At 65.8% G+C, this 56,078-nt stretch carries 55 protein-coding genes and 1 tRNA gene (2 of these 56 only partly in view); 40 read left to right on the plus strand and 16 right to left on the minus strand.

Annotation, left to right across the window (positions count from 1 at the left end; translation table 11 throughout):
- A protein-coding gene (gene dusA, locus B7G54_RS09915; protein ID WP_244289325.1) for a tRNA dihydrouridine(20/20a) synthase DusA crosses the window boundary here: on the plus strand, positions 1–233 show its final stretch. 754 nt of this gene lie to the left of the window's left edge; the window shows 233 of its 987 coding nt (coding positions 755–987); its start codon lies beyond the left edge, outside the window; its stop codon occupies positions 231–233.
- A 57-nt stretch (positions 234–290) separates the two neighbouring features.
- Positions 291–366 (plus strand) — tRNA-His (locus tag B7G54_RS09920).
- Between the two features lie 275 nt (positions 367–641).
- Here the strand turns inward: B7G54_RS09920 and B7G54_RS09925 are convergent.
- A complete protein-coding gene (locus B7G54_RS09925; protein WP_085038942.1) occupies positions 642–1,160 on the minus strand; it encodes a VUT family protein in 519 nt (172 codons plus the stop codon).
- A gap of 501 nt (positions 1,161–1,661) precedes the next feature.
- Positions 1,662–2,078 (minus strand): hypothetical protein, encoded by a 417-nt coding sequence (locus tag B7G54_RS09930; RefSeq protein ID WP_175130485.1) that lies wholly within the window; start codon positions 2,076–2,078, stop codon positions 1,662–1,664.
- A 170-nt stretch (positions 2,079–2,248) separates the two neighbouring features.
- Here B7G54_RS09930 and B7G54_RS09935 point away from each other — a divergent pair, with 170 nt between their 5' ends.
- Positions 2,249–2,764 carry a GNAT family N-acetyltransferase gene (locus B7G54_RS09935; RefSeq protein ID WP_085038943.1) on the plus strand — a complete coding sequence of 172 codons (516 nt, stop codon included), beginning with the start codon at positions 2,249–2,251 and terminating at the stop codon, positions 2,762–2,764.
- 75 nt (positions 2,765–2,839) lie between these two features.
- Here the strand turns inward: B7G54_RS09935 and B7G54_RS09940 are convergent, their stop codons facing one another.
- Entirely contained in the window at positions 2,840–3,304 is a 465-nt protein-coding gene (locus B7G54_RS09940) for a plasmid fertility inhibition factor family protein (RefSeq protein WP_085038944.1), read from the minus strand.
- 458 nt (positions 3,305–3,762) lie between these two features.
- Here B7G54_RS09940 and B7G54_RS09945 point away from each other — a divergent pair, with 458 nt between their 5' ends.
- Both B7G54_RS09945 and B7G54_RS09950 read left to right on the plus strand, forming a co-directional pair.
- The gene (locus tag B7G54_RS09945) at positions 3,763–4,029 is read left to right on the plus strand and encodes a hypothetical protein (RefSeq protein ID WP_244289313.1); all 267 of its coding nucleotides are present in this window, start codon (positions 3,763–3,765) and stop codon (positions 4,027–4,029) included.
- Between the two features lie 211 nt (positions 4,030–4,240).
- On the plus strand, positions 4,241–5,134 hold the full coding sequence (locus B7G54_RS09950) for a hypothetical protein (protein WP_244289314.1): 894 nt from the start codon (positions 4,241–4,243) through the stop codon (positions 5,132–5,134).
- Between the two features lie 161 nt (positions 5,135–5,295).
- Here B7G54_RS09950 and B7G54_RS09955 read toward each other — a convergent pair whose 3' ends face one another.
- Positions 5,296–6,039, minus strand: coding sequence for a DUF695 domain-containing protein (locus tag B7G54_RS09955; protein WP_085038946.1), 744 nt, complete (start codon positions 6,037–6,039; stop codon positions 5,296–5,298).
- An 86-nt stretch (positions 6,040–6,125) separates the two neighbouring features.
- On the opposite strand from B7G54_RS09955, the gene B7G54_RS09960 reads away from it, so the two are divergent.
- The 5 genes from B7G54_RS09960 to B7G54_RS09980 all read left to right on the plus strand — a co-directional run bounded on the left by B7G54_RS09960 (position 6,126) and on the right by B7G54_RS09980 (position 8,671).
- The gene (locus tag B7G54_RS09960) at positions 6,126–6,509 is read left to right on the plus strand and encodes a VOC family protein (RefSeq protein ID WP_085038947.1); all 384 of its coding nucleotides are present in this window, start codon (positions 6,126–6,128) and stop codon (positions 6,507–6,509) included.
- A 47-nt stretch (positions 6,510–6,556) separates the two neighbouring features.
- A complete protein-coding gene (locus B7G54_RS09965; RefSeq protein WP_085039190.1) occupies positions 6,557–6,865 on the plus strand; it encodes a phosphatidylserine/phosphatidylglycerophosphate/cardiolipin synthase in 309 nt (102 codons plus the stop codon).
- A gap of 207 nt (positions 6,866–7,072) precedes the next feature.
- Positions 7,073–7,315 (plus strand): hypothetical protein, encoded by a 243-nt coding sequence (locus tag B7G54_RS09970; RefSeq protein ID WP_085039191.1) that lies wholly within the window; start codon positions 7,073–7,075, stop codon positions 7,313–7,315.
- 178 nt (positions 7,316–7,493) lie between these two features.
- A complete protein-coding gene (locus tag B7G54_RS09975; protein WP_085038948.1) occupies positions 7,494–8,036 on the plus strand; it encodes an aspartyl-tRNA synthetase in 543 nt (180 codons plus the stop codon).
- Between the two features lie 161 nt (positions 8,037–8,197).
- Positions 8,198–8,671, plus strand: a complete 474-nt coding sequence (locus tag B7G54_RS09980; protein ID WP_085038949.1) for a VOC family protein — start codon at positions 8,198–8,200, stop codon at positions 8,669–8,671.
- Between the two features lie 56 nt (positions 8,672–8,727).
- On the opposite strand, the gene B7G54_RS09985 is transcribed toward B7G54_RS09980, so the two are convergent.
- Positions 8,728–9,699: a GGDEF domain-containing protein gene (locus B7G54_RS09985; RefSeq protein WP_085038950.1), complete on the minus strand. Its 972-nt coding sequence runs from the start codon at positions 9,697–9,699 to the stop codon at positions 8,728–8,730.
- 270 nt (positions 9,700–9,969) lie between these two features.
- On the opposite strand from B7G54_RS09985, the gene B7G54_RS39645 reads away from it, so the two are divergent.
- Positions 9,970–10,197, plus strand: a complete 228-nt coding sequence (locus B7G54_RS39645; protein ID WP_085038951.1) for a hypothetical protein — start codon at positions 9,970–9,972, stop codon at positions 10,195–10,197.
- 144 nt (positions 10,198–10,341) lie between these two features.
- On the opposite strand, the gene B7G54_RS09995 is transcribed toward B7G54_RS39645, so the two are convergent.
- Both B7G54_RS09995 and B7G54_RS10000 read right to left on the minus strand, forming a co-directional pair.
- Positions 10,342–10,965, minus strand: a complete 624-nt coding sequence (locus B7G54_RS09995; protein ID WP_085038952.1) for a phospholipase D family nuclease — start codon at positions 10,963–10,965, stop codon at positions 10,342–10,344.
- A 335-nt stretch (positions 10,966–11,300) separates the two neighbouring features.
- Positions 11,301–11,789 carry a winged helix-turn-helix transcriptional regulator gene (locus tag B7G54_RS10000; protein ID WP_085038953.1) on the minus strand — a complete coding sequence of 163 codons (489 nt, stop codon included), beginning with the start codon at positions 11,787–11,789 and terminating at the stop codon, positions 11,301–11,303.
- Positions 11,790–11,958: 169 nt separating this feature from the next.
- On the opposite strand from B7G54_RS10000, the gene B7G54_RS10005 reads away from it, so the two are divergent.
- Positions 11,959–12,396: a PaaI family thioesterase gene (locus tag B7G54_RS10005; RefSeq protein ID WP_034186970.1), complete on the plus strand. Its 438-nt coding sequence runs from the start codon at positions 11,959–11,961 to the stop codon at positions 12,394–12,396.
- A 126-nt stretch (positions 12,397–12,522) separates the two neighbouring features.
- Positions 12,523–13,575: an NADP(H)-dependent aldo-keto reductase gene (locus tag B7G54_RS10010; protein WP_085038954.1), complete on the plus strand. Its 1,053-nt coding sequence runs from the start codon at positions 12,523–12,525 to the stop codon at positions 13,573–13,575.
- Positions 13,576–13,660: 85 nt separating this feature from the next.
- Here B7G54_RS10010 and B7G54_RS10015 read toward each other — a convergent pair whose 3' ends face one another.
- On the minus strand, positions 13,661–14,947 hold the full coding sequence (locus tag B7G54_RS10015; RefSeq protein WP_085038955.1) for an MFS transporter: 1,287 nt from the start codon (positions 14,945–14,947) through the stop codon (positions 13,661–13,663).
- A 35-nt stretch (positions 14,948–14,982) separates the two neighbouring features.
- Positions 14,983–16,404, minus strand: coding sequence for a M20 family metallopeptidase (locus tag B7G54_RS10020; RefSeq protein WP_085038956.1), 1,422 nt, complete (start codon positions 16,402–16,404; stop codon positions 14,983–14,985).
- Positions 16,405–16,570: 166 nt separating this feature from the next.
- On the opposite strand from B7G54_RS10020, the gene B7G54_RS10025 reads away from it, so the two are divergent.
- From B7G54_RS10025 to B7G54_RS10040, 4 genes are all read left to right on the plus strand, one after another.
- Positions 16,571–17,524, plus strand: coding sequence for a LysR family transcriptional regulator (locus B7G54_RS10025; protein ID WP_085038957.1), 954 nt, complete (start codon positions 16,571–16,573; stop codon positions 17,522–17,524).
- Positions 17,525–17,588: 64 nt separating this feature from the next.
- Complete coding sequence (gene mnmH, locus B7G54_RS10030; RefSeq protein ID WP_085038958.1) at positions 17,589–18,716, plus strand: tRNA 2-selenouridine(34) synthase MnmH; 1,128 nt, start codon at positions 17,589–17,591, stop codon at positions 18,714–18,716.
- On the plus strand, positions 18,713–19,771 hold the full coding sequence (locus B7G54_RS10035; RefSeq protein ID WP_085038959.1) for a permease: 1,059 nt from the start codon (positions 18,713–18,715) through the stop codon (positions 19,769–19,771). Before mnmH ends, B7G54_RS10035 begins: the two co-directional genes overlap by 4 nt.
- 101 nt (positions 19,772–19,872) lie before the next feature.
- Positions 19,873–20,295, plus strand: a complete 423-nt coding sequence (locus tag B7G54_RS10040) for a hypothetical protein (protein WP_085038960.1) — start codon at positions 19,873–19,875, stop codon at positions 20,293–20,295.
- A 37-nt stretch (positions 20,296–20,332) separates the two neighbouring features.
- On the opposite strand, the gene B7G54_RS10045 is transcribed toward B7G54_RS10040, so the two are convergent.
- Positions 20,333–21,166: an ABC transporter permease gene (locus tag B7G54_RS10045; RefSeq protein WP_085038961.1), complete on the minus strand. Its 834-nt coding sequence runs from the start codon at positions 21,164–21,166 to the stop codon at positions 20,333–20,335.
- Between the two features lie 6 nt (positions 21,167–21,172).
- Positions 21,173–22,087, minus strand: a complete 915-nt coding sequence (gene nodI, locus B7G54_RS10050) for a nodulation factor ABC transporter ATP-binding protein NodI (protein ID WP_085038962.1) — start codon at positions 22,085–22,087, stop codon at positions 21,173–21,175.
- Positions 22,088–22,424: 337 nt separating this feature from the next.
- On the opposite strand from nodI, the gene B7G54_RS10060 reads away from it, so the two are divergent.
- Entirely contained in the window at positions 22,425–22,922 is a 498-nt protein-coding gene (locus tag B7G54_RS10060) for a universal stress protein (protein ID WP_069256597.1), read from the plus strand.
- Between the two features lie 87 nt (positions 22,923–23,009).
- Here B7G54_RS10060 and B7G54_RS10065 read toward each other — a convergent pair whose 3' ends face one another.
- From B7G54_RS10065 to lexA, 3 genes are read right to left on the minus strand one after another with little or no spacing between them, the layout of a single operon-like run.
- On the minus strand, positions 23,010–23,729 hold the full coding sequence (locus B7G54_RS10065; protein WP_085038964.1) for a DUF2939 domain-containing protein: 720 nt from the start codon (positions 23,727–23,729) through the stop codon (positions 23,010–23,012).
- Positions 23,730–23,758: 29 nt separating this feature from the next.
- The gene (locus tag B7G54_RS10070) at positions 23,759–24,094 is read right to left on the minus strand and encodes a hypothetical protein (RefSeq protein ID WP_006476078.1); all 336 of its coding nucleotides are present in this window, start codon (positions 24,092–24,094) and stop codon (positions 23,759–23,761) included.
- A 26-nt stretch (positions 24,095–24,120) separates the two neighbouring features.
- A complete protein-coding gene (lexA, locus tag B7G54_RS10075) occupies positions 24,121–24,768 on the minus strand; it encodes a transcriptional repressor LexA (RefSeq protein ID WP_065500118.1) in 648 nt (215 codons plus the stop codon).
- 264 nt (positions 24,769–25,032) lie between these two features.
- Here lexA and B7G54_RS10085 point away from each other — a divergent pair, with 264 nt between their 5' ends.
- The 20 genes from B7G54_RS10085 to B7G54_RS10185 all read left to right on the plus strand — a co-directional run bounded on the left by B7G54_RS10085 (position 25,033) and on the right by B7G54_RS10185 (position 50,971).
- Entirely contained in the window at positions 25,033–26,070 is a 1,038-nt protein-coding gene (locus B7G54_RS10085; RefSeq protein WP_085038965.1) for a sulfate ABC transporter substrate-binding protein, read from the plus strand.
- 122 nt (positions 26,071–26,192) lie between these two features.
- Positions 26,193–27,086, plus strand: a complete 894-nt coding sequence (gene cysT / locus B7G54_RS10090) for a sulfate ABC transporter permease subunit CysT (protein ID WP_085038966.1) — start codon at positions 26,193–26,195, stop codon at positions 27,084–27,086.
- Positions 27,083–28,033, plus strand: a complete 951-nt coding sequence (gene cysW / locus B7G54_RS10095; RefSeq protein WP_085038967.1) for a sulfate ABC transporter permease subunit CysW — start codon at positions 27,083–27,085, stop codon at positions 28,031–28,033. The genes cysT and cysW overlap by 4 nt, the downstream gene beginning before the upstream one ends.
- A gap of 13 nt (positions 28,034–28,046) precedes the next feature.
- The gene (locus B7G54_RS10100; protein WP_085038968.1) at positions 28,047–29,105 is read left to right on the plus strand and encodes a sulfate/molybdate ABC transporter ATP-binding protein; all 1,059 of its coding nucleotides are present in this window, start codon (positions 28,047–28,049) and stop codon (positions 29,103–29,105) included.
- Positions 29,106–29,179: 74 nt separating this feature from the next.
- The gene (locus tag B7G54_RS10105; protein ID WP_006484201.1) at positions 29,180–30,106 is read left to right on the plus strand and encodes a CysB family HTH-type transcriptional regulator; all 927 of its coding nucleotides are present in this window, start codon (positions 29,180–29,182) and stop codon (positions 30,104–30,106) included.
- A 498-nt stretch (positions 30,107–30,604) separates the two neighbouring features.
- The gene (locus B7G54_RS10110; RefSeq protein WP_085038969.1) at positions 30,605–30,991 is read left to right on the plus strand and encodes a DUF805 domain-containing protein; all 387 of its coding nucleotides are present in this window, start codon (positions 30,605–30,607) and stop codon (positions 30,989–30,991) included.
- Positions 30,992–31,268: 277 nt separating this feature from the next.
- Entirely contained in the window at positions 31,269–32,219 is a 951-nt protein-coding gene (locus B7G54_RS10115; protein ID WP_085038970.1) for a sugar ABC transporter substrate-binding protein, read from the plus strand.
- Between the two features lie 145 nt (positions 32,220–32,364).
- Entirely contained in the window at positions 32,365–33,978 is a 1,614-nt protein-coding gene (locus tag B7G54_RS10120) for a sugar ABC transporter ATP-binding protein (RefSeq protein ID WP_085038971.1), read from the plus strand.
- On the plus strand, positions 33,975–34,994 hold the full coding sequence (locus B7G54_RS10125) for an ABC transporter permease (protein WP_085038972.1): 1,020 nt from the start codon (positions 33,975–33,977) through the stop codon (positions 34,992–34,994). The genes B7G54_RS10120 and B7G54_RS10125 overlap by 4 nt, the downstream gene beginning before the upstream one ends.
- Before the next feature lie 35 nt (positions 34,995–35,029).
- A complete protein-coding gene (locus tag B7G54_RS10130) occupies positions 35,030–36,061 on the plus strand; it encodes a LacI family DNA-binding transcriptional regulator (protein WP_039358736.1) in 1,032 nt (343 codons plus the stop codon).
- Entirely contained in the window at positions 36,058–36,987 is a 930-nt protein-coding gene (gene rbsK, locus B7G54_RS10135; protein WP_085038973.1) for a ribokinase, read from the plus strand. The genes B7G54_RS10130 and rbsK overlap by 4 nt, the downstream gene beginning before the upstream one ends.
- Before the next feature lie 278 nt (positions 36,988–37,265).
- On the plus strand, positions 37,266–39,038 hold the full coding sequence (locus tag B7G54_RS10140; RefSeq protein WP_085039193.1) for a methyl-accepting chemotaxis protein: 1,773 nt from the start codon (positions 37,266–37,268) through the stop codon (positions 39,036–39,038).
- A gap of 551 nt (positions 39,039–39,589) precedes the next feature.
- A complete protein-coding gene (locus tag B7G54_RS10150) occupies positions 39,590–41,512 on the plus strand; it encodes a PrkA family serine protein kinase (RefSeq protein WP_043182748.1) in 1,923 nt (640 codons plus the stop codon).
- A 125-nt stretch (positions 41,513–41,637) separates the two neighbouring features.
- Positions 41,638–42,906: a YeaH/YhbH family protein gene (locus B7G54_RS10155; RefSeq protein WP_039358726.1), complete on the plus strand. Its 1,269-nt coding sequence runs from the start codon at positions 41,638–41,640 to the stop codon at positions 42,904–42,906.
- On the plus strand, positions 42,903–44,582 hold the full coding sequence (locus tag B7G54_RS10160) for a SpoVR family protein (RefSeq protein WP_085038974.1): 1,680 nt from the start codon (positions 42,903–42,905) through the stop codon (positions 44,580–44,582). The genes B7G54_RS10155 and B7G54_RS10160 overlap by 4 nt, the downstream gene beginning before the upstream one ends.
- Before the next feature lie 232 nt (positions 44,583–44,814).
- The gene (locus tag B7G54_RS10165; RefSeq protein WP_085038975.1) at positions 44,815–46,119 is read left to right on the plus strand and encodes an MFS family transporter; all 1,305 of its coding nucleotides are present in this window, start codon (positions 44,815–44,817) and stop codon (positions 46,117–46,119) included.
- A gap of 367 nt (positions 46,120–46,486) precedes the next feature.
- Positions 46,487–48,409 (plus strand): rhomboid family intramembrane serine protease, encoded by a 1,923-nt coding sequence (locus tag B7G54_RS10170; protein ID WP_085038976.1) that lies wholly within the window; start codon positions 46,487–46,489, stop codon positions 48,407–48,409.
- 198 nt (positions 48,410–48,607) lie between these two features.
- Positions 48,608–49,423, plus strand: a complete 816-nt coding sequence (locus B7G54_RS10175) for an ABC transporter substrate-binding protein (protein WP_085038977.1) — start codon at positions 48,608–48,610, stop codon at positions 49,421–49,423.
- Between the two features lie 97 nt (positions 49,424–49,520).
- Positions 49,521–50,243, plus strand: coding sequence for an amino acid ABC transporter permease (locus B7G54_RS10180; protein WP_085038978.1), 723 nt, complete (start codon positions 49,521–49,523; stop codon positions 50,241–50,243).
- Positions 50,244–50,245: 2 nt separating this feature from the next.
- Positions 50,246–50,971, plus strand: a complete 726-nt coding sequence (locus B7G54_RS10185; protein ID WP_085039194.1) for an amino acid ABC transporter permease — start codon at positions 50,246–50,248, stop codon at positions 50,969–50,971.
- Positions 50,972–51,152: 181 nt separating this feature from the next.
- Here B7G54_RS10185 and B7G54_RS10190 read toward each other — a convergent pair whose 3' ends face one another.
- Both B7G54_RS10190 and B7G54_RS10195 read right to left on the minus strand, forming a co-directional pair.
- Positions 51,153–52,415, minus strand: coding sequence for a M23 family metallopeptidase (locus tag B7G54_RS10190; protein ID WP_085038979.1), 1,263 nt, complete (start codon positions 52,413–52,415; stop codon positions 51,153–51,155).
- Positions 52,416–52,753: 338 nt separating this feature from the next.
- Positions 52,754–53,401: a TetR family transcriptional regulator gene (locus B7G54_RS10195; protein WP_085038980.1), complete on the minus strand. Its 648-nt coding sequence runs from the start codon at positions 53,399–53,401 to the stop codon at positions 52,754–52,756.
- A 150-nt stretch (positions 53,402–53,551) separates the two neighbouring features.
- On the opposite strand from B7G54_RS10195, the gene B7G54_RS10200 reads away from it, so the two are divergent.
- Together B7G54_RS10200 and B7G54_RS10205 are read left to right on the plus strand one after the other, a co-directional pair.
- Complete coding sequence (locus B7G54_RS10200) at positions 53,552–54,751, plus strand: MexX/AxyX family multidrug efflux RND transporter periplasmic adaptor subunit (RefSeq protein ID WP_085038981.1); 1,200 nt, start codon at positions 53,552–53,554, stop codon at positions 54,749–54,751.
- A gap of 20 nt (positions 54,752–54,771) precedes the next feature.
- A protein-coding gene (locus B7G54_RS10205) for a multidrug efflux RND transporter permease subunit (RefSeq protein ID WP_085038982.1) crosses the window boundary here: on the plus strand, positions 54,772–56,078 show its 5' portion. The gene runs 1,831 nt beyond the window's last position; only the first 1,307 of its 3,138 coding nucleotides appear in the window; the start codon lies at positions 54,772–54,774; the stop codon falls past the right edge of the window.

The following is a 56,078-nucleotide window of genomic DNA, read 5'->3' on the forward strand; positions in this document are numbered from 1 at the left end:
AGTACTGCGCGGCCGAACTGAAGCGCGGAACCTACCTCGGCGCGATCGTGCGGCACGCGCTCGGACTGTATCGCGGCATGCCCGGCGCACGCGGCTGGCGTCGTGTGCTGTCCGACAACAAGAAGCTTGCACGTGCTGATCTGGCCGTGTTCGACGAGGCGCGCGCGCATCTGAACGAGGCCGAAGAAGCTTTTGAAAAAAAAGCTTTGCAAGATTCAAAAGTGTTCGTATAATCTTGTTCTTCGCTGCTGAAACACAAAAGCAGCGAAGAACAAGAAGCAGTAACAGTGGTGGCTGTAGCTCAGTTGGTAGAGTCCAGGATTGTGATTCCTGTCGTCGTGGGTTCGAGTCCCATCAGCCACCCCAAAGAATTCCAAGCGGTACAAGTAGTTAAAAACGGCACTGTCCCAAAAGACAGTGCCGTTTTTGTTTTGTCATTCCAAAATTGGGAATGACATACCTCTTCGCTTTACGATCTTCGTTCGATCCTGGTGCCTTCCGCGCATTCGACCCGCAACACGACGCTCCAGTCTCTGTTCCGCAAAGAAAGACTTGGTCGAAGCGAGAAAATCCCGGGCGAACCGAAACGAAGCAACGACGTCCTCGGCAACGAACAACGTCCCTATACGCCCAACCCGTCCTCACCGATCGACCACGTTGCTCGCGATCCCCGCCTGGACTGTTCGAGCGTTTCGAAAAACCACCCACGACCACAGAGCGCCGCCAGCCACCTTGGCGATGAACTGCAACGCAGCGATCGTCGGAAACACAGTCCCGAACGCAATCAGCGGAAAGATGATGGAGTCGACAGCCGCACCCGCGACGTTCGCACCGTTTGCGCGCGCCAGTATCGGAAAGCGGCGTGCGAGTTGAAACACGATTGCACTTGCTACGGCTGCCGAACCGAACGCCACCAGAGACGCGAGGGCGATCTCCTTGGCAGCGGGGTTGAGCGCGTAACTGACGACGCCGGCGGCCGCGATCAACGCAAACATCCGTGACCAAAGCGCGCGGCCGCGCCAGTCCAGGTGGAGCCGGTCCCGAATCGCGAGATCCAGTCCGATCAGAAGGAACGCGATGATCGGAGTAGCAGCCGGGCCGAAATGAGCGACCATCAGGTTCGCGACAGCGACTGCTGCGATATAGATCAAGACGTACATGATTCCCCTGCAGTAAAGAGTGCGCGCTGCGTCAATCCGGAGCCGAAGTTTGCCATACATGGCCGATTAAACGGTCGGGTACCCCGCTACTCGCACGCCCGGGCGAACTGCGAACGATTGGCGGAAAGCCAGGGTTGGGAGCGACAGGATATCGTCACTGTGCAGCCGGTTTCCATCAAAGCATCTTCGACGCGGGATTGTATGGCCGTATCCGGTCGACGTGATGTTGCGAAGTTACCTTTCCGGGCTCAGGTTCGCGCTCCCGGTGCCGTTATCTTCCCTGAACAGCCCTCGTGCCTCGAATGCTGATCCGTTTTCTTGCCTGCTCGCGTCCCGCGTGAGCAGGCTTTTTTCGTTTATGGCCGTCCTTTACCGCCTGAGTGGCGGAATGAGACAGGGATTTGGCATGAACCGACAACGTGCAACAGTCTTACATTGGAGTAATGTATCGACTTCCTCGTGCCCTCATGCTTTGCAGGGCCGTTCGATCCCGATAACCAATTACGGTATCGGGATTTTTTTTGCCGGCATCCCGTTGCACTGGCAACGAGTTGAAGCGGTGCCCGACGGGCAGGTGCTGACGCGATCGCGTCCGGCGTGAAGGATGCGAGCGCCTGCGAACGTCACGAGCCAGGGTCCGGCGACGGCGCATGCAAGGTACGCGACGATAACGTGTGCGGGGCGACGCCGTGAAAATAGACCGTCGCCGAGCACCGCGAACAGAATGGGCGGCCCGAACAGATACGCGAACAGGTCGACGATGGCGTGTATCGTTGCCGCGCAAACATCGATGCTGCTACCGCAGGAACCGGCCGGCGGCACGCACAACCGGTCGAACGCGACACGCAGGCGGCGGTCGATCGCGGCCCACGCGATCACGCTGATGATGCCCGCGATCGCAAATCCGATCGTTCCCAAAAGACGCCGGCTCGTTTGATTTCCCCAAGGTTCATTTTTCCGTCTTCCCGGGGCAGGCCGACACAGTATCGTTCGAGCGCGGCGACGTTGAGCTTTGCATGCCGCCACGCGCGGTATATTTCGCGACGAGACATCCCGATCACGAGAACAGGCGGAAGGAGTGACCACCGATGACGGAAACCCGGGCTACGCTGCGTGCCGCGACAGCGCAAGACGCAAACCACATCGCTCGCCTGCACACGCTGAGCTGGCAAACGGCATACAACCACATCCTGCCGGCGGCTTACCTGTCCGACGAGGTGCCGGCGGAACACGCGATCCGGTGGCGGCAATATCTCGATCGCAATGAAACAGAGTGGGGCCTGGTTCTGATCGCCGAGGTGGACGGTGTGCCCGTGGGCTTCGTCAGTGCCGAGCGCCCCGTCGATCCGGCGCTCGGCGTGTTGCTCGACTGCCTGCACGTCCATCCTTCGCATCACGGAATCGGCACGGGCAAGCGCATGATCGAAGCCGTTCGCGCTTGGGCGCGAACGCTCGGCGCGGACAAGGTCCACCTGAAGGTGCTGGATGGCAACGAACGCGCGATCGGCTTCTATGAGCACAACGGCTGGCAACGGGCGGGTATCGAAACGAGCCGCATCGGCCACACGGAGGTCACCGACCGGATCTACGCGATACAGGCGTAGCGGCTTGGCGACATTCGAGCGAACGGTCGCATGATGTGCGGCCATCGCCGGGCGAAAATCGAACGTATTCGACCATTACTCGCCGCAGTACCGCACGAGCAGATCGGCTTCCGTCTCGTGCACCTCGACGGGCAGGGTCGTTGCGCCTGCATGGGCCAGGTAGCGCGCGCGATGCTGGCCGTTGCGGAACGACGCCACGCCGACTTTCGACAGGCCGGGGATGCCGAGCAGCGTTCGCGTTCTCGTCTCGCGAAACGTGATGTACGGCATGTCCGGAATCCTGTCCTGCTCAGGATCGAGGAATTCGCGAATGCCCGCGGCTTTTCCAGGGGCCCAGTACAGAACAGGCGGCAGCACGTAGTCCGTCGTGTCTCGGTCGGCGCATGCCAGCAGTTTCTTCAGGTCGATCGTCACGACCCGGTGTCGTGTATCGTCGGGCGAGAATATCCGCTTGAGGTGCGTATATGCATAGGGGGCGTGCCCGGGAAGCTGGACAATCCAGACTTCTACACCATTCTGTTGTGCGTGGGCGAGTGCCATTGTTTCCTCTGGTGTTGCAAACGGTCGTCTTGGCCGGAGTTTAGCAGTGCGATTACAACAGCGAAGCAGGGCAGTAACCGGAACACGAAAACGGAGCGACTCGCAGCAGAACCTGAACCGCGAGCGAAAGCGCAGAGAGAAACGGTGGGGCAATCGAATGCGGTCATGTGTCGGCGATCGATATCGACAGGCCACGAGAATATCGCGATACTGCCAGCGGGAATGACGCACCGCGCGAATTTCATCGAAGATTCACACAGTGTCGCGAAACCCGGCGCGCGGTCATCATAAGAACAGAGAGGGCAGATTGACCGGAGAAAGCCATGTCGTCGAAACTTGAGATCGAGTATCTCGATTACTGTTTCACCGCGACCCTCGAAATCAGGGCGTCCGGTCGGACAGGCGTTGTCGATTGGCATCTCGAATCCGATTCGCGAAACAAGACGCTTGCATGGATCGTGTTCGACCGCTTTCTCGAGCGGAACGATTTCGTCGATGAAGAGGATGCGCGTGCCAATATTGTCGACTGGCTGGAGCGGCTGGCCGATCCGAGATCCGGTGCGTCGGTCGAAATAGCGAAGTCGAGCGCGGTTGCGGCGGGGGCGGTGGCGACGGCGACGGGCGCATCGACCGCATCGACTGCCGAAATCGTCGGCGAAACCGTCATTGACATCGCCAGCGATCTCGACTGGATCGAGATGGTCGCGGATTGGCTTTTCAGCTGACCGGCTTGATGGCGAAGCCGGGTTGTCACGACGCAAGTTCTTGTGTTCGCGAAACGCGGTTTCGAAAAAGTCGGCACATAAAAATGAAGCCCGAATCGGGTTGCTCAGGAAAAATAGAATAAACCTGCTTTGACAATATCCGCGACTTACCGGAAACTGGGCCCGGGCCTGAAAATATCCGATTGAATTAAAACAAAATAAAATTCCAGACATGAAAAGAAGAACGCTGCTGACGGCGGGCGCGATCATTGTCGCTACCGGTGTGGCCGGCTGCACTGCAATGCTGTTCGAAGGCAGCAGATACGAAGAGACAGTCGACCGATTTCTCGTCAGCGAGGACGGCAAGAAATTCGTCGTGCTCGGCAAGAAATATCACTACATCTTCGCTATGCCCGAGCATCTCGGCGCCGTGCTGGCATCGCCATGCCGCAAATCGATCAACGCGTCGCTTTATGGGTTCGTCGCACAGGGCAGCAAGATTTCGGGCAAGTTTTCGCTCCAGCTCCGTCGCGCGGACATGACCGACGAGGACTGGGATCGCGCGCGGGAGGATGGTTTCATGAAGCACGGAAGCAGCCCTCTGGAAATGGAGGGCGCGCCGGCCTTCGCGCGATCTGGCCGATGGCTTTGCGCAGGGCAAGACGTGGTCGTCGTTTGCGCATTCGTACAAGATTCAGGTCGCCGACCGCATCACGACGGCGGGCAAGGCCGTGCGCGTGTTCGCGACGCCCATCACGCTTGCGACCGACGGCGGGATGATGATCGGGGCAGTGGTGCTGTCGCCCGTCATCGTGGTGATGCTCGCGCCGGTCGCGGGCGTTGCGCTCGGGCCATGACGCGATCCGCGCGGCACGCGAGCGTGCCGGTTGCCGCGGCATTGTCACCAAAGGGTGAGTTGCCGCACAGATCGTTGTGCGGCCCGCGCTCACAATTTGGCCGGTTGACCGTTCTTCCCCGGCCCGGTCAACTGTTTCCCCGCTCGCTCGCGCAGGAGCGGGGGCTTTTTGCCCGTCCGACGCCGGAAGGCTGCGTCGGCGGAACCGGACAGGCGTTCGGCGGGCGGCGCAATCGCACCGGTTGCGCGCCCCGGCATCCGTTCGCCTGATCCGCGCGAATCGCTTTCCTCGTGCCTGAGCGAACCCTCAGGCCCATTGCCGGCTTCGGCCGGTGATGCCTTGGTCCCGGCGGTGCGCAACAATGCCGCCGGGATATTTTTTGCGCCGGATGCGTTGCATCACGTCGTGCGCAGCGGGCGGGTCAACCCGCTCAGCCAGCCTGTTCGACGCTGGTTTCCCAACCGTCGTATTCCCCGCCGAGCGAACGTACTTCACGATTGATCGCGATCGTATGGCGCGTGATGTCGGCCAGCGCCATGGTGCCTTCATGCGAAAACCGTACGGCCGACTTGCCGTCTTCGGTGGGCGCAACCGACTCGACCGGATAGCCTTTCGCTTCGGCCCAGTCCGCGAATTGATGCGCGTCGCTCGGGTCGGGGAAGTACGCCCAGTGCATCACGCGCCGGCTGACGTCGCTGGCGTCGCCTTTCTTCCGCAATTCATCCAGCACGCGCATGTCGCGCATGATCTGCCAGTCGTCGTCGGCCGGGTAGAGTGTCTGCCAGTACGCTTCCTTGTCCGGATCGTCCTGGTGCGCGTACTGCAGTGCGTAAGTCGTCTGATCGGCCAGCGCGTCGACGATCTCCGCCGCTGCCTCTTCGTCGAACGGCACGTAGAAAAGGAAATCCCGATGGCCGTCGACGGTGATGCGGCCGACCTGCACGCCACCTTTCGCGGTGATCGTGGCGTCCAGCAGATCCTCGATCTGCGCGAGACCGGCGAATTCGTCGCCGGTCGGCAGGCCTTCCTGCGTCGGATGCGCAAAGGGGACGCGCACGCTCAGCAGCGACGTGCGCGGATCGCCTTCGGCGATTTCCGCAAAGCTGTGGTTGAAGCTGATGAAAGCCTGATGGTCGCCCATTCTGGCAGGGAAGGTTCCCCAGGCGTCGGTCATGTGTTTCTCCCGTGCACGATTGTCTGTTGACGGTTGTAAAGCGTCCCAATGTATCATCGAAAATCGCGTTGGCCGGAGAAGCGCACATGATCGCGAGCCTGGGCATCCTGGTGCCGGTCGAAGAGGATCGCTTTCGAGCGGTGGTTGATTTCTACCGTTCGGCGCTCGCGCTGCCCGTGCATTCCGAAGGCGTGTCGGCTGCGGGGAATCCGTGGCATCGCTTTGTCGCGGACGGGGCGACGCTGACCGTTTATGCGGGCAGCGGCGGTGAGTTTCCGTATCCGGAGTTTCGTCCGACCGGCCATGGCATTGCGCTGGCCATCGAAGTGGCGCATGTGTCGGAAGCTGTCGCGCGACTTGAATCGTGCCATGCCAGCATCCTGAACCAGTGGGACTACGGCGACGGCACGGTCGCGATTTCCGTGGCGGACCCGGCGGGAAACGTCTGCGAGATCTGGGGCCGCCCGTGACCGTGCATCGGCACGGCGGGCCGCAAAAAAATTCGAAGGAGATGCCGATGTCGATGTTTGCGGTGAATGGTGTGCGAATCGATCCGCTCAGCGCGCGCGTGACGCATGTGCGCTGGGCGGCTGTGAATCCGGCCGACCGGTCATGGGCGGCGACGCCGAGCGAGGCGCCGGTGGCGGACGTGGCGCGCGCGCTCGCGTCCGGCAACGATGTCCGCGCAATCTTCTCGGCATCGGACGCTACCGCGATCGGGCCCAGGCTGAAACGCGTGCTGTATCGCGATGCGTCGGAAGGTATCGAGCTCGACATCGATGCCACGAGCGAGTCGCGCACGTTGCGCGATCTGCCGCAAATCTGACCGGCGCGGCACGCGTCGGCGATGGCGGGTGCCGCCGCATGGATGGCGGCACCTGGCCGAACGGCCGCTCGCACGACGCTGATCGCGAGGCGTAGTATTGGATGACCGTTACATACTGCATTGCCGGTTGCGCTGAACGGGTTGACGGGCCACGCGATCTTCAGCGAGCCGTTACCGGAGGCGAATATCGCATACGCGTACGAGATCATGTCCAGATCGCTCATCGCCCCGTTCGCATCCGCACTATGTCTGGCGCTGTCGGCTTGCCAGGCCGCGTCCGAGCCGCCTCTGCTGCCGTCGCCCGACACCGCGTCGGCAGCCGTGGCCGTTCCGGTATCGTCGCCGGCCGCGCCGATCCGCGGCATCGGCCTGGCGCCACATCTGGCCGGGCAGAGTCACTGGGCCACCGGTCAATGCACGACCAACGGCACCGTAATGGTGTGCAACTGAAAATGACCGATGCCGATAGAGGGCTACCCATTCCCCGCGGACGAAAGCGTGTGGTCGCGCGTGGATGCGCACCTTCCTCGATCGCGACCCATTCCCGTCGACAAGCCGCTCGTCCCGGCGCGTCGATAGGGTGTCCGACCACGATGCCCCAGGTCCCGTCGATGTGAACGATCGGGCGATGAACGACGAACGTGAAACCACCGATTCCGGCTGGCGCGCCGATCCCGTTGCGGGAACGATCGCCGGCCAGTTGCCGGTGACGCTGGCGGTCGACAGCCGGAGCCTGAAACGAAGGGCGATCGTGTGCGCGGTGCTGGCCGCGGCGATGCTGTGCGGTTATGCGGCCGCTCCGGCGCTCTGGCCGGTGGCGGCGCTGGCCGCGTTGCTGGCGCTGGCGGGTGGCGCCTTCTTCGTCTCGTCGCGGCGCAGGATGGCGTTGCAAGTCGACGAGACAGGCTTCAGGTTGATCGGGGCCGTACGTGAACAACCCGTCACGCCGTGGCGTGACGTCACCGAATTCCGGATGATCAGCGTCGCCGGTAATCGTTACATCGGCTACCAGTTCTCGGCGCATTCGTCGCGCACCAGGGTGCCGGGTGGCGTGATGCTGCCGATCGCCCGGTTTGCCGATCTTCCGCTCGACGAGGTGGCCGGTTTGCTGGAGGCATGCCGCCGGCAGTTCGGCGTGCCGGACAACGAAGCCGACCGAACGGGCCGATGATGCCCGATGCGGGGAACCTGCGCGCCCCGATACTCGAGAAAACAAAAAAAGTCTGGCAGCGTGTCGATTTCCGCCGGGATCGTCCGTCGTAGCATCGGAGGCGTGCGCATCGCGCGTCCGTCCCGATTCCGATACGACAACCGACCGAAGGAGCGTCACCCATGTCCACGTCCGTCAAACCGATCCCGGAAGGGATGCGCACGCTGACGCCGCACCTGATCTGCGCCGGCGCAGCAGCAGCCATCGACTTCTACAAGCGCGCGTTCAATGCGAGCGAACAGTTTCGCCTGGCGATGCCCGACGGCCGGCTCGCGCACGCGTGCCTCGTGATTGGCGATTCGACACTGATGCTGGTGGATGAAATGCCCGATCATGGCGCGCTCGGGCCGAAGGCACTGAAAGGCACGCCGGTCTGCCTGCACCTGTACGTGCCGGACACCGACGCAGCGATCGCGAAGGCGGTCGCGGCCGGCGCGACGGTCACGATTCCGGCTGCCGACATGTTCTGGGGGGATCGCTACGGACAGGTCGAGGATCCGTTCGGGCACCGCTGGTCGCTCGCGACGCACCAGCGCGACCTGACGCCCGAGCAGATCGCGGAGGCCATGGCGTCCGCGCCGCCGTGCGGAAGCTGACGCAGCCACTCAATCACCGCAGCTGAACGGCCGGGCGGCGGCATGCGCCCGCGCGCTTATGCGCCGGCCGTCTTGCCGCGCTGCTTGTCTTCGTACATCCGTTGATCGGCCGATGCGAGCAGGTCGGCCACGTCCTGATGGTGTGCGGGATCGTAGTCGACGTGCCCGACGCTGAACCGGATTTCGTAGCCGCGTGCGTCGGCCGCGTTGCGCAGCGCGAGCGCCTGCGTCACGCGTTTGACCGGCTCGGCGACGTCGGCCGGATCGGTGGCGCTCAGCAGTACGACGAATTCGTCGCCGCCAAGCCGTGCGATCACGTCGCTGTCGCGCAGCGTGCCCGTCAGCGTATCGGCAAATGCCTTGAGCGCGCGGTCACCTTCGGCATGGCCGAAGCGGTCGTTGATCGACTTGAATTCGTTCAGGTCGAAGAACAGCAGTACCGCGTGACGGCTGACGCGATCGCACAGGCTCAGCACGTGGCGGGCCAGGATCTCGAAGCCGCGCCGGTTCGTCAGCTGGGTGAGCTCGTCGGTGGTCGCGAAATGCAGCGCGGCAATCTCGCGCTCGGTCATGTGGGCGAGATCGCCGAGCAGCGCGAGTTCGTCGGGTTCGAGCGAGCGCGGCCGCGTGTCGATCAGGCACAGGGTGCCGATGGGTGCGCCGTTTGGCGCGGCGAGCGGCCGGCCGGCGTAGAAGCGGATGCCGGGCGCGCCGGTGACGAGCGGGTTGTCGTGGAAGCGGTTGTCGTTCAATGCGTCCTGAATCACCATCGTATCGCCCGCGAGCAGTGCGTGAGCGCAGAACGATACGTCGCGAGACGTCTGCGTGGCGTCGAGGCCCGCATGACTCTTGAACCACTGGCGATCGTCGTCGACGAGGCTGACGAGTGCGATCGGTACGTCGAACAGCCTGCGTGCAAGGCGCGTCAGGCGATCGAAACGCTCTTCAGGCGGCGTGTCGAGGATCGAGAGCGCATGAAGCGTATCGAGCCGGGCCGCCTCGTCGGCAGGTTTCGGTGCGATTTGCATGGGCGTTGTCTCTTGTCCCGGCTGCGACGCCGGTCACGGGATCGTATGTCGGACAGTATCGCGCATTGTTCGACGCATCGCCAAGCCGCCAGTCCGGCGACGGCCGGTTTAGGCCCGGCCCGGATCGATGCAGATGCAGATGCAGTGAGAAGCAGGCGCCGTGAGCCTGCGTTTCGTCCCGATACGCAATCGGAGACGCGATGCCTCAAGGTGCCCGGCACAGTGCCGTAAACAGGACGAGTCCAATCGTTTATCGCCTCCCATCACACCATGGTTCGATTTCTGTACGCGGGCTATCTCGCGTTTGCGCTGTATCTTCTTTATCCGATGGTTCAGAACACGCTGGCATTCGGCATGGCATGCGTGAGCACCGTGCTGCCGGGCGGCGCCAGCGGCTTGTCGACGTCTTCGGCAAGCGGCGTGGGCGCGCGCGCGAATCGCTGTGTGCCGACGGCACAGGCTCGTGCCGCGTCCGGACGGATGCCCGAAATCCATTGAGCCCGGCAGAGTGTCGCGTGGATCGTTCGACAGGCGAGGCGGCGCGCTGGCCATTCGGCCGAATTGAACGTCGCGCCCCGCTCGCCGATCATCTGCAACACGGTGGATCGAACACGGGAGGCGAGCGTCAGGCGTCAGTGTGCGTCAGTAGCTGGAGCGGTACGGCGTGCCCTGGTCGAAGCGGCTTTGCCAGTGCGTGAGATAGCGCGACGCGAGTTGCGGGTTGTTCCACACCACGACCACATTCTCCGAATTGCGGCTGGCCGCCGACGCGCTGTAGTTGAACGAGCCCGTTTCGATGTGCTCGGCGTCGATCACGAGGTACTTGTCGTGATGGATCGCATAGGCGTCGATCGTGCGCGTCGGGATACCGGCGTTGACGAGCAGGTTCAACGCCTGCTTGCTGCTCTTTGCGCGATTGCCCTTGTCGTCGACGACTACCGCGACGTTCACGCCGCGTCGCTTGGCGGCGAGCAGGGCGCGCGTGACGGGCGGCGACGTGAACGAATAGGCGGCGACGCGGATCGAGCTGCGCGCGGCGCCGATCGCTTTGAGCACGAGCGCCTCGGCACCGCCGTCGGGCGAAAACGCCGATTCGACGACCTGTGTCGCGGGCGCTTCGTGGGTGGGGGCCGGCAGCCATCGCGACACGAAGTCGATCGCCTGCTGGAGCAGCGATTCACTTTGCGTCTTGCCGAAGGCGGCGAACGGTGTGGCGAGCAGGGAGGCGGCGAGACAGGCAGCGGCGAGGCGATTGCGCGACAACATCTTGGACAGCGAACAATTTCGAGACAGCGGGCCGTGAGTGTAACGCAGACGTGGCAGCCCGGTCACGTGCGGATACGACGGGATGCCGCATCGAGATGACCGGCGATAGGGGAAGCGGTGACGCAAGGTTGCGTCGAGCGGGATCCGTGTGCGCGATCGGGTTGATTGGCGGATGAGGGGATTGCGGCGCGCGAATGCTTATGCGGTGGGCGCGATAGCGGCGTGCAAGCCATGCGCGAGCGCAGCCGAGCTGGCTCGATGCGCGGCCCGCGACAGCAGCGCGAACGCAACGAACGATCCGTGTGATGGGTCCGCGTTCATGTGTGCGCGATGCGTCAATCCTCGGCCGCAGGCGCTCCGGCTGCCTCGGCGGCGATCCATCCGGGGCCGCGCTCCGGCTGCACGTCGCGTGCGTCGAGCGGCTCGCCGCACGCCGAGCATACGGTGACCGCATGCATCAGATGGCCGCAGGTACGGTGACGCAACTGTACCGGCGGCCCCTGGCCGTCGTCTTTCCAGCGGTCTCCCCATGCCGTCAGTGCGAGCAGGGTCGGGTAGAGGTCCAGGCCTTTGTCCGTCAACCGGTATTCGAAACGCGGCGGGCGCTCCTGATACGCACGCTTGGCCAACACGCCTTCGTCGACGAGCCGCGCGAGCCGCTCGGCCAGCACGTGGCGCGTGAGGCCAAGCTGGGTCTGGAACGCGTCGAAACGGCGGCAGCCGAGGAACGCGTTGCGCAGGATCAGCATGGTCCAGCGATCGCCGAGCACGGCGAGCGTGCGCGCGACCGAACAGTTCAGCGTGCCGATGTCATCCCATTTCATCGTCGAGTCTCTTGCGGCGGTTCAGCGAAATTGTGGGTTCGATTATAGAACCCACCTTCGGTTGCAACGCGCCGGGCTGCGTTGACAACGGCCGCCATCGTTGTCAATAATGAGTTCCAATTTGGAACTTACTCGCGCGGCGACGCGCTTTCAACCCGGAGACAACCCGATGAACCCGCTTTCCCTGTCTGGTCTCGATCTGCTGCGCGCAGCGGTATCGGGCGACGCGCCGCTCGCGTCGATTTCCGAGACGATCCCGATGCGTCCGCTCGATGTCGAGCTCGGGTACGTGAAGTTTTCGGCGCGGGCGGACGGCCGGCACCTGAATCCGCTCGGCGGCGTGCACGGCGGGTTCGCCGCGACGGTGCTCGATTCGGTCACGGGGTGCGCGGTGCATTCGATGCTTGATGCGGGCGTCGGCTATGGCACGGTCGACCTGCATGTGAAGATGCTGCGGCCCGTGCCGCGCGACGTCGACCTGGTTGCGGAAGGGCGCGTGATTCACCTGTCGCGTTCACTGGGCGTTGCCGAGGGCACGCTGAAGACGCCGGACGACAAGATCGTCGCGCATGCGTCGGCGACCTGTTTCATCCAGCGGCCGCAGTAACGGCGGGCGGCAACACCATCGCCGTGCCGGCGCCGAAGGCCGCCTGTAAGCATACGCGGCGCCCGTCTGAAGCGGTCGCTTCAATGTGATAGCGTTTCTGCTTTCCACTGACGCGACAGGAACAGCATGGAATACCGCACACTCGGCGATTCGGGCATCGAGGTCAGCCTGATCGGCCTCGGCACGATGACGTGGGGCGAGCAGAATTCGGAGCGCGATGCGCACGAGCAGATCGACTACGCGATCGGCCAGGGCGTGACGCTGATCGATGCCGCGGAGATGTATCCGGTGCCGCCGAAGCCCGACACGCAGGGGCGCACCGAGCAGTACATCGGCACCTGGCTCGCGCAGCATCGCGCGCAGCGTGAGCGTATCGTGCTCGCGACGAAGATCGCGGGGCCGGCGCGGCAGCCGCACAATCCGCGCCATATTCGCGGTGAAGGCAACCAGTTCGACCGCAAGAACCTGACCGAAGCGCTCGACGGCAGCCTCAAGCGCCTGCAGACCGACTACGTCGATCTCTACCAGTTGCACTGGCCCGACCGCAGCACGACGACATTCGGCCGTCCCGCCTATCCGTGGGTCGACGACACCTATACGGTGCCGATCGAGGAAACCCTCGGCGTGCTCGCTGAATTCGTGAAGGCCGGCAAGGTGCGGGCGATCGGCGTGTCGAACGAAACGCCGTGGGGCGTCGCGCAGTTCCTGCGCGCAGCCGAGAAGCTCGGGCTGCCGCGCATCGCGAGTATCCAGAATCCGTACAGCCTGCTGAACCGCACGTTCGAGAACGGGCTGTCGGAATTCACGCATCGTGACGGCGTCGGCCTGCTCGCATATTCGCCGCTCGCATTTGGCTGGCTGTCCGGCAAGTACGAGAACGGCGCGCGTCCGGCCGGCGCACGCATTACGTTGTTCGAGCGCTTCCAGCGTTACAGCAAGCCGCAGGCCGTCGAGGCGACGTCGCGCTATGTCGCGCTCGCACGGCGTCACGGGCTGTCGCCCGCGCAGCTCGCGCTGGCGTTCGTCAACAGCCGGCCGTTCGTGCGCAGCAACCTGGTCGGTGCGACGTCGCTCGAGCAGTTGAAGGAGAACATCGGCAGCATCGACGTGAAGCTGTCCGACGAGATCCTCGCCGAGATCGACGCGCTGCACGAACTGCAGCCGAACCCGGCGCCCTGACCTGAACAAGCGGCGCACGGCCCGTGCGGCAGCGATGCCGAGACGGACCGCACCGGCGGCGCATCGCTGCGCCGTCGTTTCTCCGTTATCGCATCTTGAGCCGTGTGCGCGCGACGAACAGCGCGGCGAGGCTCAGCAGCGCGCAGCCCATCAGATAGAGCGCCGGCGACAGTCGGTTGCCGGTCGCGCTGATCAGCCAGGTGATGACGAACGGCGCGAAGCCGCCGAACAGCGTGACCCCCGTGTTGTAGCTGACCGCGAGCCCCGTTGCGCGCGTCTGCGACGGGAACAGCTCGGCCATCAGCGCCGGCAGTGCGCCGCAGTACATCGCCTTCAGCGCACCGATCCAGACCAGTGCGGCAAGCATCGTCGCGAACGATGCGTGGCGCGTGAGCCACGCGAACGTCGGGTACACGGTGACGAGCATCAGGACAGCCGCGACCGCCATCATGCGGATCCGCCCGGTGCGATCGGACAGGTGGCCGACGACCGGCGTGACGAGCGTCAGTACGAAGCCCGTCGCGAGCGTGGCCGCGAAGCCCGTCGACGCAGGCAGCCCGAGCTGCTTGATCGCGTAAGTCGGCATGTACAGGATCATGTAGTTGATCGCGGTCGAAATCACGAGCGCGCCGATCGACAGCAGCACCCGCAACTTCTGATCCGCGAACAGTTCGCGCACGGGCGCTTCCGAGCGTGCCTGCGTCTTGAACTCGACGCCTTCGTCGACGTAACGGCGGATGTACAGCCCGACCGGGCCGATCGCGAGCCCGAACAGGAACGGCACGCGCCAGCCCCAGCTTTCGAGTTGCGCGGTCGTCAGCGTGGATGTCAGCAGCGCGCCGAAGCCCGATGCGAGCAGCGTCGCGAGGCCCTGGCTCGCGAACTGCCAGCTCGACATGAAGCCGCGCCGCTGCGGTGCGTGTTCGACGAGGAACGCGGTCGAGCTCGCGAATTCGCCGCCGGCGGAAAAGCCCTGCATCAGCCGCGACAGCATGATCCCGAGCGGCGCGAGAATGCCGATCGATGCGTAGGTCGGCATCAGCGCGATCAGCAGCGTACCGGCCATCATCATCGCGATCGACAGCAGCAGCGATGCCTTGCGGCCCGCGCGATCTGCGTATGCGCCGAGCACGAAGCCGCCGATCGGCCGGATCAGGTAGGACAGCCCGAACGTGCCGAGCGTGAGCATCAGCGACGTCGCTTCGCTCGTGGCGGGGAAGAACAGCTTGGCGATCGTCACCGCGAAGAAGCCGTAGACGATCAGGTCGAACCATTCGAGTGCGTTGCCGATCGACGCCGCGAAGATGATGCGCCGGATCTTCGCGGCGCTGGGGCGGGCGGCTTCCTGCGAGGTCAGGGTGGTCGTATTCATCGTGTGTGCAGGTCCCGTGAAAGGGGCGAAGCGCGTTACAGGGCGGCGCCGGCCGCGGCGGGTGCCGCGCGGCGAACGGTCGGTGCGTCGTCGCCGAGATCCCAGAAGAGGCCGGCCATCATCTGCAGCCCCTCGCTGACGACGCTCGCGAGCAGGTGCTCGTCGGGTGCGTGCTGCGAGCACGCCGGGTACGAGTGCGGCACCCACAGCGTCGGCAGCCCGAGCGTGTCGGCGAATACTTCGTTCGGCAGCGTGCCGCCGAGATTCGGCAGGATCGCGGGCTTCTTGCCGGTGGTCCGGGCCAGCGACGCGACGGCCCAGCGGACCCACGGATCGTCCGGCGGCACGCGCGTCGCCGGTGCGCCGCGCTCGACGTCGATCTCGATGTCGGCAAAGCCGTGCGCATCGAGGTGCGTGCGCAGATGCGCATGCAGCGCTTCCCAGTCGGTGCCGACGACGAAGCGCAACTGGCAGTGCGCATACGCGGCGGGTGGGATCGCATTGACGGGATGCTCGGGATTGCCGGCCTTGAACGCGAGGATCTCGAACGTGTTCCAGCCGAATACGCGCTCGGCCGCGGTGAGGCCGGGCTCGCCCCAGTCGGCGTCGAGCGCCGGATCGCCGGGGCCGCCGCCGACAGAGAGATCGGCGAGCGCATCGCGCACGGCGGCCGGGATCGGCGGCGGACGCAGCCCTGCGACGCGAATCGCGCCGCGCGCGTCGACGAGGCTCGCGAGCGCATGCGCGAGCACGATCGCCGGATTGCGCAGCAGCCCGCCCCAGTTGCCGGAGTGATGCGCGCCGTCGCGGGCGCGCAGGCTCAGCTTGAAATTGACCGAGCCGCGCGAGCCGAGGAATACCGTGGGGCGTGCGGCGGCGATGCGCGGGCCGTCGGACGCGATCAGCACGTCGGCCGCGAGTGCGTCGCGCTCCTGGCGGCACAGTGCGTCGAGGCCCGGTGACCCCGTTTCCTCACCCATTTCGATCAGCAGCTTCGCGTTGAAGCCGAGCCGGCCGCCGCGCGCGTCGAGCACGCTGGCGAGCGCGGCCAGGTTGATCGTGTGCTGGCCCTTGTTGTCGGCGCTGCCGCGGCCGTACCAGCGGTCGCCGTCGGCGGTCAGGGTCCACGGCGACAGCGGCGCGCGCCACTGTGCGTCGTAGCCGCGCACGACGTCGCCGTGGCCGTAGATCAGCACGGTCGGCAGCGCATCGTCTTCGTGGCGCGATGCGAGCAGGAACGGGCCGCCGCCGTCGACAGGATTGTCGACGATCCGCGACGTGAAGCCGAGGCGCGCAGCCTCGGGCGCGATCTCGTCGGTCAGGTAGGCGCGCAGCGCGGCACCGCTGCCGCTTTCCTGGCTTTCGGTGCGCAGGCCGACGCGGCGGCTCAGGGTCGTGAAGAACGCACCGGATTCGAACTGGTTCAGCGCGTGCTGGATGGCGGCGGTACGGCTCAAGTCGTGTCTCCTGTGTCGGGTTCGCTGCACGCGGCGGATCGGGCGTGCAGCGTGAAGTGCGATCGATTCTAGAAAGCCGTTTTTTTTGTCACAATGATCGAATTTCGAACCTTTCTTTGCCGAAAAGGCAAAGCAGCGCGGCCGGCAGCCGGGCGGAGACAGAACGATGGCGGCTTTCCTGCATGGCCTGGCGTTGCGGTATTTCGTCGAAGTGGCGCGCACCGGCTCGATCAGCGACGCGTCCGCGCGGCTGCACGTGGCGGTGTCGGCGATCAGCCGCCAGATCGCGAAACTCGAGAGCGAGCTCGGCGCACCGCTGTTCGAGCGCCGGCCGCGCGGGATGGCGCTGTCGGAGGCCGGCGAGCGGCTCCTGGCGTTCGCGCAGCGCAGCCTGCTGGAGGCCGAGCACGTGATGAAGGACATCGGCGGCCTCGACGCGCTGCACGGCAGCCTACTGAAGATCGCGTGCTCGGAAGGGTTCGCGATCGACTTCCTGCCCGGTACGCTCGCGCGCTTCAAGGCGCGCCATCCGGGGGTCGATTTCTCCGTGTGGGTGGTGTCGCCGGCGGATGCGACGCGGCGCGTGCGCGACGGCGATGTGGACATCGCATTGAGCTTCAGCCTCGCGCCGGAGAAGGGCGTGCGCGTCGAGCATACCGAGCGCGCGCCGATCTTCGCGCTGGTGCGGCACGACCATCCGCTCGCGACGTGCGACGCGGTGTCGCTTGCCGATGTCGCGCGTCACCCGCACGTGCTGCCCGAGGCCGGCACGACGGTGCGCCAGCTGATCGACATCGCGTGCGCGCTCGACGGGCTGCTGCTCGACCCCGAACTGACGAGCAACAACACGGCGGCGATGTACGGCTACGCGCGGTGCACGGGCGCGGTGATGTTCACGGGGCTGCTGTCGGTGCGCGACCGCTGCGCCGCGGACGGCTTCGTCGTCGTGCCCGTGACGAACCCGCAGCTGCGCGAACGCAGCATCCAGGTGCAGACGATGGCGGGGCGCGATCTGCCTGCGTCGGTTCGCGCGTTCCGCGACCACCTGATCGATGCGATGCAGGCCGCATCGGCGCCGCCGGCTGCCGCGCGCGGCCCGAGACGCCGGCCCGTGAGATAATCGTCAATCCGCCTTCCTTGCCCATGCGGCTCATCGAGCCGCATCGCCCCTGTTCGACGCCAAATTGAAGAACCTGATTGTCACCCTCGATCGCGCCGGCGAGTTCGACGAGATCATCGACGTGCGCACGCCGCTCGAGTTCGCCGAGGATCATATTCCCGGCGCACTGAACGCGCCCGTGCTCAGTAACGAGGAACGCGTGCTCGTCGGCACGATGTACCGTCAGGTATCGCCGTACGAGGCGACGCGCGTCGGCGCGGCGATCGTCGCGCGCAACATCGCACGCCATCTCGACACGACGTTCGCCAACCGGCCGCGCAACTGGCGGCCGCTGATCTACTGCTGGCGCGGCGGCAAGCGCTCGGGCTCGATGACGACCTGGTTCAACCTGATCGGCTGGAAGGCGCGCCAGCTCGACGGCGGCTACAAGGCGTACCGCCAGTCGGTGTGCGCGACGCTCGACTCGCTGCCGACGCGCTTTCGCTACATCGCGCTCGTCGGCCATACGGGCTGCGGCAAGACGCGCCTGCTGAACGCACTGCGCGACGTGGGCGCGCAGACGCTCGATCTCGAAGCGCTCGCGTGCCATCGCGGTTCGCTGCTCGGCGCGCTGCCGGGCAAGCCGCAGCCGGCGCAGAAAGGGTTCGATTCGGGGCTCGTCGAAGCACTTGGATGTTTCGACCCCGCATGGCCGGTGTTCGTCGAATCGGAAAGCCGCAGGATCGGGCTCGTGCAGTTGCCGATCGCGTTGATCGAAGCGTTTCACGCAGGGCCGTGGGTGCATGTCGACGCGGCGCACGACGAGCGCATCGCGTTCCTCCTCGACGATTACGCGCACCTGTTCGACGAACCGGACGCGTTCAAGGCGCAGCTCCATCGGCTGATCGGCCTGCATAGCCGCGAACAGGTGACGCACTGGAAGGCGCTGATCGACGCGAACGCACGCGCCGAACTGTTCACCGAGCTGATCGACAAGCATTACGATCCGGCCTACGCACGGACCTACCGCGCGGCATACAACAAGCCGAACCGGGCGCTGACGTTCACGTTCCGGCCCAACGCGGCCGACGGGCGCGATCAGGCGCGCACGCTGCTGGGCCAGCTCGCGCAGGCCGGGCTACCCGCATCGGCCGCGTTTGCTGCAGGCGCGACATTCGAAACCGATCAAAACCAATCGACGACCACACGATGACGACTACACGCACCCAACCCAATCCGGCCCTCGGCTGGATGACCTTCCTGCTGATCGCGGTCGCGGGACTGTTCTATGTGAAATGGTTTCCGTACTACAACAAGGCGTTCGTTGCCGCCGAGCACCATTCGATCGGCCAGTCGATCCTGATGGGCACGTCGGCGGCCGCGCCCGAGCCGTCGCTGAAGGCCGCGCTCGACTACGCGTGGGCGTACGGCAAGGCGATCTGGCAGGCGATGGTGCTTGGCCTGCTGCTCGGTTCGGCCGTGCAGGCGCTGCTGCCTGCGCACTGGGTTGCGCGCGTGCTCGGCCGCACCGGCTTCGGCAGCGTTGCCGCGGGCGGCCTGCTGTCGCTGCCCGGCATGATGTGCACGTGCTGCGCGGCGCCGGTCGTCGCGGGGCTGCGGGCGCGCCATGCATCGCCGGGCGGTGCGGTCGCGTTCTGGCTCGGCAACACGGTGCTGAACCCGGCGGCGCTGGTGTTCATGGGCTTCGTGCTCGGCTGGCACTGGAGCGCGCTGCGCCTCGTGCTCGGCGTCGCGATGGTGTTTGGGATCGGCTATCTGCTGAACCGGATCGCGCGCCCTGAAGACGCCGGCATCGACGATGCGCAGCTCGCCGCGCTGGCGGCCGAGCAGGCCGCGGCCGGCAATCCGTTCGTCCGCTGGATGAAGCTGCTCGCGCGCATGGCAGTGCGGCTCGTGCCCGAATACATCGTGCTCGTGCTGCTGCTCGGCGCCGCGCGCGCATGGCTGTTCCCGCATATCGGCCCGGACATCGGCAATCATCTCGGCTGGATCGTCGCGTTCGCGGTCGCAGGCATGCTGTTCGTGATCCCGACGGCCGGCGAGGTGCCGATCATCCAGGCAATGCTGTCGCTCGGCATGGGCGTCGGCCCGGCTGCCGCGCTGCTGCTGACGCTGCCGCCGATCAGCGTGCCGTCGCTCGCGATGCTCGCGCGTTCGTTCAAGCCTTACATGCTGGCCATCGTCGCGATCCTCGTGGTCGTGTTCGGGATCGCGAGCGGCCTGCTCGCGGTTGCGCTCGGGTTCTGACGCGCGCAAGCGGTGCGCCAGTCGGGCGCAATCGTCGTATTTATCCGGCGCTGCCGTTTCACGTGTGCGGCGCCATTTACAAGAAGCAAACAGGAAAACGCATGACCCAACCGAAGATCCATCCTCGACTCGAAAAGGCGCTGACGCGCGGCGATCTCGCGATCCGCCAGGCCAATTCCGCGCGGGCGACTGCCGTGCTGAACGCACTCGGCACGATGATCATCGAGGCCTCCGCAACGATCGGCGTCGAGGCCAGCATCGACATTCCGCAGGGCGACCGCATTTACGATCCCGTCAATGGCCTGTGGCCGCAGAAGATGCTGGTGTCGTTCGACGGCCCGGTGGACGAAGCCGACGCGGACGAATTGCGCTCGGTCTATCTGGTCGCCGACGATCCGGGCACGCAGTTCCGCGTCGAATGGCATCGCGCGGACGGCAAGCTCGGCCGCCAGGAAGGTGGCCCGCTCGCAACCGTCGCGTTCCTGACCGACGTTGAGATTCCGTGGAGCGACGACGACGAGTAACGTCGTTGCATGAAGCCGGCGCCCGATGCGCCGGCTGTCAGCGCATCATCCGCCGCCGGAACAGCCACGCAGACAGCAGGAATCCGCCGACCGCGTAGCCGGCGAGCACCGCGACATGCAAGGCGACGTCGGTTGCCGGCCGGCCGAGCATCGCGGGCCGGATCAGCTCGACGGCATTCGCGAGCGGCAGCGCCTGCGCCGCGTGCTGCGCGATCGACGGCAACTGCGTGGTCGGGAAGAACACGCCCGACAGCAGCAGCATCGGCGTCAGCACGAGCGTCTGATAGAACATGAAGAAATCGTAGGACGGTGCGAGCGCCGTGACGATCATCGCGATGCTGGCAAACGCGAGGCCCGCGAGCGCGATCACGGGCAGCGCCGCGAGCATCGACGGAAACTGCGCATAGCCGAGCGCGCCCGCGACGAGCATGATCGCGGCCCCCGACAGCATTGCCTTGCTGGCTCCCCAGACTATCTCGCCGAGCACGATGTCGCCGAGCGCGAGCGGCGTATGCATGATCGCTTCCCACGTGCGCTGCACGTGCATTCGCGAGAAACCCGAATACATCGACTCGAAGCTCGCGGACATCATCACGCTCGACCCGACCGTGCCGGCCGCGAGGAACGCGATATACGACACGCCGTCGACATGGCCGAGCATCAGCCCGAGCCCGAACCCCAACCCGAACAGATAGATCATCGGATCGGCAAGATTGCCGAACATCGACGCGAGCGCGAGCTTGCGCCAGACGAGGTAGTTGCGCCGCCAGACGGCGATCCAGTTGGTCGCGTTCGCGGGCATCGCGATCGCGAAGCGTGACACGCGCGGCGGCGCCGACGGTGCGGCAGTGGAATAGTTGCGGACGTCCATGATCGATCAGTCCTGCATTTCGCGGCCCGTGAGCCGCAGGAACACATCTTCAAGATTGGCCGGGCGATGCAGATAGCGCAACCCCGTGCGACCCTTGAGTCGCGCACTCAGCGGTTCCGGGTCGCTCACGTAGCAGAACAGCGTCTCGCCGCTGATCTCGGTGTGCTTCGCGAACGCCGACAGTTCGTCGCGCAGCGTGGCCGGATCGGGCCCGTAAATCTCGATCACGTCGCAGCCAATTTCCGATTCGATCAATGCGTGCGGCGCACCTTCGGCGATCTTGCGGCCTTCCTCGATCACGCACAGGCGGTCGCACAGGCGTTCGGCTTCTTCCATGAAATGCGTGGTGATCAGGATCGTCTTGCCGCGCGCGAGCAGCGAGCGCAGCCGCTCCCACATGAGGTGACGCGCCTGCGGATCGAGGCCCGTCGTCGGCTCGTCGAGCACCAGTACATCGGGATCGTTGACGAGCGCGCGGGCGAGCGTCAGGCGGCGCTTCATGCCGCCCGACAACTCGCCGACCTTCGCATCGGCCTTGTTCTCGAGCTTCGCGAATTCGAGCAGCGGCTTCACGAGCGCGCGCGCAGCCTGCGCCGACATGCCGAAATAGCGGCTGAAGACCAGCAGGTTCTCGCGCACGGTGAAGTCGGGGTCGAGATTGTCGAACTGCGGGACGACCCCGACGCGCTGCCGCGCATGCCGCGCACGCGATGGAACCGGTTCGCCGCAGAGCGAAATGGCGCCTGCATCGGGATGCGTGAGACCGAGCAGCATTTTCAGCGTGGTGGTCTTGCCGGCGCCGTTCGGCCCGAGCAGGCCGTAGCATTCGCCGGCCTGTACGGTGAAGGACAGGCCGTTGACGACGAGCTTGTCGCCATAGCGCTTTTCGACGTTTCGAAAATCGATCGGTGCAACGGACATGGGCATATTGTCGTTGTAGGCAGGCGCGGAAGCGTTCCGCTGCCGGATGCGCGGCCGGTTGGCGAACCGATCGGACGATTGCGTGTCACACGGCCATGACCGAAGCGCACGACGCCGGCGCCCGATGGCCCGCTGGAGTACGAACGGGCCATTCTAGTGCATCGGCTGCGTCTCTTCCGGGCATGCCTGCACGGTGCGATGCATGCGCGCACCGATCGTGCACCGCATCATCGCGCACGCGCCGAGCGGGGCGAATCAGCGTTTTCCATCCCTTGCGTCCTGAATTGCGGCGCACCATGATGAATGCGTAGGCTCGGTGTTGCGATAGGGAGGTTTCATGGCTAGCTACAACAAGATTCTGCTGTGTTACGACGGCACGCTCGAAGGACGCAAGGCACTGCGCTGCGGCGCCAATCTCGCGATGGACCTGAAGGCCGAGACGCATTTGCTGTCGGTCGTCGACATGCGCTCGAGCATTGCACAGAGCGCAGGTTTGCTGACCGACGTCGCGTGCGGCCGGTTCGAGGAAACCGCGCGCGAAATCCTGCAGGAAGGGGTGAACTGGCTGCGCGAGCGCGGCGTGCAGGCCGAAGGCCATTTCGCGTTCGGCTATCCGATCGACGAAATTGCCAATCTTGCGACGGAGCTGAAGGTCGACCTCGTCGTCGTCGGCCACCGGTGCCGCAGCGGGCTGTCGAGATGGTGGATGGGCTCGGGCAATACGCAACTGCTCGATCGTGTGAACTGCAGCATTCTGGTGGCATGTTCGTCGGCGGAAGAGCAGAAGGCCGAAATCGCGCGCGAGCGTGAAGCGGCCACGGCGAACGGCAAATGATCCAATGATTCGATGACCGCCTGACTGGCAAGCCGCGCCGGTCAGGCGTCGTGCCGCATCAGTGGCGCGGGCGCCGACCGCAGCCTGTCAAGCGTGCAGGTCGATGGCGGACAACTTCCACGAGAACAGGCCAAAGCGGTGGAATATCGCCGCATAGCGCGTGCCGTCGGCATTGCGCTGGTAGGTCACGACGAATTCGTCGATATTCCGGTAGCCAGCACCGGTTTGCTGCTGGTGCGGCGCATGCGGTGCATCGACCGGGCTGGCCGGTGCGGTAGCGGCCGGGGGCGGCGATGACGCGGCTGTAGCGGCCGCGTTGCTGCCCGGAGCCGCTGCGTTCGCGGGAGCCGGATTGGTCGCCGGTACGCCCGGCGTGTTGCCCGGTGCATTGCTGCCCGGCGGCAGATTGGACCATTCAGGCGGACGCTCATCCGGATTGCCACGCGGCGGCAATCCGCTCATCAGCGCGGCCACGCCCTCCGGGGTCGCATACGCATCGACCAGCGGGCCGATCAGCGCAGACCCGATCAGCGCACCGATCACCGCGAACGGATTGTTCTTCTTCACAGCGTCGATCCGGCGCATCAACTCTTCCGTGACCTGCTGCTTCAGGCTGATGCGCAGCGATGGAAAATCGACATATTCACTGATGGCTTGCGCATCGCGCGCATCGATCGCCGATTTCAGGCGACCGAGCGTGACGTACGGCGACGCATAGGCATAGCCGATCGCCGTGATGATGGCGACGGCCAGCACGACGATCAGCAGGGGCTTGAGCCGCCATGCGCGGCCCGAAGATCCGGTCATGTTGCCTCCGGTGCGGGGATGTTCCGCAATCAGAGACCGCCAGGCGTGGCCGATCGTTCCTCTGCGATGCAGCGATCGATCATCCGGCACACGGCATCGATCGTGCCGACCATGATCAGGCGCGAACGGCCGTGATAAACGCGCACAGGTGCGCGGCGCGCGGGTTCTGCGTGATTCAGGCCGGCGTTCAGCGATACCCGCGCGAAAGCGGGGAGCGCCGACGGCAGCAGGGACGCCTGCCGTTCGACTGCGACTTCTTCTTGCACAGGCGCCGCGGCGGACAGCGGTGCGCAGGGCGTGCGGCCGCGCAGGTGACGCAGGCGACCGAATTGACGGAAAGGCAGCAGACGGGCAAGGCGTTCCATGATGTTCTCCTCAGCGAGACGGAATGTCAGAGTTCGCCCGAGCGGATCAGCCCGACGGCGATGCCTTCCAGCGCGAATTCCGCGCTGCCGGCCTTGACGAAGATGTTTTCGTAATCCGGGTTCTCCGCGATCAGCTCGAGACCGCCCGGCCGGCGCATCAGGCGCTTGACCGTGACGTCGTCGCCGAGACGCGCGACGATGATCTGGCCGTCCTTCGCTTCCGTGCGCTTCTGCACGGCGAGGAGGTCGCCATCGAGGATGCCGGCATCGCGCATCGACAGGCCGCGTACTTTCAGCAGGTAGTCGGGCTTGCTGGAGAACAGCGCGGGATCGCACGCGTAATGCTGCGAGATGTGCTCCTGCGCGAGGATCGGGCTACCGGCTGCCACGCGGCCGACGAGCGGCAGCGACAGCTGCATCAGGCCGGCGTGCGGCAGCGTGAACTGGTGCGGGGCATCCTCGATGCCGAGCAGGCGGATGCCGCGCGACGCGCCGGCGGCCAGCTCGATCACCCCTTTGCGCGCCAGCGCGCGCAGGTGCTCCTCGGCCGCATTCGGCGAGCTGAAGCCCAGTTCGGCCGCGATCTCGGCACGGGTGGGCGGGAATCCGGAGCGCTCGATCGCGCGACGGATCAAGTCGAACACTTGCTGCTGACGGGCGGTGAGTTTGGTCATGGCTTAACTGTATGGATAGACAGTGAGCTGTATTTTTATACAGTAGTTCGGGAATTTCAAGTGTTACGTGAGGTTCGACGCGATCACGCCGGTTCCGGCGTGATTTTGCGACGCCAGGACGCCGGTTCATCTGCCGCAACCGTCCATCCCGTCTGCGTTAGCACTTTTGAGTATTAAAAAATGAAGAACGATTATTTTTAATCATGTAACCCGTTCGTTAGACTGGCCCGACATCGCAATACCGACAACACTGGAGAACCAAGGATGGGCAAGCGCAATACGGGGCTGGTGGGCGGAGTGGGCCGCCTGATCGCAACACTCGCGCTGGGCGCGGCGGCGGCACTGGGCATCGCGACGCACGCCCAGGCCGATACGACCTTCCTGAACGTGTCGTACGACCCGACGCGCGAGTTGTATCAGGACTTCAACCAGGCGTTCGGCAAGGAGTGGAAGGCGAAGACGGGCGAGACCGTCAACTTCAAGCAGTCGCACGGCGGTTCGGGCGCGCAGGCGCGCTCGGTGCTCGACGGCTTGCAGGCCGACGTCGTCACGCTGGCGCTTGCGTACGACATCGACGCGCTCGCGAACAAGGGGCTCGTCAACAAGGACTGGCAGAAGCGCCTGCCCGACAACGCGTCGCCGTACACGTCGACGATCGTGTTCCTGGTACGCAAGGGCAATCCGAAGGGGATCAAGGACTGGGACGACCTGACCAAGCCGGGCATCTCGATCGTCACACCGAATCCGAAGACGTCGGGCGGCGCGCGCTGGAACTACCTGGCCGCATGGGCGTACGCGGTGCACAAGCCGGGCGGCAACGAGCAGACGGCGAAGGAATTCGTCACGAAGCTCTACAAGAACGCGGGCGTGCTCGATTCGGGCGCGCGCGGCGCGACCACGAGCTTCGTGCAGCGCGGGATCGGCGACGTGCTGATCGCATGGGAAAACGAGGCATTCCTGTCGGTCAAGGAATTCGGCACCGACAAGTTCGAGATCGTCGTGCCGTCGGTGAGCATCCTGGCCGAGCCGCCCGTCGCGGTGGTCGACAAGGTGGTCGACAAGAAGGGCACGCGCAAGCTGGCCGACGCATACCTGAACTTCCTGTACAGCCCGCAGGGCCAGGAGATCGCGGCGCGCAACTACTACCGGCCGCGTTCGAAGAACGTACCGGCAGAGCTGACGAAGCAGTTCCCGAAGCTGAAGCTGTACACGGTCGACGATACCTTCGGCGGCTGGACGAATGCGCAGAAGACGCATTTCGCGGACGGCGGCGTGTTCGATTCGATCTACAAGCCGCAGTAACGCCATAACGACAGCGGCGCGCCACGACAGCGCGCCGCATCCCCGACCGCCCGCCGGCGCGATGCATCGCGCCGGCGTTTGCGTCGGACCCATGAGCAGCATCGACCCAGCAAGAGCATCCGATGACGACGTACACCTTTCGCAAGCCGAGCGCGCTGCCCGGTTTCGGCGTGACGCTAGGCATCACGGTGGCCTATTTGAGCCTCGTGGTGCTGATACCGCTCGCCGCCACGTTCCTGAAGACCGCGACGCTGTCGTGGGACCAGTTCGTCACCGCCGTCACGTCGCCGCGCGTGCTCGCGTCGTACCGGCTGACGTTCTCGGCCGCGCTCGGCGGCGCGCTGATCAATGCCGTGTTCGGCTTTCTCGTCGCGTGGGTGCTCGTGCGCTACACGTTTCCGTTCAAGCGCCTCATCGATGCGATCGTCGACCTGCCGTTCGCGCTGCCGACGTCGGTTGCCGGCATTTCGCTCGCGGCCGTGTACGCGACCAACGGCTGGGTCGGCCAGTATCTCGCGCCGCTCGGCATCAAGATCGCGTTCACGCCGGCCGGCGTGCTGGTCGCGCTGACCTTCATCGGGCTGCCGTTCGTCGTGCGCACGGTGCAGCCGGTGCTCGAGGATTTCGAGCGCGAGCAGGAAGAGGCCGCCGCGTGCCTCGGCGCGTCGCGCTGGCTGACGTTCCGCCGCGTCGTGCTGCCGGCCGTGCTGCCGGCGCTTCTTACCGGGTTCGCGCTCGCGTTCGCGCGCGCGCTCGGCGAATACGGCTCGGTGATCTTCATCGCCGGCAACGTGCCGATGAAATCAGAGATCACGTCGCTGCTCATCATCACGAAGCTCGAGCAGTACGACTACGCGGGCGCGACCGCGCTCGCGGTCGTGATGCTCGTCGTGTCGTTCCTGATGCTGCTGCTGATCAACACGTTGCAGTGGTACCTGCAGCGCCGCACGAGCAAGGGCGCGAGCGGCCCCGCGCCCGCCACCGTCGTCGCCACCGCAGCAGGAGGCCAGCAATGAGCCAGGAGGCCACCGTCGTGCTGAAAACCCCGTCTGCGGCCGCGCAAGGGCGTGCCGCGAAGCGGCTCGACCCCGTCAGCGAGTCGCGCGTCGTGCGCTGGCTGCTCACGGGCATCGCGCTGGCGTTCCTCGCGTTCTTCCTCGTCGTGCCGCTCGCCGCGGTGTTCGTCGAGGCGCTGCGCAAGGGCGTCGGCTTCTATCTCGAATCGCTGGCCGATCCCGATGCGTGGTCGGCGATCAAGCTGACGCTGACCGTCGCCGCGATCGCGGTGCCGCTGAACCTCGTGTTCGGCGTGTGCGCATCGTGGGCGATCGCGAAATTCGAATTCCGCGGCAAGGCGCTGCTGACGACGCTGATCGACCTGCCGTTCTCGGTGTCGCCGGTGATCTCGGGCCTCGTGTACGTGCTGCTGTTCGGCGCGCAGGGCTGGCTCGGGCCATGGCTGCAGGCGCACGACGTGCAGATCATCTTCGCGGTGCCGGGCATTGTGCTCGCGACGATCTTCGTCACGTTCCCGTTCGTCGCGCGCGAACTGATTCCGCTGATGCAGGCGCAAGGCACCGACGAGGAAGAAGCCGCGCGCGTGCTCGGTGCATCGGGCTGGCAGATCTTTCGCCGCGTGACGCTGCCGAACGTGAAGTGGGGCCTGCTGTACGGCGTGATCCTGTGCAACGCGCGCGCGATGGGCGAGTTCGGCGCGGTGTCGGTCGTATCCGGCCACATCCGCGGCGTGACCGACACGATGCCGCTGCACGTCGAGATCCTGTACAACGAATACAACTTCGCGGCGGCGTTCGCGGTGGCGTCGGTGCTGGCGCTGCTCGCGCTTGTCACGCTCGCATTGAAGCTGCTCGCCGAGCGCCACCTTGCCGCCGAACTGGCCGGCACGCGTGACGTTGCTCCCGCACATGCCGGCCCCGTCGCCGCCGTTTCGTCGAAATCGTAAAGAGGCAACCAGAATGGGTATCACCGTCCGTAACCTTCAGAAGCGCTTCGGCGATTTCACGGCACTCGACAACGTATCGCTCGACTTCCCGCCCGGCGAACTGGTCGCGCTGCTCGGGCCGTCCGGCTGCGGCAAGACCACGCTGCTGCGCGTGATCGCGGGCCTCGAGCACGCGGATGCCGGCCAGGTCGTGCTGCAGGGGCTCGACGTCGAGTCGGTCGGCGCACGCGACCGTCAGGTCGGTTTCGTGTTCCAGCACTACGCACTGTTTCGCCACATGACGGTCTTCGAGAACGTCGCGTTCGGGTTGCGCGTGAAGCCGCGCCGCGAGCGGCCGTCGGAAAGCGCGATCCGCGACAAGGTGCACGAGTTGCTGAAGCTCGTGCAGCTCGACTGGCTCGCGCAGCGCTATCCGTCCGAGCTGTCGGGCGGCCAGCGCCAGCGCATCGCGCTCGCCCGCGCACTCGCGGTCGAGCCGAAGGTGCTGCTGCTCGACGAGCCGTTCGGCGCGCTCGATGCGAAGGTTCGCAAGGAACTGCGCGGCTGGCTGCGGCGCCTGCACGACGACCTGCACATCTCGACGATCTTCGTCACGCACGACCAGGAGGAGGCGCTGGAAGTCGCGGATCGCATCGTCGTGCTGAACCGCGGCCACGTCGAGCAGGTCGGCAGCCCGCAGGACGTCTACGATCATCCGCAGAGCGCGTTCGTCTACGAGTTCCTGGGCGCGGCCAACCGGCTGCCGGGCACGGTCGCCGGGCGCGGCTTCGTGGCCGAGGGCGCGGCCGCGCCGATCGAGGTCGACGCCGATTTCGCGGGCCCCGCGAATGCATACGTGCGGCCGCACGACCTGCAGCTCTGGCCGGTGGGCGAAGGGCACCGCGACGGCATCGCGGTGGACGTGCGTCGCGTGATCCCGCTCGGCGGTTCGGTGCGTGTGGAACTCGAGGCGCGCGCAGGCGGCGCGCTCGAGGCGGAACTCGATCGCGATGCATGGCGTGCGTTGTCGCTGCAGGTCGGTGATGGCGCGACCGCCGTGCCGCGCGCAGTGCGGGTGTTTCCTGCGCGTTGACGCCAGAATGCAGGGCAGGGGCGGAAATTGCTCCGATTCAACAATCAAACAACGACAGCCTAAGAGGCATACCCATGAATTTTCAGCAATTGCGGTTCGTGCGCGAAGCGGTGCGCCAGAACATGAACCTGACGGAAGTCGCGAACGTGCTGTACACGTCGCAGTCGGGCGTGTCGAAGCAGATCAAGGATCTCGAGGATGAACTGGGCGTCGACATCTTCATCCGGCGCGGCAAGCGGCTGACGGGGCTCACGGAGCCCGGCAAGGCCGTGCACCAGTTGATCGAGCGGATGCTGCTCGACGCCGAGAACCTGCGCCGCGTCGCGCGCCAGTTCGCCGATCAGGACAGCGGCCACCTCGTCGTCGCGACCACGCACACGCAGGCACGCTACGCACTGCCGAAGGTGATCCGGCAGTTCACCGACGTGTTCCCGAAGGTGCATCTCGCGCTGCGCCAGGGCAGCCCGCAGCAGATCGCGCAGATGATCCTGAACGGCGAGGCCGATCTCGGCATCTCGACCGAGGCGCTCGACCGCTATCCCGACATCGTCACGTTCCCGTGCTATTCGTGGCATCACACGGTCGTCGTGCCGAAGGGCCATCCGCTCGTCGGCCGCGAGAACCTGACGCTCGAGGAAATCGCCGAGTACCCGATCATCACGTACGACCAGGACTTCACGGGCCGCTCGCACATCGACCAGGCGTTCACGCAGGCGGGTGCCGTGCCCGACGTCGTACTGACCGCGATCGACGCGGACGTGATCAAGACGTATGTCGAACTCGGAATGGGGATCGGCGTCGTCGCGGCGATGGCCTACGATCCGCAGCGCGATACAGGGCTCGTCGCACTCGATACGCAGCACCTGTTCGAGGCGAGCACGACGCGAGTCGGGCTGCGCAAGGGCGCGTTCCTGCGTGCGTATGCGTACCGGCTGATCGAGATGTTCGCGCCGCACCTGAACGAAGCGGAAATCGCAGGACTGTTGCGCGAAGCCGTTTGACGGCAGCGTGTCGCGCACCGTTGCCGCGGATGGCGCGACGTACGTGCACGGGATGGCATGCATCGGGCGGCGGCAGGCAATCTGCCGCCGTCATGGTTATCCGGTTGATCGACGCATCGACCGCAATCGCGGTTTCCCATCCGATTCTTCGCCGCACGCGGCGAACGACATGTGTTCGCTTGCCAGCACAACCACCAGAACAAGACGGCCCGCTTGAACGCCCCGTTTCGGTTTCGGCCATCCCGCCATACCGGACGATCTGTTGCCCGGCCATTGTGATTCAATCGGGTGAATGCTCGATGACGAGCATTCATGCTGCACGTTGCCCGCCATCCTGACCGGCCGGTCCCGCACCAGCGGCGCGACGTCGGGACGAAGTGCGGAAAGCCAAGCCGGCAGGCCGTCCGCATTCACAAAACAATGCGCGCGGATTGCCCGTTCCGACACACTCGGAGACCTATCGCGCAGCACGCGACACGCGTGACGACGAGGTAAACAATGAATCTGAAAGGGTTTCTCTTTTCCTTCGAAGGCCGGATCGGGCGCCTGCCGTGGTGGATCTACGCGCTGGCTTCCACGGTGCTCGGCGCGATGTTCGATGCGGGTTCCCGCGGCGCGCCGGAAGACGATCTGCCGCTGCTGGCGATGCCGGTCCTCGTCGCCATTGCGATCGTCGCGGTGTGGTCGTCGATTGCGGTCGGCGTGAAGCGGCTGCACGACATCGACAAGTCGGGATGGTGGATGCTGTTGCTGTTCGTGCCGATCGTCGGCGCCCTCGCGTTATTCGTGATGAATGGCTTCATCGCCGGTACGCCGCATGCGAACCGATTCGGCGAGCCGCCGTCGGCGGATGAAGATGAGCCGGCGCCGCAGGATCCGGCGTGACGCGCGCTCCGAATAAACCCTTAAATATTGATCAGACAGGTTGCGCGCCGAGGCGAATCGGTACAGCATAGCCTTCACTCCGCCGGCGTCCCGCCGGCGGAGGCGCGTAAACGACAGCACGCGCCAGGCAGTCGGCCGTCTGCCTCGCTTCCATTCCGTGGTACCGACAGCAGCATCGATGGCCATTGCCCGGGTAGTGTGGCGCAAACGTTTGCTCACATTAAAACAACAGTCAAACAATAATCCGGCCCTTGGGGCCAGTCGCCAGGAGATGTGTATGAATGTCCTCTTTCGCCGTCGCTTCCTGACCGCCGCGCTCGCTGCCGTGGCGGTCGCCGCCGCACCGGCCGTCCACGCGCAATCTACGGCCAAGCCGAAGGTCGCGCTCGTGATGAAGTCGCTCGCCAACGAGTTCTTCCTGACGATGGAAACGGGGGCGAAGGAATACCAGAAACACAACGCGAGCCAGTTCGACCTGATCACCAACGGCATCAAGGACGAGACCGACACCGCGAACCAGATCCGCATCGTCGAGCAGATGATCGTGTCGAAGGTCGATGCGATCGTGCTCGCGCCGGCCGATTCGAAGGCGCTCGTGCCGGTCGTGAAGAAGGCGGCCGACGCGGGCATCATCGTCGTGAACATCGACAACCGGCTCGACGCCGACGTGCTGAAGTCGAAGAACCTGAACGTCCCGTTCGTCGGCCCGGACAACCGCAAGGGCGCGCGCAAGATCGGCGATTACCTCGCGAAGCGGCTGAAGGCGGGCGACCAGGTCGGCATCGTCGAAGGCGTGTCGACGACGACCAATGCGCAGCAGCGTACGGCCGGCTTCCAGGACGCGATGAAGGCGGGCGGGATGAAGGTCGTGTCGGTGCAGTCCGGCGAATGGGAGATCGACAAGGGCAATGCGGTCGCTGCCGCGATGCTCAACGAATACCCGAACCTGAAGGCGCTGTTGTGCGGCAACGACAACATGGCGATCGGCGCCGTGTCGGCCGTGCGCGCGGCCGGCAAGCAGGGCAAGGTGCTCGTGGTCGGCTACGACAACATCAACGCGATCAAGCCGATGCTGAAGGACGGCCGCGTGCTCGCGACCGCCGATCAGTACGCGGCGAAGCAGGCCGTGTTCGGCATCGACACGGCGCTCAAGGCGATCGCCGAGCACCGCAAGCAGGCCGACATGTCGGGCGTGGTCGAGACGCCGGTGGATCTCGTGACGAAGTGACGCAACTCCGATGCGGCCGCCGCCCTCAAGAATCTGGCGTGGCGGCCGTTATCCGGAGTGAGCGCGATCACGGCCACTGCATGCACATGCACTTGTGAGCGTCACACCCGCGCGCCGCGTGCGCGCGGCCGCAACCAGGATCGCGATGGACCCGACTTCCCAACCCTCCCGCGCAGCCGCTCCCGTGCTGTCCGTATCCGGCATCGGCAAGACCTATGCCGAACCCGTGCTCGCCGACGTCACGCTGACGCTCGAGCCGGGTCACGCGCTTGCGTTGACGGGCGAGAACGGCGCGGGCAAGAGCACGCTGTCGAAGATCATCGGCGGGCTCGTCGAACCGACCGCCGGCACGATGCAGCTCGGCGGCCAGCCGTATGCGCCGGCGAGCCGGACGCAGGCCGAAGCGCTCGGCGTGCGCATGGTGATGCAGGAGCTGAACCTGCTGCCGACCCTGACGGTCGCCGAAAACCTGTTCCTGAACCGCCTGCCGCGACGCTTCGGGATCATCGATCGCGCGCGGCTGCGCGACGATGCGCGGGCCGCGATGGCGCAGGTCGGGCTCGACATGGTCGATCCCGACACGCCGGTGGGCGCGCTCGGTATCGGCCACCAGCAGATGGTCGAGATCGCGCGCAACCTGATCGGCGATTGCCGCGTGCTGATTCTCGACGAACCGACCGCGATGCTGACCGCGCGCGAAGTCGAGCTGCTGTTCGAGCAGATCGACCGGCTGAAGGCACGCGGGGTCGCGATCATCTATATTTCGCACCGGCTCGAGGAGCTCGCGCGTGTCGCCGAGCGCGTCGCGGTGCTGCGCGACGGCCGGCTCGTCCACGCGGGCGACATGGCGGCGACGACATCCGACGGGCTCGTCACGCTGATGGTCGGGCGTGAGCTCGGCGAGCACATCGATCTCGGCGAGCGCCATATCGGCGCGCCGCGGCTCGTCGCGTCGGGCCTGAGTCGCGGCGCGGCGGTGCGCGATGTGTCGCTCGAGGTGCGTGCGGGCGAGATCTTCGGCATCTCGGGGCTGATCGGCGCGGGGCGTACCGAGCTGCTGCGGCTGATCTACGGCGCGGATGCACCGGACGCGGGGACGATCGCGGTCGGCCAGCCGCCGAAGCCGGTGCGGATCGGTTCGCCGGTCGAGGCGGTGAAGCACGGCATCGCGCTGATCACCGAGGATCGCAAGGGCGAAGGGCTGCTGCTGACGCAGTCGATCACCGCGAACGTGTCGCTCGGCCAGCTCGACCGGCTCGCGCGCGGCGGGATCGTCGACCGCGCGCGTGAAACGGCGCTCGCCGAGCAGCAGATCGACGCGCTGCGGATCCGCACGCACGGCGCGACGCAGGCAGTCGGCGAGCTGTCGGGCGGCAACCAGCAGAAGGTCGTGATCGGCCGCTGGCTCGCGCGCGACATGAGCGTGTTGCTGTTCGACGAGCCGACGCGCGGGATCGACGTCGGCGCGAAGTTCGAGATCTACACTTTGATGGGCGCGCTTGCGCGCGAAGGCCGCGCGCTGGTCGTCGTGTCGAGCGACCTGCGCGAGCTGATGCTGATCTGCGACCGGATCGGCGTGATGTCGGCCGGCCGCATGACCGCCGTGTTCGAGCGCGGCAACTGGACCCAGGATGCGCTGCTGGCCGCGGCGTTCGCCGGCTTCGGCCGCGAGACGCCGCCGGGCGGCGCGCAACATCCGGACGCGGGGCAGGCGCCAGGCGCCGCCCCCGGCACTTCGAATACAGGACGACATCCATGACCCAGCCTCCCGTAACCCCGACCGACGCAGGCGCGCAGCAGGACGTGACGGGGCGCCGTGCGCGCACGCTGTCCGGCACGCGGCTCGGCCTGTCGAACTATCTCGGGCTCGCCGGTGCGCTCGCCGCGATGGTCGTGCTGTTTTCGACGCTGAGTTCGCATTTCCTGACCTACGATACGTTCAGCACGATCGCGAACCAGATTCCCGATCTCGTCGTGATGTCGGTCGGAATGACCTTCGTGCTGATCATTGCCGGGATCGACCTGTCGGTCGGCTCGGTGCTCGCGCTGGCCGCGTCGATGGTCAGCGTCGCCGCGCTGAAATGGCAGTGGGGGCCGCTGCCGGCCGCGCTGATCGGCATCGCGGTCGCGACCGTCACGGGTGCGCTGACGGGCGCGGTCACGGTCGGCTGGCGGATCCCGTCGTTCATCGTGTCGCTCGGCGTGCTGGAGGCTGCGCGCGGCCTCGCGTACCAGCTGACGAATTCGCGCACGGCCTATATCGGCGATGCGTTCGATTTCCTGTCGAACCCGATCGCGCTCGGCATCTCGCCGGCGTTCCTGATCGCGGTCGCGGTGATGATCGCGGCCCAGTTCGTGCTGACGCGCACCGTGTTCGGACGCTATCTCGTCGGGATCGGCACGAACGAGGAAGCCGTCCGACTTGCGGGGGTTAACCCGAGGCCGTATAAAATTCTCGTATTCGCACTGATGGGCGCGCTCGCGGGGCTCGCCTCGCTGTTCCAGATTTCGCGGCTCGAGGCGGCCGACCCGAACGCGGGCGTCGGCCTCGAACTGCAGGTGATCGCCGCCGTCGTGATCGGCGGCACGAGCCTGATGGGCGGGCGCGGCTCGGTGATCAGCACGTTCTTTGGCGTGTTGATCATCTCCGTGCTGGCCGCGGGGCTGGCGCAGATCGGCGCGAACGAGCCGACGAAACGGATCATCACCGGCGCGGTGATCGTGGTGGCGGTCGTGCTCGATACGTATCGCAGCCGGCGCACGGGCGTGCGGTAGAAAGACAGACAGAACAGACCAGAGAGAAACGGGAAATGGCGACGATCAAGGATGTGGCAGCCATGGCGGGCGTGTCGTTTACGACCGTCTCGCACGTGGTGAACAATTCGCGGCCAGTGTCCGCGGATGTGCGCGCGAAGGTCGAGGGCGCAATTCGCGAGTTGAATTACGTGCCGTCGGCCGTGGCGCGCTCGCTGAAGGCACGTGCGACGGCGACCATCGGCCTCGTCGTGCCGAACAGCACGAATCCGTACTTCGCGGAGCTTGCACGCGGCATCGAGGATCAATGCGCGGCCAACGGCTATTGCGTGTTCTTCTGCAACTCGGACGACGATCCCGTGAAGCAGCGCAACTACCTGCGCGTGCTGCAGGAAAAGCGCATCGACGGGCTGATCGTCGCATCGGCGGGCGAGGATGCGGTACTTGCGCAGACGCTTGCGGACATCCATGCGCCGCTCGTCGTCGTCGACCGCAACATCGAGGGGCTCGCGGCCGATCTCGTGCAGATCGACCACGAGCGCGGCGCATACCTGGCGACGCGCCACCTGCTCGAACTCGGGCACGCGAAGATCGGTTGCATCACGGGGCCGACCGACACGGCAGTGAGCGCGATGCGCGTGCACGGCTTCATCCGCGCGATGGCCGAGCGCGGTGTCGATATCGTGCCGGGCGCGATTGCCGAAAGCGACTTCTCGTGCCTCGGCGGCTATCACGCGGCGTCGCGGCTGTTCGAATCGGTGCGGCCGAGTGCGATCTTCGCGGGCAACGACCTGATGGGCGTCGGCGCACTGCGCGCGGCGGCCGAGCGCGGGATGCGCGTGCCCGACGACTGTTCGATCATCGGGTTCGACGACATCGAATTTTCCCGCTACACGTATCCGGCACTGTCGACGGTCGGCCAGTCGGTGCGCGCGCTCGGCGAAATGGCCGCGCAGACGCTGATCGAGCGGATCGGCGGCGGCTCGACCGCCGTGCCGAGCCGCCGGCGTGTCGTGTCGCCGCGCCTCGTGCTGCGTGAATCGACGGCGGTCTACCGCGAGCCGCCGGCGTCCGGCGGTCGTGCATGACGGCGCCCGCAGCAAGCGCCGGCCGCGTGACGGTGGTCGGCAGCCTCAACATGGATCTCGTCGTCCGCGCGCCGCGTCTGCCCTTGCCGGGCGAAACGCTCGCCGGTCATGCGTTCGCGCAGGCGGCGGGCGGCAAGGGCGGCAACCAGGCCGTCGCGGCCGCGCGGCTGGGCGCGCAGGTCGCGATGATCGGCTGCGTCGGCGCGGATGCGCACGGCGCGGCACTGCGCGCGGGCCTCGAAACCGAAGGGATCGACTGCGCGGGGCTCGCGACGAGCGCGTCGGCGTCGACCGGTGTCGCGCTGATCGTCGTCGACGATGCGAGCCAGAACGCGATCGTGATCGTCGCAGGCGGCAACGGCGAGGTCACGACCGAAACGATCGCACGGCACGAGGCCGCACTGGCGACGGCCGACGTGCTGATCTGCCAGCTCGAGACGCCGCCGGACGCGGTGTTCGCGGCGCTGTCGGCCGGGCGCCGGCTCGGCCGCACGGTGGTGCTCAATCCGGCCCCGGCCGTCGCACCGTTGCCGGATGGCTGGCTGCCGCTCGTCGATTACCTGATCCCGAACGAGGTCGAGGCGGCCGCGCTGACCGCGCTGCCGGTGCGCGACCCGGTGGAGGCGGAAGCCGCCGCGCGCGTGCTGCAGGCAGGCGGCGCGCGCAACGTGCTGGTCACGCTGGGCGCGCGCGGCGTGCTTGCGCTGACGGCCGATGGCGCCGCCCGGCACTATCCGGCGCCGGCGGTGCAGGCCGTCGACACGACAGCGGCCGGAGATACCTTCATCGGCGGCTTTTCCGCGCGGCTTGCGGCCGGCGCGGACGTCGACACGGCCATCCGCTTCGCACAACGCGCAGCGGCACTGTCGGTCACGCGCGCGGGCGCGCAGCCGTCGATTCCAACCCTTGCCGAACTGGCCGGATAGGGCCGGATCACGCATCGCGGCCGGTTCGTCGCCAACGACGGCCGGCCGCGTGTTGGTGACGCTCGCCGGCAGCGGCGATCCCGCCATCGCGTTGCTTCTCGTACACGTCGAGGCGTGCATTATTTGTTCAGCAATTTGTAATAAACAGACGAATAATTCGAAAAAATAACGTAAACACCATCAAGTTGTGCTGTGCGTGGTCGTAAATGCATCAGGTGAAGCAATGCTTCGAAGCGACGGGCCTGTCCCGTCCATCACGACGCAACACAGGAAGGATGATGGTGTTCAAAAACCTGACGATTCGTGCGCGCATCGGTTTCACGATGGCGTTTCTGGCGGTGCTCCTGGGGGTGATCGGCGGGCTCGGCGTGTACGGAATGACACGCGCGAACGACACGACGCGCGATATGTTCACGAACCTGATGCCCAGCGCGGTCGACGTCTCGGTGGCCGAGATCTACGCTGCACGTGAGCGCCTGGCGCTCGACCGTGCGGCGCTCCTGGCCAGCACGCCGGACGCGGCGGCGGCCGTCGAGCGAAGCCGCGCGATGCGCGCGCAGTCCGACACGTGGTGGCAGAAGTACCTCGCGTTGCCGCGCGGCCCGGAGGAAGACCGGCTCGCACAGGACGTCGCCGCGAAGCGGCAGGCATTGCAGCGCGAGTGCGATGCGTTCGCGAGTGTGATCGGGGCGAATCAGGCCGACCGGATCGGCGACGGCGCGAAGCAGCTCCAGGCACGCTACAACGACCTCGCGATGGCGAGCGAGGCGCTGCGCAACTTCCAGTTCACTGATGGGCAAACCAGCTTCGATCACGCGGAATCGGTGTACGACACGCTGCGCGTACTGGCGATCGTCGCGCTGGTGGCCGGCTTCGGCGCCGCGGTGGTGTCGTGGCTGACGCTGAGCCGCGCGATCGGCCGCCCGATTGCCGACGCGCTCGCGCATTTCGACGCGATTGCCGCCGGCGACCTGCGCCGGCCGATCGTCGTGGACCGGCATGACGAGATGGGCCAGCTTCTCGAAGGCCTCGGCAAGATGCAGCGCGGGCTTGTCGACACGGTGCGCACCGTGCGGGGCGGCAGCGAGTCGATCGCGACCGCGGCGCGCCAGATTGCGGCCGGCAACATCGACCTGTCGTCGCGCACCGAGGAGCAGGCCGCGGCGCTGCAGGAAACCGCGTCGAGCATGGAGCAGCTGACCGGCACCGTGAAACAGAACGCGGACAATGCACGCCAGGCCAGTTCGCTGGCTGCGAATGCGTCGGAGATTGCAAACAAGGGCAATACGGTGGTCGGCCAGGTGGTCGGCACGATGGGCGAGATCAACGACAGCTCGGCGAAGATCGCGGACATCATCGCGATCATCGAGGGAATCGCGTTCCAGACCAACATTCTTGCGCTGAATGCAGCCGTCGAAGCCGCGCGGGCAGGCGAGGAAGGCCGCGGTTTCGCGGTCGTCGCGGGCGAGGTGCGCAGCCTGGCCCAGCGTTCGTCGACCGCCGCCAAGGAGATCAAGGTGCTGATCGACGCGTCGGTGGAGCGCATCCGGTCGGGTTCCACGCTGGTCGACGAAGCAGGGCGCACGATGAGCGACGTGATCAGCGCTGTGCAGCGCGTGACGGACATCATGGGCGAGATCGCGGCGGCGTCCGAGGAGCAGAGCGGCGGGATCGACCAGGTGGCGCGCGCGGTCGCGCAGATGGACGAGGTCACGCAGCAGAATGCGGCGCTCGTCGAGGAAGCCGCGGCCGCCGCGCAATCGCTCGACGAACAGGCCGGGCGCCTGCGCGAAACGGCAGCGGTGTTCCAGCTCGACGACGACACGTCGCGCTCGGGCGCCGCGGCTCCGGTTCCGGCGGCGGTGCGTCACGCGCCGCGCGCGCCGTCGGCAGCGGTTGCCGTGCCCGTTCAGGCAGCTGCGCGCGACGATCGCGATGCACCGCCGAAGCGCGCGGCCGCGGCGGCGCCGGTGCGCAAGCCCGTCGCGGCCTCTGCTGCGCCGGCGCAGACTGCCGCCACCGCTGACGCGGACGACTGGGAAACCTTCTGATTCGCGCTCGCCGCGCATCTATCCCCATTTGGTGACGAACGACGCCCGCGACATGCGGGCGTCGTCGTTTCGGCGGCGGAGAAATGTGACAGGCGATGTGCGCGAACGACGATCGTGCATCGCCGCGTGCATCGCGTGACCTGCATCGACGGATGCGTGCACGGGTGCAGGTGCAGTTCCCGCATCGGCTGTACGGGTATCTCCGTAGGGGCGCTGCGAAAAAAATTTGTAACGGCGTGCGTAACGTGTCGTCGCATACGGCCGCTCGAACGTATAGGTATGAAGGGGAGAAGTGACGACGTCGGATGTGTCCAACGCACAAGATGTTCCGTCGTTCGACGAGACGTGACGGATGCAGTTTCTGCGGCTCGGGAGATCGATTGTAAAACGACGAAATGTGTTGTCCAAGCGGTGTTGTCGAGAATGACGAACTTCATACGAAGAGTTCGTGAAAAAAAATAAGAAAGGGTTTAGGATGAATTCGAACGCGCTTGCTTCTGCGCAGTCGTACGAAGGCAGGCAAGTCTTCAGACTCAGGCGAGGGAGGTAGCATGGATATTTACAGCAGCTTCGCGAACCGCTTCGAAAAAACGCGAGAGGAAGAGCTCTCGCTGGAGGAGTATCTCGCGCTCTGCAAGAACGATCCATCCGCGTACGCGACGGCTGGTGAACGCATGCTGGCAGCAATCGGGGAACCTGAACACATCGATACCCGCAACGAGCCGCGCCTGTCGCGGATCTTTGCGAACAAGGTCATCAAGGTCTATCCCGCCTTCCGTGAGTTCTACGGAATGGAGGAGGTGATCGAGCAGGTGGTCGCCTATTTCCGCCACGCTGCGCAAGGGCTCGAAGAGAAGAAGCAGATCCTCTATCTGCTTGGCCCGGTGGGCGGCGGGAAGTCGTCGATCGCCGAGCGCCTGAAGCAACTGATGGAGCGCGTGCCGTTCTATTCGCTGAAGGGCTCGCCCGTCAACGAATCGCCGCTCGGGCTGTTCGACTACGACGAAGACGGCCCGATCCTCGAGGAACAGTACGGCATTCCGCGCCGCTATCTGAAGAACATCCTGAGTCCGTGGGCCGTCAAGCGGCTGCACGAATACAACGGCGACATCCGCCAGTTCCGCGTGGTGCGCCGCTATCCGTCGATCCTGCGGCAGGTCGGCATCGCGAAGACGGAGCCGGGCGACGAGAACAACCAGGACATCTCGTCGCTGGTCGGCAAGGTCGATATCCGCAAGCTCGAACAGTACGCACAGGACGATGCCGACGCATACAGCTACTCGGGTGGCCTGTGCCTCGCGAACCAGGGCCTGCTCGAGTTCGTCGAAATGTTCAAGGCGCCGATCAAGGTGCTGCACCCGCTGCTCACCGCCACGCAGGAAGGCAACTTCAAGGGCACCGAGGGCTTCGGCGCGATTCCGTTCGACGGGATCATCCTCGCGCACTCGAACGAGTCGGAGTGGAAGGCGTTCCGCAACAACCGCAACAACGAGGCACTGCTCGACCGGATCTTCGTCGTGAAGGTGCCGTACTGCCTGCGCGTATCGGAAGAGACCAAGATCTACGAGAAGCTGATCCGCAACTCGTCGCTGGCCGAGGCCGTCTGCGCGCCGGGCACGCTGAAGATGATGTCGCAGTTCTCGGTGCTGTCGCGCCTGCACGAGCCGGAGAATTCGAGCCTGTTCTCGAAGATGCAGGTGTATGACGGCGAAAACCTCAAGGACACCGATCCGAAGGCGAAGTCGTACCAGGAATACCGCGACTACGCGGGCGTGGACGAAGGGATGACGGGCGTGTCGACACGCTTCGCGTTCAAGATCCTGTCGCGCGTGTTCAACTTCGATTCGAGCGAGGTCGCGGCCAACCCCGTGCACCTGATGTACGTGCTCGAACAGCAGATCGAACGCGAGCAGTTCCCGCCGGAAACCGAGCAGAAGTACCTGTCCTTCGTGAAGGACGTGCTCGCGTCGCGCTACGCGGAATTCATCGGCAAGGAGATCCAGACGGCCTACCTCGAGTCGTATTCGGAGTACGGCCAGAACATCTTCGATCGCTACGTCACGTATGCGGATTTCTGGATCCAGGATCAGGAATTCCGCGACCACGACACGGGCGAGAGCTTCGACCGCGCCGCGCTGAACGCGGAGCTGGAGAAGATCGAGAAGCCGGCCGGCATCAGTAATCCGAAGGATTACCGCAACGAGATCGTGAACTTCGTGTTGCGTGCACGGGCGGCGAATGCCGGCAAGAACCCCGTGTGGACGAGCTACGAGAAGTTGCGCGTCGTGATCGAGAAGAAGATGTTCTCGAACACCGAGGAACTGTTGCCGGTGATTTCGTTCAACGCAAAGGGTTCGGCGGAGGAACAGCGCAAGCATGAGGACTTTGTGAACCGGATGGTCGCGAAGGGCTATACGCCGAAGCAGGTGAGGCTGCTTTGCGACTGGTACCTGCGCGTGCGCAAGTCGTCATGATGCGCGCGGTACCGCGCCCGTACGGCGTCGCCGTACGGGTGTTTTCAGAGACGCCGCCCGCATGACGGGATACGGCATGTGCGGCGAGCGTCCCGGCATATCGACTTTCGAGCGGGAGACCGGGAGTGCTTCATCAAATCATCGACCGCAGGCTGGCCGGCAAGAACAAGAGTATCGCCAACCGCGAACGCTTTCTGCGTCGCGTCAAGAACTACATTCGTCGTGCCGTGTCCGACGCGGTGCGCGACCGTAGCATCAAGGATATCCAGAGCACGCAGAGCATCACGATCCCGCGCAAGGACATCGCGGAGCCGAATTTTCGGCACGCCCCTGGCGGGCGTCGTGAATACGTGCACCCCGGCAACGAGGACTACGTGCGCGGCGACAAGATCCCGCGTCCGCAGGGCGGCTCGGGTGGCGGAGGCAGTCAGGCGAGCAACGAGGGCGAAGGGCAGGACGACTTCGTGTTCGAGTTGTCGCGCGACGAGTTCATGCAGTATTTCTTCGACGATCTCGAGCTGCCGCGCCTCGTGAAGACGCACCTGCTGACGGTGCCGAGCTGGAAGAACGTCCGTGCGGGCTGGTCGGCGGAAGGCACGCCGAACAACATCGATGTCGTGCGTTCGCTGAGGAGCGCGCTCGGCCGGCGCATCGCGCTCGGCTCGCCGCTCGTCAACGAATTGCGCGAGCTCGAGGCGCAGCTCGAGGCGATGAAGAGCGATCCGGAAGACCGGCGCGCGGAGATCGCGGTGCTCGAGGCCGAGATCCATCACCTGAAGGGGCGCATCTGGCGGATTCCGTTCATCGATCCGTTCGACCTGCGCTACATCAACCGCGTGAAGCAGCCGCAGCCGTCGAGCCAGGCCGTGATGTTCTGCCTGATGGACGTGTCCGGCTCGATGGACGAGCAGCGCAAGGATCTGTCGAAGCGCTTCTTCATCCTGCTTTACCTGTTCCTCAAGCGCAACTACGAGCGCATCGAGGTCGTGTTCATCCGTCACCATACGCGTGCCGAGGAAGTCGACGAAGACACCTTCTTCCATTCGACCGAGAGCGGCGGGACGGTGGTGTCGAGCGCGCTCGAGCTGATGCGCAAGGTGATGAACGAGCGCTACTCGCCGACCGAGTGGAACATCTACGGCGCGCAGGCGTCCGACGGCGACAACTGGACCGACGATTCGCCCAAGTGTCGCAAAATCCTGGAAGAGGATATCCTCACGAAGACGCGTTACTTCGCGTATATCCAGGTCGCGCCGGAAGAGCAGAACCTGTGGCTGGAATACGCGCAACTGGCCCTGTCGCAGCCGCATCTCGCGATGAAAAAAGTGGAATCGGCTGCGGACATCTACCCGGTGTTTCGCGAATTGTTCGAAAAGCAGGTGGAAATGTCATGACGACCCGCCATCTGCACAACGAGTCGCGCGGCTATGCGCCGCGCCCTTCCGGCGACGACACGACCGGCCCTGCCGCACCGCAGCAACGCGCACAGGCCGAACCGCCGCCGCCGGCCGCCGACTTGCCCGGTGTCGGGCAAAAGGAAGCGCGTATGAACGTTGCCGAACGCAAGCCGCTGCCGTGCCCGTCCGACTGGACGTTCGAACTGCTCGAGGAATACGACACGCACATCTCGCAGGTCGCCGAACAATACGAGCTCGACATCTACCCGATCCAGCTCGAACTGATCAGCGCGGAGCAGATGATGGACGCGTATGCGTCGGTCGGGATGCCCGTCAACTACCGTCACTGGTCGTTCGGCAAGCACTTCCTGTCGACGGAGAAGAGCTACCGTCGCGGCCAGATGGGGCTCGCGTACGAAATCGTCATCAACTCGAACCCGTGCATCGCGTATCTGATGGAAGAGAACACGATGACGATGCAGGCGCTCGTCATCGCACACGCGGCGTACGGGCACAACTCGTTCTTCAAGGGCAACTACCTGTTCCGGCTGTGGACCGACGCGCACGCGATCATCGACTATCTCGTGTACGCGAAGAACTACGTCGCGGAATGCGAGGAGCGCTACGGCCTCGATCGCGTCGAGGAACTGCTCGATTCGTGCCATGCGCTGATGAACTACGGCGTCGACCGCTACAAGCGGCCGCAGAAGCCGTCGCTGTCGAAGGAAGCCGCGCTGCGGCGCGAGCGCGAGGCGTACCTGCAGTCGCAGGTGAACGAACTGTGGCGCACGCTGCCGGGCAAGAAGCCCGAACTGATGGAGGAGCAGGAAGACCGCTATCCGCCCGAGCCGCAGGAGAACCTGCTGTATTTCGCGGAGAAGAATGCGCCGCTGCTCGAACCGTGGGAGCGGGAAGTGATCCGCATCGTGCGCAAGATCGGCCAGTATTTCTACCCGCAGCGGCAGACGCAGGTGATGAACGAGGGCTGGGCGACGTTCTGGCACTACACGCTGCTGAACACGCTGTACAACCAGGGGAAGCTGGAAGACAGCTTCATGATGGAGTTCCTGCATTCGCACAGCAACGTGGTCTACCAGCCGCCCGTCACGAAGCCGTACTACAGCGGGATCAACCCGTATGCGCTCGGTTTCTCGATGATGAGCGACATCCGGCGGATCTGCGAAGCGCCGACGGAAGAAGACTACAAGTGGTTTCCGGAGATCGCGGGCACCCCGTGGCTGCCGGCGATGCACTACGCGATGCGCAATTTCAAGGACGAGAGCTTCATCGCGCAATACCTGTCGCCGAGCCTGATCCGCGACATGCGGCTCTTCTCGGTGCTCGACGACGACATGCGCGATTCGCTCGAGGTGTCGGCGATTCACGACGATTCGGGCTACCAGTACGTGCGGCAGGCGCTGTCGAGGCAGTACGACATCCATCATCGCGAGCCGAACATCCAGGTGTGGGCGGTGAACACGCGCGGCGACCGCAGCCTCACGCTGCGCCACTTCATGACCGACAACCGCCATCTGTCGAACGACAGCGACGAGGTGCTCAAGCACATGGCGCGGCTCTGGCAGTTCGACGTATTCCTGGAAAGCGTCGACGAGGCCGGCACCGTGCGCAAGCGTTACGAGTGCCGCTACGTGCCGCCGGAGGTGCGGATCTGAACATCGCCTGCGGAAACTTTGCATCGGACGCCAGCCTGTGGGCTGGCGTTTTCATATGACGAACGCGTGGCGGGAGAAGAATTTTCTACATCCGGACGAACCCGGAGAGCCTGTTACTTTACATTTCGCTAAAATTCCGTAGCGCCGTGCGCCGGAACCGGTGCCACGTTCGCTCGCACGCGGCGGCCCCGGCCGTCTCGCCCAGAAAGTACTAAAAGGAACAGACCAATCCATGGACGTCCAGACCGACCAAGCTGCGCTGTCCGCGCATGACACCCGGCGGCGCGTGTTCGCCATCGTCGGCGCCTCGTCGGGCAACCTCGTCGAGTGGTTCGACTTCTACATCTACTCGTTCTGCGCGCTGTACTTTGCGCCGGCCTTCTTCCCGAGCGGCAATACGACGACGCAGTTGCTGAACACGGCGGGCGTGTTCGCGGCCGGCTTCCTGATGCGCCCGATCGGCGGCTGGCTGTTCGGCCGCATTGCCGACCGTCACGGCCGCCGCAACGCGATGATGATCTCGGTGCTGATGATGTGCGGCGGCTCGCTGGTGATCGCGGTGCTGCCGACCTATGCGCAGATCGGCGCGCTCGCGCCGGCGCTGTTGCTGGTCGCGCGGCTGTTCCAGGGGTTGTCGGTGGGCGGTGAATACGGCACGAGCGCGACCTACATGAGCGAGGTGGCGCTGAAGGGCCGCCGCGGCTTCTTCGCGTCGTTCCAGTACGTGACGCTGATCGGCGGCCAGCTGTGCGCGCTGCTCGTGCTCGTGATCCTGCAGCAGACGCTGTCGGCCGACGAACTGAAGGCGTGGGGCTGGCGCATTCCGTTCGTGGTCGGCGCGGCGGCCGCACTGATCTCGCTGTACCTGCGCAAGTCGCTCGACGAGACGTCGACGAACGCATCGCGCGACAAGAAAGACGCGGGCACGATCCGCGGCGTGTGGCAGCACAAGGGCGCGTTCTTCACGGTGGTCGGCTTCACGGCCGGCGGCTCGCTGATCTTCTACACGTTCACGACGTACATGCAGAAGTACCTCGTGAACACGGCCGGCATGCATGCGAAGACGGCCAGCAACGTGATGACCGTCGCGCTGCTCGTCTACATGCTGATGCAGCCGGTGTTCGGCGCGCTGTCCGACAGGATCGGCCGCCGCACGTCGATGATCCTGTTCGGTTCGTTCGCGGTGATCGGCACGGTGCCGCTGATGCATGCGCTGAAGGACGTGACGAGCCCGGTGGCCGCCTTCGTGCTGATCACGGTTGCGCTCGCGATCGTCAGCTTCTACACGTCGATCAGCGGGCTGATCAAGGCCGAGATGTTCCCGCCGGAAGTGCGCGCGATGGGCGTCGGCCTGTCGTACGCGGTCGCGAACGCGATCTTCGGCGGTTCGGCCGAATACGTCGCGCTGTGGTTCAAGTCGATCGGCAGCGAGGAAACCTTCTACTGGTACGTGACCGTGCTGTGCGCGATCTCGCTGATCGTGTCGTGGCGGATGCGCGATCCGAGCAAGGAAGGGTATCTGCGTCACGAGCCGTGATCGGCAGGGCAGTCCGGCCAGGGCTGCCCGCATCGACCGGCAACGTGCATCAGGACGGCGCTCCGCTACACAGGCGGCGCGCCGTTTTTTCATGCGTGGCATCTTCGTGTGGACGCGTGCAAGCTCATCGCGGGACGCACGATATCGATATCGCAATCGCTTCGTTGTCCGCCGCGGGCGATGCTTTTATTCTGAGCCTGTAGTTCGTGTGACACCTCCTTGACTGGGATTCGCGCCCGCTGCTTGCAGCGGGCGTCTTTTTATTCCAGGTTCGCCGACCGGCTCCGTCACACGCTCGTTTCTTGCGGGACGCGAAATATAATGGCGCTCGCGCTGCTCACGCGCGACAACCTATACCAAGATCCCGATGAGAGAACAACAAACTTCCCGGCCGTGGCTGACGATGCTGCTGGTCGTCGTCAATACCGCAATTTTCGTGCTGATCTGGCGACAGGCATCGTATGGCGAGCTGTCGAACCCGCTGCTGCTCGACTGGGGCGCGAACTTCGCGCCGTATACGCTCACCGGGCAGCCGTGGCGGCTGCTGACAAGCGCGTTTCTGCACGGCGGCTGGACGCATCTTTTGCTGAACATGTACATGCTGATCGTGCTCGGCACTGTGCTCGAACGCATCGGCGGAACGCTCCGGTTCGGCGTCGCGTACCTGTTGTCCGCGCTCGGCGGCTCGCTGCTGAGCGCGCTGTGGCATGGCTATCACGAAGTCGGCAGCACCAGTTTCGCGTTCGGTGTCGCGCTGGAGTCCAGCGGGATCCGGCCGGTCGTGAGTGTCGGCGCGTCGGGCGCGCTGATGGGACTGGCCGGCGCGGCCGCGGCATTCGCGCTGCGACGCGGGCGCGACGGCGGCCGCGATGCGCCGGTTGCCATCAACCTCGGTGCGGTCGGCCAGGTGATCGCGATCAACCTGGCGTCGGGCTTTTTCATCTCCGGCATCGACCAGGCAGCGCATCTCGGCGGCGTGGTCACCGGGTTCGTCGCCGGTTGGCTGATGTACGGGGCCGGGCGCTCGACGCGTATCGCCCTGCCGCTCGTACTCGCGGTGCTCGGCAGCGCGGCGATGTTGTTCGCCGCGCAGCGGGCGGGCAGCGAGGAACTGCAAGGCTGGCGCGTCGCGACAAATCGCGAGATCGCGCGCGACGCCGCGCAGCGGCAGGCGAAACAGCAGGCGGCCGCGATTGCCGAGCAGATTCGCGACGACGAGCAGCACCGCCCGACGCCCGTGCCGGCCGAGCAGGCGGCAGGCACCGTCGTGCCGGTCGGCAAGTGGCCGTACGCGATGGTATTGGGCGCGTCGGGCAAGCGCCTGTACGTGACCGACATCGACCGGAACACGCTCGTCGTCGTCGACGTCGAGCGGCATGCGGTCGTTCGCACGATCGAAGGCGAGCCGTTCGCGACGGGACTCGACGGCTGCCCGGGCAACATGTGCCGCGGCCGCGGCGCGAGCGGCCTGTACGTGAGCCCCGACGAACGCTACGCGTATGTCGCGTCGATGCGCGAGAACGGCCTCGTGCGCATCGACCTGAACAGCGGCGCGATCGTCGACGGCGTGACGCTCGGACGGTTCCCGCGCGCGATCGTCGCATCCGCGTCGAACGACAGGTTGTACGTGCTGAACAGCGTCGACGACACGATTTCCGTCGTCAGCCTCGCGCACTGGCCGCAGGTCATCGCGACGCTGCCGCTCGGCGAGCATGACGCCTCGGGCGTCGAGTTCGGCCGCGCGCTGTCGATGTGGCTGTCGCCCGACGACCGACGGCTGTATGCGTATGCGATGCAGAAGAGCGCGATCGTTGCATTCGATACGGCGACGAACGCGCCCGTGCAGACCTATCCGGTCGATTCGGATTTCATCCAGGCGCAGCCGGGTGCGAAGGGCGCGGGTGTCTGGGTCTACAACGCGTCGACGATTCAGTGGAGGGATGGGTCGAGCCTTGCCGTACGCGCCCGTTATCCGGTCTGCCAGACGTCGATGCACAGCTTCGACGGCAGCGGCGATGGTTCGCTGATCGCAGTGGGCGGCTACGATGGCAAGCCGATGCGCGTGATCAAGGCCGCTACGCGCCGCACCGTCGGCGAGTTTCCGGTTGCAGGCGGCGTGTCGCAGGTGATCTTCGCGCCTGATCACCGGGCGCTGTTCGCGCTGGGCGCATCGGGCACGCTGTCGTTCCTGAGTATGGAGCGCTCGCTCGACTACCTGCAAGACGGCGGCGACGGCGAGTTCCTGTGTGCAGCGTCCGCGGACGCTGCCGAAGACAGCGGCAGCGAATGACCTCGAGCGCTGGTGCGTGCGGGGCGCATGCCGCCCCTCATCACGAATCCCGCTGAGCAAAGCACCATTTGTTGGTTCGGATTCGCCGCACGCGCTGATACGTTAGCGGCTTCGCGACGACACACTCCGTCGCGATGTTCTTCGAACCGGGCCGCCGCGCGATCCGCGGCGGCCTTCATAACAAATCAGGTCGTGCTCATGAAATTCCACACGCTCGCTACGTGGCTCGTCGGGGCCGCGCTCATCACCGCAGGCACCGTCGCGCATGCGGACCGTCTCGACGACATCAAAAAGGCCGGCGTGCTGCGCGTCGCGACGTTCGACAGCAACCCGCCGTTCGGCTATGTCGACGGCAAAAGCAACCACATCGTCGGCCTCGACGTCGACTACGCGAAGGCACTCGCCGACAAGCTCGGCGTGAAGCTGCAGCTCCAGCCGACCAACCCGGCGAACCGCATCCCGTTCCTGACGTCCGGCAAGGTCGATCTCGTGCTCGCAAACTTCACGATCACCGACGAGCGCGCGAAGCAGGTCGACTTCAGCATTCCGTATTTCTCGTCGGGGCAGCAGTTTCTCGCGAAGAAGGGCGTGCTGAAATCCGCCGACCAGCTGAACGCGCTGCGCGTCGGCGCGGACAAGGGCACGACCAACGAGATCACGCTGCGCGAGAAATTCCCGAAGGCGACGATCGTCGCGTATGACGACACGCCGTTCGCGTTCGCCGCGCTGCGCGCCGGCAACGTGCAGGCGATCACGCAGGACGGCCCGAAGCTGATCGGGCTGCTCGCGAACGTGCCCGACAAGCAGAACTACGAGATCCCCGCGTTCACGATCTCGAACGACTACATGGGCGTCGGCGTGCCGAAGGGCGAGACGCGCCTGCTCGGCTTCGTCAACGACACGCTCAAGGGGCTCGAGGCGAACGGCCGCGCCGTGCAGATCTACGACGCATGGTTCGGGCCGACGACGAAGACGCCGCTCACACGCATCTTCCGGATCGGCGACAAGACCTGATCCGCCTCCTCGCACGCGCGCCGCGCTCGGCCGGACCCTTGGCCTCGCGGCGCTTTCCGTTTTCTTCCGATCGCGCGCTTCGCGCCCGCAACACGGCATGCTCGGGTTGGCTCCCAAATATCTGTCCTGGCTCTGGCAGGGCTTCCTGCTGACGCTCGGCCTCGCGGCTGCGTCGGCCGTTGCCGCGACCGCCGGCGGGCTGCTGCTCGCGGTCATGCGGCATGCGCGCGGCATCGCCCCGCGCACGGTGGCGGCCGCGTACGTCATCACGTTCCGCAACACCCCGCTGCTCGTGCAGTTGCTGTTCTGGTATTTCGGCGTCGCGTCGCTGCTGCCCGATACGTGGATTGCGTGGCTGAACGCGCGCCATGCGTTGAGCATCGGCCCGTTCACGCTTGCGTGGCCATCGTTCGAATTCGTCGCGGGCTGGGTCGGGCTGAGTGCCTATACGGCCGCGTTTGTTGCCGAGGAGTGCGAAGCGGGCCTGCGCGGCGTGCGGCGCGCGCAGCACGATGCGGCGGCCGCGCTCGGCCTCACGCCGATGCAGTCGCTGCGCTACGTGGTGCTGCCGCAGGCCGTGCGCATCGCGTTGCCGCCGCTGTTCGGCCAATACATGAATCTCGTGAAGAACTCGTCGCTCGCGATGGCGATCGGCGTGGCCGAGCTGTCGTATGCATCGCGGCAGGTCGAGACCGAGACGTTCAAGACCTTCGCCGCATTCGGCGTGGCGACCGTGCTGTACGTCGCGGCGGTGGCCGCGATCGAAGCGGGCGCGTATGCCGCGACGCAATGGCGCGACCGGCTGGGAGCGGGGCGCTGACGATGGATCTCTCGCTGCTGTTCGCGAATCTCCCGTACCTGCTCGTCGGCGCGTTCCCGGAAGGGCCGCTCGGCGGCGCCGCGCTGTCGCTGCTGCTCGCGATCGCGTCGGCCGTCGCATCGGCCGTGCTCGGCATCGCGCTCGGTGTTGCGATGGCGCTCGCGCGCGGCCCCGCACGCGTGCTGCTGCTTGCGTTCATCGGCTTCTTTCGCGCGATTCCGGTGCTGATGCTGATTTTCTGGACCTACTTCCTGATGCCCATGCTGCTGCACATGGACGTGCCGGGGCTCGCGACGGTCGTATGCGCGCTCGCGCTGATCGGCGGCGCGTATCTCGCGCACGCTGTGCATGCGGGTATCGTCGCGGCCGGCGACGGGCAATGGCAGGCCGGGCTGTCGCTCGGGCTCACGCGCTGGCAGACGGTGCGCTACGTGCTGCTGCCGCAGGCGATCCGGATCATGACGCCGTCGTTCGTCAACCAGTGGGTCGCGCTCGTGAAGGACACGTCGCTCGCGTATATCGTCGGCGTGCCGGAGCTGTCGTTCGTCGCGACGCAGGTGAACAACCGGCTGATGGTGTACCCGGCGCCGATCTTCCTGTTCGTCGCGCTGATCTATCTGGTGCTGTGCACGTCACTCGACGGCGCGGCACGCTGGCTGCTGTCGCGCCGCCCGCGCGCGGAACGCGCCGTGCAGGCGGCGGCCGAGTACACGGAACCCGCGCGGTAACGGCATGCCGCGGCGCCGGCCATTGCTGCGACCGTTTCGATTTGCCTGTGAGGAAGTGCCGGTGAAGCTGCGCAGCGGACAGCCCGCCGGGCAGGTCGGGCCCGGCGGGCTGTACGGACAGGGACGGCAGAGGGCCGGCCGCGCGCCGCTGCTCGTCGAGCGACGGCGCGCGGCGGGTGCATCACGACGCCGAGTAATGCGTATTGAAGACCGCGCGCAGCGTCGAGGTATCGGTTGCGAAATCGCCCCACAGCGGCCCGTCGTTCCGCGCGAACGCGAACGGTGCCGTATTGACCGACGCGAGACGGAAGCGCCATTGCGCCGCTTCCTGGCGGAAGGCGGTGAGCTGCATGTCGGACAGCGCCGTCTGCGCGCTCGCGAGCGTGACGAGCGGGTCGACCGGATCGTTCGCGACGCGCACCTCGAAGTGCAGGTGCGGGCCCGTGGCGGCGCCGGTCATCCCGACCGAGCCGATGCGCTGGCCCTGCTTCACGGTCTCGCCCGTCTTGAGGCCGCGTGCGAATGCGGACAGGTGCGCGTAATAGGTCGAGTACCCATCGGCGTGATCGACGATCACGTAGCGGCCGTAGCCGCCCGGATCGGTGCCGACGAACGACACGACGCCGTCGGCCGCCGCATCGACGGGCGTACCGCTCGGCGCGGCGAGATCGACGCCCGTGTGGAACGCCATCGCCTGCGACAGCGGATGAATGCGCTCGCCGAAGAACGAGCTGATGCGCGTCCACTTGACCGGCATCGTGAATGCGGCGGCTTCGAGCGGCGAGCCGTCGAGCGCGTAGTACGCGCCGTGCTCGGCGCCCGGCGCACGGAACCAGATCGCGCCGAACGTGCGGCCGGCGACGCGCAGTTCGAGTGCGGTGAGGTGCGGCGTGCCGTCGTTCGTATCGAACGCGACGCGGTAGTAGTCGCCGCGCTGCGCGCTTGCACGCATCGCGACCTTGCCGCTGACGAGATCGCCGAGCTGGATGCGCACCTCGGGCGGCACGTCGAGACGGTTCAGCGTATCGGACAGCGTGAGCTCGATGTCGCCCGCGCGCATTCCGTGCTGGTTTTCAGGGGCTGCGAACTGGAACAGGTTCGCATAGCCGAGCATGTCGTTGCGGTGTGCGCTGAGCGGCGCGAACAAGCCCGGCTGCTGGCTGCGGTCGTTACGTTCGCCGGCATCGCCGCGCTCGCCGATCGTGCGGGCGAGCTCGCTCGTCACGAAATGCTGCGCGGTGGGAAACGGCGTGTCGGACAGCACGCGCTGCGGCAGCGCGGCCGTGCCCGAGTCGACGGCGCCCGGCAGTTGCGACACGGCCGGCAGCGCGGCAAGGCCGAGCGCGGCGAGGGCGCCGAGCACGGCGGCAGGGATGAGCGCGCGTGCGACGCGCTGCGCGCGGCCAGGCGCGAAAGCATCAGGGGTAGCGGCAGACTTGACCAAGGTGTCCACATCCAGGAGAGCGGTTCAAAGGGGTGTGGGCAGGGGCCACCGGCGGCACATCCGTCGGGCGGCGACGGGGCGGGCGGCGGGCGTGCAACAAAACAGGCCCCGCCAGGGGCCTGTATCGTTTCCGTTCGACCCAACGCGCGGGGCGGGCCCGCTTCGAACGGCGGCGTGCATACCGGGTCGAACCCGGTTATCACGAAGACGCTAAAGAAAGATGACAGCGTCAGTCTACCGATGTTCCGCGAAACGTTAAAAATTTTAAAGGGGGTCAGCTCATTCGTTTCGCAGTGCGGTAAATCGGGTTAAATCAGCATTTATTACGACAATTCCCATCAGTCCGGCAATTTGTGCGCGCGGCGGCGCAGCGCGGTGGACGTGCGCACGGCGTCGAAACTGGCGTCGAGCATGGCTTCGGCGTCGTTCCACAGGTTGCCGCGCAGCCGGTTGGTCCAGATCATCGACGCGAACACGCCTTCGAGCAGCGACACGAGATAGACGGCGGCCAGATGCACGTCGAGATCGGCGGCGATTTCGCCGGCCGCGATCGCGCGGCGCAGCAGCGCCTTCGTGATCCGCAGCATCTGCAATTCGAGCAGCATGCGGCGCCGCTGCAGCGCGCCGTTTTCTTCGCTCTGCTCGCACTTCGTATAGAGGATCACGAGCACGCGCTGCATCGGGCCCGGCTCGCCGCATTCCTGCAGATAGTGCGAGGCGGCGCGCCGCAGCGTGGCAAGCGGGGGCAGCCCGTCGCCCGCGTCGAAGCCTTCCGACGTGCGGGCGAACGCGCGGTCGCACATCGCGAGACACACCTCCATCTTGTTGCGGTAGTGGCCGTAGACGGCGCCCCGCGACATCCCGGCGGCCTCGGCGAGGTCCGCCATCGCGGTTTGCGCAACGCCCTTCTCGAGCAGCACGAGCTCGGCGGCATCGAGGATCCGGTGCTTGATGGCGAGCGATTCTTCGCGGGTCTTGCGGGCCATGTCCTGAAATTCCTTACAGTTCGCTGTCGTTTTATTGAGACAGTGTGACGGTCAGATTGAAACGGCGTGTATTTAATCAGTCGTGACTGATTATAATCGGCCACCCTGAGCCGCCGCATTTTATCGGTGGCGAACGATCCGAGGTCACACATGAATAACAATCGCTCCCTGTTGCGCCACCGGCTGGTGCCGTTCGCGCTGGCGGCCGTGCTGGCCCTGGCCGGATGTGGAAAGGGCGACAAGGACGCCGCGCCGGAGGCCGCGAAACAGGCAACGGTCGTGACGGTGCGCCCGACGGCCGTGCCGATGACCGTCGAATTGCCGGGCCGGCTCGACGCGTACCGGCAGGCGGAAGTGCGCGCGCGGGTTGCGGGCATCGTCACCGCGCGCACTTACGAGGAAGGCCAGGAGGTGAAGCAGGGCGCCGTGCTGTTCCGCATCGATCCCGCGCCGCTGAAGGCCGCACGCGATGCCGCGCAGGGTGCGCTCGCGAAGGCGCAGGCCGCCGCGCTCGCGGCGACCGACAAGCGCCGCCGTTACGACGATCTCGTGCGCGATCGCGCGGTGAGCGAGCGCGACCACACCGAAGCCGTCGCGGCGGATACCCAGGCGAAGGCCGAGGTCGCCTCCGCGAAGGCGGAGCTCGCACGGGCGCAGTTGCAGCTCGACTATGCGACCGTCACCGCGCCGATCGCGGGCCGCGCACGGCGCGCACTCGTGACCGAAGGCGCGCTCGTCGGCCAGAACGAGGCGACGCCGCTCACGACCGTCGAGCAGCTCGATCCGATCTACGTGAATTTCTCGCAGCCGGCCGCCGACGTCGACGCGTTGCGCCGCGCAGTGAAGAGCGGGCGTGCGACGGGCATTGCGCAGCACGACATCGCGGTGACGCTGCTGCGCGCCGACGGCACCGCATATCCGCTGAAGGGCAAGCTGCTGTTCAGCGATCTCGCGGTCGATCCGACCACCGACACCGTCGCGATGCGCGCGCTGTTCCCGAATCCGGAGCGCGAGCTGCTGCCGGGCGCGTATGTGCGGATCGCACTCGATACGGCGGTCGACCAGCGGGCGATCCTCGTGCCGCGCGATGCGCTGCTGCGCACGACCGATCGCACGTCGGTGCGTGTCGTCGGCACGAACGGCAAGGTCAAGGACGTCGAGGTCGCAGCCGACCAGATGAGCGGCCGTGACTGGCGCATCACGCGCGGCCTCGCGGGCGGCGAGCGCGTGATCGTCGACAACGCCGCGCAGTTCGCGCCCGATACGGCCGTCAAGCCCGTCGAGCAGGCGCCGCCGTCGAAGGCGGCGCCGGCAGCGGCCGCTTCGCAGGCGGCCGCCCGTCAAACCTGACCGGTTCACACCAGACCACCATGGCACGTTTCTTCATCGATCGCCCCGTCTTCGCGTGGGTGATCGCAATCTTCTTCATGCTGGGCGGCGCATTCGCGATTCGCGCGCTGCCCGTTGCGCAGTACCCGGACATCGCACCGCCCGTCGTCAGCATCTATGCGACGTACCCGGGCGCGTCCGCGCAGGTCGTCGAGGAATCGGTGACCGCGCTGATCGAGCGCGAAATGAACGGGGCGCCGGGGCTGATGTATACGTCGGCGACGAGTAGTGCCGGGGCCGCGTCGCTGTACCTGACGTTCAAGCAGGGCGTGAACGCCGATCTCGCAGCCGTCGAAGTGCAGAACCGGCTGAAGACGGTCGAGGCGCGGCTGCCCGAACCCGTGCGGCGCGACGGCATCCAGGTCGAGAAGGCCGCCGACAACATCCAGTTCGTCGTGTCGCTGACGTCCGACGACGGCCGGATGACCGACATGCAACTCGGCGAGTACGCGTCGGCGAACGTCGTGCAGGCGCTGCGCCGCGTGGACGGCGTCGGCCGCGTGCAGTTCTGGGGCGCCGAATATGCGATGCGGATCTGGCCCGACCCGGTGAAGATGGCCGGGCACGGCCTCACCGCGTCGGATATTGCGTCGGCGGTGCGCGCACACAACGCGCGCGTGACGATCGGCGACATCGGCCGCGCTGCGGTGCCGGCCAGCGCGCCGATCGCGGCGACCGTGTTCGCCGATGCGCCGCTGAAGACGCCGGCCGATTTCGGCGCGATCGCGCTGCGCACGCAGGCCGACGGCTCCGCGCTGTACTTGCGCGACGTCGCGCGCGTCGAGTTCGGCGGCAACGACTACAACTATCCGTCGTACGTGAACGGCAAGGTCGCGACCGGGATGGGCATCAAGCTCGCGCCGGGCTCGAACGCGGTATCCACCGAAAAGCGCGTGCGCGCGACGATGGACGAGCTGTCCGCGTACTTCCCGCCGGGCGTGAAGTACCAGATCCCGTACGAGACGTCGTCGTTCGTGCGTGTGTCGATGAACAAGGTCGTCACGACGCTGATCGAGGCCGGCGTGCTCGTGTTCCTCGTGATGTTCCTGTTCATGCAGAACCTGCGCGCGACGCTGATCCCGACGCTCGTCGTGCCGGTCGCGCTCGCGGGCACGTTCGGCGTGATGTATGCGGCGGGCTTCTCGATCAACGTGCTGACGATGTTCGGCATGGTGCTCGCGATCGGCATTCTCGTCGACGACGCGATCGTCGTGGTCGAGAACGTCGAGCGGCTGATGGTCGAGGAGGGGCTGGGGCCCTACGACGCGACGGTCAAGGCGATGAAGCA

Origin of the sequence: Burkholderia puraquae (assembly GCF_002099195.1) — a bacterium.
Taxonomy (GTDB): domain Bacteria; phylum Pseudomonadota; class Gammaproteobacteria; order Burkholderiales; family Burkholderiaceae; genus Burkholderia; species Burkholderia puraquae.

What these genes read in the sequence shown, in the direction of transcription:
- B7G54_RS10060 (WP_069256597.1), top strand. Translation starts at nt 22,425, where the DNA reads ATGGCTAGCTACAACAAGATTCTGCTGTGTTACGACGGCACGCTCGAA.
- rbsK (WP_085038973.1), top strand. Translation starts at nt 36,058, where the DNA reads ATGACGGCGCCCGCAGCAAGCGCCGGCCGCGTGACGGTGGTCGGCAGC.
- B7G54_RS10120 (WP_085038971.1), top strand. Translation starts at nt 32,365, where the DNA reads ATGGACCCGACTTCCCAACCCTCCCGCGCAGCCGCTCCCGTGCTGTCC.
- nodI (WP_085038962.1), bottom strand. Translation starts at nt 22,087, where the DNA reads ATGTCCGTTGCACCGATCGATTTTCGAAACGTCGAAAAGCGCTATGGC.
- B7G54_RS10015 (WP_085038955.1), bottom strand. Translation starts at nt 14,947, where the DNA reads ATGAATACGACCACCCTGACCTCGCAGGAAGCCGCCCGCCCCAGCGCC.
- B7G54_RS10040 (WP_085038960.1), top strand. Translation starts at nt 19,873, where the DNA reads ATGACCCAACCGAAGATCCATCCTCGACTCGAAAAGGCGCTGACGCGC.
- B7G54_RS10150 (WP_043182748.1), top strand. Translation starts at nt 39,590, where the DNA reads ATGGATATTTACAGCAGCTTCGCGAACCGCTTCGAAAAAACGCGAGAG.
- B7G54_RS10200 (WP_085038981.1), top strand. Translation starts at nt 53,552, where the DNA reads ATGAATAACAATCGCTCCCTGTTGCGCCACCGGCTGGTGCCGTTCGCG.
- B7G54_RS10180 (WP_085038978.1), top strand. Translation starts at nt 49,521, where the DNA reads ATGCTCGGGTTGGCTCCCAAATATCTGTCCTGGCTCTGGCAGGGCTTC.
- B7G54_RS10140 (WP_085039193.1), top strand. Translation starts at nt 37,266, where the DNA reads ATGGTGTTCAAAAACCTGACGATTCGTGCGCGCATCGGTTTCACGATG.
- B7G54_RS10170 (WP_085038976.1), top strand. Translation starts at nt 46,487, where the DNA reads ATGAGAGAACAACAAACTTCCCGGCCGTGGCTGACGATGCTGCTGGTC.
- B7G54_RS10065 (WP_085038964.1), bottom strand. Translation starts at nt 23,729, where the DNA reads ATGACCGGATCTTCGGGCCGCGCATGGCGGCTCAAGCCCCTGCTGATC.
- B7G54_RS09940 (WP_085038944.1), bottom strand. Translation starts at nt 3,304, where the DNA reads ATGGCACTCGCCCACGCACAACAGAATGGTGTAGAAGTCTGGATTGTC.
- B7G54_RS09925 (WP_085038942.1), bottom strand. Translation starts at nt 1,160, where the DNA reads ATGTACGTCTTGATCTATATCGCAGCAGTCGCTGTCGCGAACCTGATG.
- B7G54_RS09970 (WP_085039191.1), top strand. Translation starts at nt 7,073, where the DNA reads ATGTCCAGATCGCTCATCGCCCCGTTCGCATCCGCACTATGTCTGGCG.
- B7G54_RS09975 (WP_085038948.1), top strand. Translation starts at nt 7,494, where the DNA reads ATGAACGACGAACGTGAAACCACCGATTCCGGCTGGCGCGCCGATCCC.
- B7G54_RS09985 (WP_085038950.1), bottom strand. Translation starts at nt 9,699, where the DNA reads ATGCAAATCGCACCGAAACCTGCCGACGAGGCGGCCCGGCTCGATACG.
- B7G54_RS10035 (WP_085038959.1), top strand. Translation starts at nt 18,713, where the DNA reads ATGACGACTACACGCACCCAACCCAATCCGGCCCTCGGCTGGATGACC.
- B7G54_RS09965 (WP_085039190.1), top strand. Translation starts at nt 6,557, where the DNA reads ATGTCGATGTTTGCGGTGAATGGTGTGCGAATCGATCCGCTCAGCGCG.
- B7G54_RS09950 (WP_244289314.1), top strand. Translation starts at nt 4,241, where the DNA reads ATGAAAAGAAGAACGCTGCTGACGGCGGGCGCGATCATTGTCGCTACC.
- B7G54_RS09960 (WP_085038947.1), top strand. Translation starts at nt 6,126, where the DNA reads ATGATCGCGAGCCTGGGCATCCTGGTGCCGGTCGAAGAGGATCGCTTT.
- B7G54_RS10045 (WP_085038961.1), bottom strand. Translation starts at nt 21,166, where the DNA reads ATGGACGTCCGCAACTATTCCACTGCCGCACCGTCGGCGCCGCCGCGC.
- B7G54_RS10100 (WP_085038968.1), top strand. Translation starts at nt 28,047, where the DNA reads ATGGGTATCACCGTCCGTAACCTTCAGAAGCGCTTCGGCGATTTCACG.
- cysW (WP_085038967.1), top strand. Translation starts at nt 27,083, where the DNA reads ATGAGCCAGGAGGCCACCGTCGTGCTGAAAACCCCGTCTGCGGCCGCG.
- B7G54_RS10010 (WP_085038954.1), top strand. Translation starts at nt 12,523, where the DNA reads ATGGAATACCGCACACTCGGCGATTCGGGCATCGAGGTCAGCCTGATC.
- B7G54_RS10115 (WP_085038970.1), top strand. Translation starts at nt 31,269, where the DNA reads ATGAATGTCCTCTTTCGCCGTCGCTTCCTGACCGCCGCGCTCGCTGCC.
- B7G54_RS09935 (WP_085038943.1), top strand. Translation starts at nt 2,249, where the DNA reads ATGACGGAAACCCGGGCTACGCTGCGTGCCGCGACAGCGCAAGACGCA.
- B7G54_RS10085 (WP_085038965.1), top strand. Translation starts at nt 25,033, where the DNA reads ATGGGCAAGCGCAATACGGGGCTGGTGGGCGGAGTGGGCCGCCTGATC.
- B7G54_RS39645 (WP_085038951.1), top strand. Translation starts at nt 9,970, where the DNA reads ATGGTTCGATTTCTGTACGCGGGCTATCTCGCGTTTGCGCTGTATCTT.
- B7G54_RS09995 (WP_085038952.1), bottom strand. Translation starts at nt 10,965, where the DNA reads ATGTTGTCGCGCAATCGCCTCGCCGCTGCCTGTCTCGCCGCCTCCCTG.
- B7G54_RS10185 (WP_085039194.1), top strand. Translation starts at nt 50,246, where the DNA reads ATGGATCTCTCGCTGCTGTTCGCGAATCTCCCGTACCTGCTCGTCGGC.
- cysT (WP_085038966.1), top strand. Translation starts at nt 26,193, where the DNA reads ATGACGACGTACACCTTTCGCAAGCCGAGCGCGCTGCCCGGTTTCGGC.
- B7G54_RS10005 (WP_034186970.1), top strand. Translation starts at nt 11,959, where the DNA reads ATGAACCCGCTTTCCCTGTCTGGTCTCGATCTGCTGCGCGCAGCGGTA.
- B7G54_RS10025 (WP_085038957.1), top strand. Translation starts at nt 16,571, where the DNA reads ATGGCGGCTTTCCTGCATGGCCTGGCGTTGCGGTATTTCGTCGAAGTG.
- B7G54_RS09980 (WP_085038949.1), top strand. Translation starts at nt 8,198, where the DNA reads ATGTCCACGTCCGTCAAACCGATCCCGGAAGGGATGCGCACGCTGACG.
- B7G54_RS10105 (WP_006484201.1), top strand. Translation starts at nt 29,180, where the DNA reads ATGAATTTTCAGCAATTGCGGTTCGTGCGCGAAGCGGTGCGCCAGAAC.
- B7G54_RS10110 (WP_085038969.1), top strand. Translation starts at nt 30,605, where the DNA reads ATGAATCTGAAAGGGTTTCTCTTTTCCTTCGAAGGCCGGATCGGGCGC.
- B7G54_RS10160 (WP_085038974.1), top strand. Translation starts at nt 42,903, where the DNA reads ATGACGACCCGCCATCTGCACAACGAGTCGCGCGGCTATGCGCCGCGC.
- B7G54_RS10130 (WP_039358736.1), top strand. Translation starts at nt 35,030, where the DNA reads ATGGCGACGATCAAGGATGTGGCAGCCATGGCGGGCGTGTCGTTTACG.
- B7G54_RS10125 (WP_085038972.1), top strand. Translation starts at nt 33,975, where the DNA reads ATGACCCAGCCTCCCGTAACCCCGACCGACGCAGGCGCGCAGCAGGAC.
- B7G54_RS10000 (WP_085038953.1), bottom strand. Translation starts at nt 11,789, where the DNA reads ATGAAATGGGATGACATCGGCACGCTGAACTGTTCGGTCGCGCGCACG.
- B7G54_RS10175 (WP_085038977.1), top strand. Translation starts at nt 48,608, where the DNA reads ATGAAATTCCACACGCTCGCTACGTGGCTCGTCGGGGCCGCGCTCATC.
- B7G54_RS10165 (WP_085038975.1), top strand. Translation starts at nt 44,815, where the DNA reads ATGGACGTCCAGACCGACCAAGCTGCGCTGTCCGCGCATGACACCCGG.
- B7G54_RS09955 (WP_085038946.1), bottom strand. Translation starts at nt 6,039, where the DNA reads ATGACCGACGCCTGGGGAACCTTCCCTGCCAGAATGGGCGACCATCAG.
- B7G54_RS10070 (WP_006476078.1), bottom strand. Translation starts at nt 24,094, where the DNA reads ATGGAACGCCTTGCCCGTCTGCTGCCTTTCCGTCAATTCGGTCGCCTG.
- B7G54_RS10195 (WP_085038980.1), bottom strand. Translation starts at nt 53,401, where the DNA reads ATGGCCCGCAAGACCCGCGAAGAATCGCTCGCCATCAAGCACCGGATC.
- lexA (WP_065500118.1), bottom strand. Translation starts at nt 24,768, where the DNA reads ATGACCAAACTCACCGCCCGTCAGCAGCAAGTGTTCGACTTGATCCGT.